Annotated in this window: 64 protein-coding genes and 2 pseudogenes (1 of these 66 only partly in view); 55 read left to right on the forward strand and 11 right to left on the reverse strand. The window is 44.1% G+C overall.

What is annotated here, in order from left to right; translation table 11 throughout:
• From AC3RPL_RS03425 to AC3RPL_RS03465, 9 genes and pseudogenes are all read left to right on the forward strand, one after another.
• Window positions 1–481, forward strand: a pseudogene (locus AC3RPL_RS03425) (TraK protein); the annotation flags it as partial.
• Between the two features lie 2 nt (window positions 482–483).
• Entirely contained in the window at window positions 484–1,815 is a 1,332-nt protein-coding gene (locus AC3RPL_RS03430) for a TraB/VirB10 family protein (RefSeq protein WP_265878635.1), read from the forward strand.
• Window positions 1,815–2,435, forward strand: coding sequence for a type IV conjugative transfer system lipoprotein TraV (gene traV / locus AC3RPL_RS03435; protein WP_107321160.1), 621 nt, complete (start codon window positions 1,815–1,817; stop codon window positions 2,433–2,435). Before AC3RPL_RS03430 ends, traV begins: the two co-directional genes overlap by 1 nt.
• 304 nt (window positions 2,436–2,739) lie before the next feature.
• Complete coding sequence (locus AC3RPL_RS03440; RefSeq protein ID WP_490738994.1) at window positions 2,740–3,486, forward strand: DsbC family protein; 747 nt, start codon at window positions 2,740–2,742, stop codon at window positions 3,484–3,486.
• A gap of 20 nt (window positions 3,487–3,506) precedes the next feature.
• On the forward strand, window positions 3,507–5,990 hold the full coding sequence (gene traC, locus AC3RPL_RS03445) for a type IV secretion system protein TraC (RefSeq protein WP_490738995.1): 2,484 nt from the start codon (window positions 3,507–3,509) through the stop codon (window positions 5,988–5,990).
• Window positions 5,990–6,265: a hypothetical protein gene (locus tag AC3RPL_RS03450; protein WP_490738996.1), complete on the forward strand. Its 276-nt coding sequence runs from the start codon at window positions 5,990–5,992 to the stop codon at window positions 6,263–6,265. The genes traC and AC3RPL_RS03450 overlap by 1 nt, the downstream gene beginning before the upstream one ends.
• A 9-nt stretch (window positions 6,266–6,274) precedes the next feature.
• Complete coding sequence (locus AC3RPL_RS03455; protein WP_052684036.1) at window positions 6,275–6,808, forward strand: S26 family signal peptidase; 534 nt, start codon at window positions 6,275–6,277, stop codon at window positions 6,806–6,808.
• A complete protein-coding gene (locus tag AC3RPL_RS03460; protein WP_490738997.1) occupies window positions 6,802–8,055 on the forward strand; it encodes a TrbC family F-type conjugative pilus assembly protein in 1,254 nt (417 codons plus the stop codon). The genes AC3RPL_RS03455 and AC3RPL_RS03460 overlap by 7 nt, the downstream gene beginning before the upstream one ends.
• Window positions 8,055–9,128 carry a TraU family protein gene (locus AC3RPL_RS03465; protein ID WP_490738998.1) on the forward strand — a complete coding sequence of 358 codons (1,074 nt, stop codon included), beginning with the start codon at window positions 8,055–8,057 and terminating at the stop codon, window positions 9,126–9,128. The genes AC3RPL_RS03460 and AC3RPL_RS03465 overlap by 1 nt, the downstream gene beginning before the upstream one ends.
• A gap of 129 nt (window positions 9,129–9,257) precedes the next feature.
• On the opposite strand, the gene AC3RPL_RS03470 is transcribed toward AC3RPL_RS03465, so the two are convergent.
• The gene (locus AC3RPL_RS03470) at window positions 9,258–9,932 is read right to left on the reverse strand and encodes a hypothetical protein (protein WP_107321155.1); all 675 of its coding nucleotides are present in this window, start codon (window positions 9,930–9,932) and stop codon (window positions 9,258–9,260) included.
• Between the two features lie 575 nt (window positions 9,933–10,507).
• Between AC3RPL_RS03470 and AC3RPL_RS03475 the strand changes: the two genes are divergently transcribed.
• From AC3RPL_RS03475 to AC3RPL_RS03585, 23 genes are all read left to right on the forward strand, one after another.
• Complete coding sequence (locus AC3RPL_RS03475) at window positions 10,508–11,182, forward strand: hypothetical protein (RefSeq protein WP_098992551.1); 675 nt, start codon at window positions 10,508–10,510, stop codon at window positions 11,180–11,182.
• 79 nt (window positions 11,183–11,261) lie between these two features.
• On the forward strand, window positions 11,262–11,486 hold the full coding sequence (locus AC3RPL_RS03480) for a hypothetical protein (protein ID WP_490738999.1): 225 nt from the start codon (window positions 11,262–11,264) through the stop codon (window positions 11,484–11,486).
• A 27-nt stretch (window positions 11,487–11,513) separates the two neighbouring features.
• Window positions 11,514–11,948, forward strand: coding sequence for a hypothetical protein (locus AC3RPL_RS03485; RefSeq protein WP_490739000.1), 435 nt, complete (start codon window positions 11,514–11,516; stop codon window positions 11,946–11,948).
• Window positions 11,949–12,002: 54 nt separating this feature from the next.
• Window positions 12,003–12,509, forward strand: a complete 507-nt coding sequence (locus tag AC3RPL_RS03490; RefSeq protein WP_490739001.1) for a hypothetical protein — start codon at window positions 12,003–12,005, stop codon at window positions 12,507–12,509.
• Window positions 12,510–12,888: 379 nt separating this feature from the next.
• Window positions 12,889–13,422: a hypothetical protein gene (locus tag AC3RPL_RS03495; protein ID WP_490739002.1), complete on the forward strand. Its 534-nt coding sequence runs from the start codon at window positions 12,889–12,891 to the stop codon at window positions 13,420–13,422.
• A 49-nt stretch (window positions 13,423–13,471) separates the two neighbouring features.
• Window positions 13,472–14,248: a single-stranded DNA-binding protein gene (locus AC3RPL_RS03500; RefSeq protein WP_490739003.1), complete on the forward strand. Its 777-nt coding sequence runs from the start codon at window positions 13,472–13,474 to the stop codon at window positions 14,246–14,248.
• Window positions 14,249–14,351: 103 nt separating this feature from the next.
• Entirely contained in the window at window positions 14,352–15,887 is a 1,536-nt protein-coding gene (locus AC3RPL_RS03505) for a recombinase RecT (RefSeq protein WP_490739004.1), read from the forward strand.
• A 63-nt stretch (window positions 15,888–15,950) separates the two neighbouring features.
• Window positions 15,951–17,105 (forward strand): lambda-exonuclease family protein, encoded by a 1,155-nt coding sequence (locus AC3RPL_RS03510; RefSeq protein ID WP_490739005.1) that lies wholly within the window; start codon window positions 15,951–15,953, stop codon window positions 17,103–17,105.
• Between the two features lie 361 nt (window positions 17,106–17,466).
• Window positions 17,467–17,847: a hypothetical protein gene (locus AC3RPL_RS03515; RefSeq protein ID WP_098992545.1), complete on the forward strand. Its 381-nt coding sequence runs from the start codon at window positions 17,467–17,469 to the stop codon at window positions 17,845–17,847.
• 97 nt (window positions 17,848–17,944) lie between these two features.
• Entirely contained in the window at window positions 17,945–18,976 is a 1,032-nt protein-coding gene (locus AC3RPL_RS03520; protein WP_098992544.1) for an AAA family ATPase, read from the forward strand.
• A 102-nt stretch (window positions 18,977–19,078) separates the two neighbouring features.
• Window positions 19,079–20,497, forward strand: coding sequence for a DUF3150 domain-containing protein (locus AC3RPL_RS03525; RefSeq protein WP_107321292.1), 1,419 nt, complete (start codon window positions 19,079–19,081; stop codon window positions 20,495–20,497).
• A gap of 61 nt (window positions 20,498–20,558) precedes the next feature.
• Window positions 20,559–22,415, forward strand: a complete 1,857-nt coding sequence (locus tag AC3RPL_RS03530; RefSeq protein WP_490739006.1) for a VWA domain-containing protein — start codon at window positions 20,559–20,561, stop codon at window positions 22,413–22,415.
• Between the two features lie 41 nt (window positions 22,416–22,456).
• Window positions 22,457–22,942 (forward strand): hypothetical protein, encoded by a 486-nt coding sequence (locus AC3RPL_RS03535; protein WP_107321290.1) that lies wholly within the window; start codon window positions 22,457–22,459, stop codon window positions 22,940–22,942.
• Between the two features lie 52 nt (window positions 22,943–22,994).
• Complete coding sequence (locus AC3RPL_RS03540) at window positions 22,995–23,300, forward strand: hypothetical protein (RefSeq protein WP_124767184.1); 306 nt, start codon at window positions 22,995–22,997, stop codon at window positions 23,298–23,300.
• Window positions 23,301–23,302: 2 nt separating this feature from the next.
• The gene (locus tag AC3RPL_RS03545; RefSeq protein WP_490739007.1) at window positions 23,303–23,680 is read left to right on the forward strand and encodes a hypothetical protein; all 378 of its coding nucleotides are present in this window, start codon (window positions 23,303–23,305) and stop codon (window positions 23,678–23,680) included.
• Between the two features lie 22 nt (window positions 23,681–23,702).
• Window positions 23,703–23,930, forward strand: a complete 228-nt coding sequence (locus tag AC3RPL_RS03550) for a hypothetical protein (protein WP_113455969.1) — start codon at window positions 23,703–23,705, stop codon at window positions 23,928–23,930.
• A gap of 342 nt (window positions 23,931–24,272) precedes the next feature.
• Window positions 24,273–24,662, forward strand: coding sequence for a hypothetical protein (locus tag AC3RPL_RS03555; protein WP_107321289.1), 390 nt, complete (start codon window positions 24,273–24,275; stop codon window positions 24,660–24,662).
• 79 nt (window positions 24,663–24,741) lie between these two features.
• Window positions 24,742–24,924 carry a hypothetical protein gene (locus AC3RPL_RS03560; RefSeq protein ID WP_045268414.1) on the forward strand — a complete coding sequence of 61 codons (183 nt, stop codon included), beginning with the start codon at window positions 24,742–24,744 and terminating at the stop codon, window positions 24,922–24,924.
• A 282-nt stretch (window positions 24,925–25,206) separates the two neighbouring features.
• A complete protein-coding gene (locus AC3RPL_RS03565) occupies window positions 25,207–25,533 on the forward strand; it encodes a hypothetical protein (RefSeq protein WP_124767182.1) in 327 nt (108 codons plus the stop codon).
• Complete coding sequence (gene traF / locus AC3RPL_RS03570) at window positions 25,523–26,593, forward strand: conjugal transfer protein TraF (RefSeq protein WP_490739008.1); 1,071 nt, start codon at window positions 25,523–25,525, stop codon at window positions 26,591–26,593. The genes AC3RPL_RS03565 and traF overlap by 11 nt, the downstream gene beginning before the upstream one ends.
• A gap of 15 nt (window positions 26,594–26,608) precedes the next feature.
• On the forward strand, window positions 26,609–28,060 hold the full coding sequence (locus tag AC3RPL_RS03575; RefSeq protein WP_052684040.1) for a conjugal transfer protein TraH: 1,452 nt from the start codon (window positions 26,609–26,611) through the stop codon (window positions 28,058–28,060).
• A 9-nt stretch (window positions 28,061–28,069) separates the two neighbouring features.
• The gene (locus tag AC3RPL_RS03580) at window positions 28,070–30,301 is read left to right on the forward strand and encodes a conjugal transfer protein TraG N-terminal domain-containing protein (RefSeq protein ID WP_490739009.1); all 2,232 of its coding nucleotides are present in this window, start codon (window positions 28,070–28,072) and stop codon (window positions 30,299–30,301) included.
• A gap of 74 nt (window positions 30,302–30,375) precedes the next feature.
• Window positions 30,376–31,269 (forward strand): hypothetical protein, encoded by an 894-nt coding sequence (locus AC3RPL_RS03585; protein ID WP_490739010.1) that lies wholly within the window; start codon window positions 30,376–30,378, stop codon window positions 31,267–31,269.
• A 42-nt stretch (window positions 31,270–31,311) separates the two neighbouring features.
• Here the strand turns inward: AC3RPL_RS03585 and AC3RPL_RS03590 are convergent, their stop codons facing one another.
• A complete protein-coding gene (locus tag AC3RPL_RS03590; protein WP_045268418.1) occupies window positions 31,312–31,518 on the reverse strand; it encodes a hypothetical protein in 207 nt (68 codons plus the stop codon).
• 255 nt (window positions 31,519–31,773) lie between these two features.
• Here AC3RPL_RS03590 and traN point away from each other — a divergent pair, with 255 nt between their 5' ends.
• Window positions 31,774–34,506: a conjugal transfer mating pair stabilization protein TraN gene (gene traN / locus AC3RPL_RS03595; protein WP_490739011.1), complete on the forward strand. Its 2,733-nt coding sequence runs from the start codon at window positions 31,774–31,776 to the stop codon at window positions 34,504–34,506.
• 53 nt (window positions 34,507–34,559) lie between these two features.
• Here traN and AC3RPL_RS03600 read toward each other — a convergent pair whose 3' ends face one another.
• Genes AC3RPL_RS03600 through AC3RPL_RS03625 form a run of 6 tightly spaced genes read right to left on the reverse strand, consistent with a single transcriptional unit; the run spans window position 34,560 to window position 38,535 of the window.
• On the reverse strand, window positions 34,560–35,330 hold the full coding sequence (locus tag AC3RPL_RS03600; RefSeq protein WP_490739012.1) for a hypothetical protein: 771 nt from the start codon (window positions 35,328–35,330) through the stop codon (window positions 34,560–34,562).
• 28 nt (window positions 35,331–35,358) lie between these two features.
• On the reverse strand, window positions 35,359–35,856 hold the full coding sequence (locus tag AC3RPL_RS03605; protein ID WP_080861768.1) for a FlhC family transcriptional regulator: 498 nt from the start codon (window positions 35,854–35,856) through the stop codon (window positions 35,359–35,361).
• Entirely contained in the window at window positions 35,853–36,377 is a 525-nt protein-coding gene (locus tag AC3RPL_RS03610) for a hypothetical protein (protein ID WP_045268421.1), read from the reverse strand. The genes AC3RPL_RS03605 and AC3RPL_RS03610 overlap by 4 nt, the downstream gene beginning before the upstream one ends.
• On the reverse strand, window positions 36,370–36,999 hold the full coding sequence (locus AC3RPL_RS03615) for a lysozyme family protein (RefSeq protein WP_490739013.1): 630 nt from the start codon (window positions 36,997–36,999) through the stop codon (window positions 36,370–36,372). The genes AC3RPL_RS03610 and AC3RPL_RS03615 overlap by 8 nt, the downstream gene beginning before the upstream one ends.
• Window positions 36,953–37,492 carry a hypothetical protein gene (locus AC3RPL_RS03620; RefSeq protein ID WP_490739014.1) on the reverse strand — a complete coding sequence of 180 codons (540 nt, stop codon included), beginning with the start codon at window positions 37,490–37,492 and terminating at the stop codon, window positions 36,953–36,955. The genes AC3RPL_RS03615 and AC3RPL_RS03620 overlap by 47 nt, the downstream gene beginning before the upstream one ends.
• 23 nt (window positions 37,493–37,515) lie before the next feature.
• The gene (locus tag AC3RPL_RS03625; RefSeq protein ID WP_119650902.1) at window positions 37,516–38,535 is read right to left on the reverse strand and encodes a ParM/StbA family protein; all 1,020 of its coding nucleotides are present in this window, start codon (window positions 38,533–38,535) and stop codon (window positions 37,516–37,518) included.
• A gap of 819 nt (window positions 38,536–39,354) precedes the next feature.
• Between AC3RPL_RS03625 and mobI the strand changes: the two genes are divergently transcribed.
• The 7 genes from mobI (at window position 39,355) to AC3RPL_RS03660 (ending at window position 44,806) form a co-directional block, all read left to right on the forward strand.
• Window positions 39,355–39,783: a conjugative transfer protein MobI(A/C) gene (mobI, locus tag AC3RPL_RS03630; protein ID WP_181244278.1), complete on the forward strand. Its 429-nt coding sequence runs from the start codon at window positions 39,355–39,357 to the stop codon at window positions 39,781–39,783.
• A 58-nt stretch (window positions 39,784–39,841) separates the two neighbouring features.
• Window positions 39,842–40,321, forward strand: a complete 480-nt coding sequence (locus AC3RPL_RS03635) for a hypothetical protein (protein ID WP_490739015.1) — start codon at window positions 39,842–39,844, stop codon at window positions 40,319–40,321.
• A gap of 720 nt (window positions 40,322–41,041) precedes the next feature.
• Entirely contained in the window at window positions 41,042–41,962 is a 921-nt protein-coding gene (locus tag AC3RPL_RS03640) for a P-loop NTPase family protein (RefSeq protein ID WP_490739016.1), read from the forward strand.
• Window positions 41,963–42,551: 589 nt separating this feature from the next.
• On the forward strand, window positions 42,552–42,983 hold the full coding sequence (locus AC3RPL_RS03645) for a hypothetical protein (RefSeq protein WP_490739017.1): 432 nt from the start codon (window positions 42,552–42,554) through the stop codon (window positions 42,981–42,983).
• Window positions 42,984–43,589: 606 nt separating this feature from the next.
• Window positions 43,590–43,970 (forward strand): hypothetical protein, encoded by a 381-nt coding sequence (locus tag AC3RPL_RS03650; protein ID WP_129128556.1) that lies wholly within the window; start codon window positions 43,590–43,592, stop codon window positions 43,968–43,970.
• Between the two features lie 21 nt (window positions 43,971–43,991).
• The gene (locus AC3RPL_RS03655) at window positions 43,992–44,276 is read left to right on the forward strand and encodes a hypothetical protein (protein ID WP_490739018.1); all 285 of its coding nucleotides are present in this window, start codon (window positions 43,992–43,994) and stop codon (window positions 44,274–44,276) included.
• On the forward strand, window positions 44,276–44,806 hold the full coding sequence (locus AC3RPL_RS03660) for an HAD domain-containing protein (protein ID WP_490739019.1): 531 nt from the start codon (window positions 44,276–44,278) through the stop codon (window positions 44,804–44,806). Before AC3RPL_RS03655 ends, AC3RPL_RS03660 begins: the two co-directional genes overlap by 1 nt.
• 824 nt (window positions 44,807–45,630) lie before the next feature.
• On the opposite strand, the gene AC3RPL_RS03665 is transcribed toward AC3RPL_RS03660, so the two are convergent.
• Entirely contained in the window at window positions 45,631–45,912 is a 282-nt protein-coding gene (locus AC3RPL_RS03665) for a hypothetical protein (RefSeq protein ID WP_119650897.1), read from the reverse strand.
• A 155-nt stretch (window positions 45,913–46,067) separates the two neighbouring features.
• Here AC3RPL_RS03665 and AC3RPL_RS03670 point away from each other — a divergent pair, with 155 nt between their 5' ends.
• The 6 genes from AC3RPL_RS03670 (at window position 46,068) to AC3RPL_RS03695 (ending at window position 49,868) form a co-directional block, all read left to right on the forward strand.
• Window positions 46,068–46,403 (forward strand): hypothetical protein, encoded by a 336-nt coding sequence (locus AC3RPL_RS03670; RefSeq protein ID WP_490739021.1) that lies wholly within the window; start codon window positions 46,068–46,070, stop codon window positions 46,401–46,403.
• A gap of 331 nt (window positions 46,404–46,734) precedes the next feature.
• Entirely contained in the window at window positions 46,735–47,148 is a 414-nt protein-coding gene (locus AC3RPL_RS03675; protein WP_490739022.1) for a hypothetical protein, read from the forward strand.
• A 37-nt stretch (window positions 47,149–47,185) separates the two neighbouring features.
• A complete protein-coding gene (locus tag AC3RPL_RS03680; protein ID WP_490739023.1) occupies window positions 47,186–48,379 on the forward strand; it encodes a hypothetical protein in 1,194 nt (397 codons plus the stop codon).
• A gap of 162 nt (window positions 48,380–48,541) precedes the next feature.
• Window positions 48,542–48,808 carry a hypothetical protein gene (locus AC3RPL_RS03685; protein WP_045268430.1) on the forward strand — a complete coding sequence of 89 codons (267 nt, stop codon included), beginning with the start codon at window positions 48,542–48,544 and terminating at the stop codon, window positions 48,806–48,808.
• 21 nt (window positions 48,809–48,829) lie between these two features.
• Window positions 48,830–49,189 carry a helix-turn-helix domain-containing protein gene (locus AC3RPL_RS03690; RefSeq protein WP_490739024.1) on the forward strand — a complete coding sequence of 120 codons (360 nt, stop codon included), beginning with the start codon at window positions 48,830–48,832 and terminating at the stop codon, window positions 49,187–49,189.
• Window positions 49,190–49,367: 178 nt separating this feature from the next.
• Window positions 49,368–49,868, forward strand: a complete 501-nt coding sequence (locus AC3RPL_RS03695) for a hypothetical protein (RefSeq protein ID WP_196558490.1) — start codon at window positions 49,368–49,370, stop codon at window positions 49,866–49,868.
• A gap of 459 nt (window positions 49,869–50,327) precedes the next feature.
• Here the strand turns inward: AC3RPL_RS03695 and AC3RPL_RS03700 are convergent, their stop codons facing one another.
• Both AC3RPL_RS03700 and AC3RPL_RS03705 read right to left on the reverse strand, forming a co-directional pair.
• On the reverse strand, window positions 50,328–50,450 hold the full coding sequence (locus AC3RPL_RS03700; RefSeq protein WP_227525819.1) for a Hok/Gef family protein: 123 nt from the start codon (window positions 50,448–50,450) through the stop codon (window positions 50,328–50,330).
• Window positions 50,398–50,547: pseudogene (locus AC3RPL_RS03705) on the reverse strand (DUF5431 family protein); the annotation flags it as partial. The gene AC3RPL_RS03700 and the pseudogene AC3RPL_RS03705, both read right to left, overlap by 53 nt.
• 312 nt (window positions 50,548–50,859) lie before the next feature.
• Between AC3RPL_RS03705 and AC3RPL_RS03710 the strand changes: the two are divergent.
• From AC3RPL_RS03710 to AC3RPL_RS03750, 9 genes are all read left to right on the forward strand, one after another.
• Complete coding sequence (locus AC3RPL_RS03710; protein WP_045268433.1) at window positions 50,860–51,618, forward strand: methyltransferase; 759 nt, start codon at window positions 50,860–50,862, stop codon at window positions 51,616–51,618.
• A gap of 398 nt (window positions 51,619–52,016) precedes the next feature.
• A complete protein-coding gene (locus tag AC3RPL_RS03715; protein WP_490739025.1) occupies window positions 52,017–52,796 on the forward strand; it encodes a hypothetical protein in 780 nt (259 codons plus the stop codon).
• Between the two features lie 31 nt (window positions 52,797–52,827).
• Complete coding sequence (locus tag AC3RPL_RS03720; protein WP_045268435.1) at window positions 52,828–53,010, forward strand: hypothetical protein; 183 nt, start codon at window positions 52,828–52,830, stop codon at window positions 53,008–53,010.
• Window positions 53,003–53,452: a hypothetical protein gene (locus AC3RPL_RS03725; protein WP_119650891.1), complete on the forward strand. Its 450-nt coding sequence runs from the start codon at window positions 53,003–53,005 to the stop codon at window positions 53,450–53,452. The genes AC3RPL_RS03720 and AC3RPL_RS03725 overlap by 8 nt, the downstream gene beginning before the upstream one ends.
• A gap of 56 nt (window positions 53,453–53,508) precedes the next feature.
• On the forward strand, window positions 53,509–53,739 hold the full coding sequence (locus AC3RPL_RS03730; RefSeq protein WP_045268436.1) for a hypothetical protein: 231 nt from the start codon (window positions 53,509–53,511) through the stop codon (window positions 53,737–53,739).
• A gap of 36 nt (window positions 53,740–53,775) precedes the next feature.
• On the forward strand, window positions 53,776–54,639 hold the full coding sequence (locus AC3RPL_RS03735; protein ID WP_490739026.1) for a hypothetical protein: 864 nt from the start codon (window positions 53,776–53,778) through the stop codon (window positions 54,637–54,639).
• A 34-nt stretch (window positions 54,640–54,673) separates the two neighbouring features.
• Window positions 54,674–55,111, forward strand: a complete 438-nt coding sequence (locus AC3RPL_RS03740) for a plasmid protein (protein ID WP_080861790.1) — start codon at window positions 54,674–54,676, stop codon at window positions 55,109–55,111.
• Window positions 55,108–55,794 (forward strand): hypothetical protein, encoded by a 687-nt coding sequence (locus tag AC3RPL_RS03745; protein ID WP_490739027.1) that lies wholly within the window; start codon window positions 55,108–55,110, stop codon window positions 55,792–55,794. The genes AC3RPL_RS03740 and AC3RPL_RS03745 overlap by 4 nt, the downstream gene beginning before the upstream one ends.
• A 40-nt stretch (window positions 55,795–55,834) precedes the next feature.
• On the forward strand, window positions 55,835–55,989 hold the beginning of the coding sequence (locus AC3RPL_RS03750; RefSeq protein ID WP_171879680.1) for a hypothetical protein. Its footprint extends 454 nt past the window's final position; only the first 155 of its 609 coding nucleotides appear in the window; the start codon lies at window positions 55,835–55,837; the stop codon falls past the right edge of the window.

Consider the following 55,989-nt stretch of genomic DNA (forward strand, 5'->3'; position numbering starts at 1 on the left):
TAATGCGGCTGCTGTCAGCGGTGGAGTTTCACCTATGATGTACGGCGGTAGTGAAACAAAAGCTAAGAAGTGGGAACAGAAAGACAGCTATGTAGAAACTGTCCGAAATATTCTCCGCACAATAGCTTTGGGTGATCTTCCTCCCGGCTATGCGTTAGGCAATCTTGGTAGCGGTGTAAGCATCCCTAACTGCAACTTTAGTACCGGCACGGTTCAGGATTATATCCATTACAATTTTAAGGGTGGTCAGTACATCAACGGCAGTCAGTTCAGCGTTATTGTCGGGGTCGCTCAGAATACCGGGCCTACTACGGTTACTGTTGACGAGTCTCTATGCACACACCCGCAGATGGCTGCGCGTGCATTGTGGAGTCGCAATACCTTGGAACCGGGTCAGAAGACCGAAGCTTATTTCGTTCTTCGAAACGGCCAGCGCCAAGTTCGCATTGACGATGGTGCGCGTCCTAAGCTTGCGGAGTAATTATGATGGATAAAATAAAAGATATTTGGGTTAATTTAGCACCAAACAAAAAACGCTGGGCCTTATGGATTTCCATCCTCGTTGTGTTAGTCCCTCTCCTCATCCTCCTGATGCCGGAGAACAATTCGCCTCGTTCTAAGGCAAATAAAGAAAAGGTCATTCAGAACGTATTAACAGATTCGGATACTGCTGGTGTCAGTCAGAACGCTATTGCAGCTCGACTACGCTCGCTGGATGAAAGCATCAAAAGTACCAAACAGTCTGTTGAGAACTTGACAAAGACACTTGACCCCGATGCTTTGAATAAACGTTTGAACGCTATTGAAAGCGCTCAAAAAAGCGAATCTGCTGCCCGCGCTTCACTGGCAACTCGAATTGACAGTATCAAAAATGGATATACCGTAAGTGGTTCTTCAAATAATAAAAATATCTACGCCGCACCGAAAGAAGGTAAGCCTGTGAGTCCTACGGACAACGAAGGTAACACTGATACTCTGCAACGAGTTTATGAAAATGATTTAGGGCCAGACCCTACTGACTTTTCCGCAGATGATAAAGATACCAAAAATGGAAAGGATCAACAGGCAAATGAATCCATTCCTGACATTGTTACTGTCCAGCAAGATATAAAAGAAGAAGAGAAGCCGAATCCTGATGATGATCCGGCCTTTCAAACATATCTTCCCGCCACCAGTATCATGAGTGGTGTATTTATTTCGGGGATGGATGCACCTACCGCTCAAAATGCACGTAGTGATCCTTATCCAGCACTAATTCGTATCAAAAAAGACGCGATTCTGCCCAACCGTTTCCGTTCTGATATTCGTGAGTGCGGGTTGTTAGCTGCGGGTTTTGGTGATCTATCTTCCGAACGTGCCTATTTCCGGTCAGAAGTTATTACGTGTATTCGTGAGGATGGTGCTGTATTTGAAGCCAAAATTGATTCTTACGCTGTGGGTGAAGATGGTAAAGCAGGTGTTCGTGGTCGCCTAGTGACCAAGCAAGGACAGTATCTGGCAAAAGCACTTACAGCAGGTTTTCTGCAAGCAGCATCTCAGTTGTTTAGCGTCCAGTCCATTCCGACTATCAACGTTAACCGCGATGGAAACTCTAGCAGCAGTCCTTATCAGCAGGTAATGAGTAGTCAAGCGATGCAAGGTGCTGCAATAGCGGGTGTAGGTGGTGCGTTGAATCGTCTTGCTGACTTCTACATGAAAATGGCTGGTGACTTATTCCCTGTGATTGAGATTGATCCAGCTCGCAGTGTTGACTTCATTGTGCAAAAAGGCGTCGCTCTGAAATTTAACAAAGTTAATAATGTTGGGGGTAAATAATGAGCATGAAACGAATGGTTTTAGCTCTGTTTGGAGTAGCGAGTATCGCTTCCCTTACTGGATGTTCTTCGCTGGTGGGCGGAAGTTCTGAGTACGGCTGTAAAGGTATGCCCGATTCAGTCACTTGCATGAGCGTCGGCGAAGTATATGAACTTACTGATGGAGATAATTATAAACAACGAGTCAGTGAAGTTTCACAGCAGCAAATGGCAGGGAAAGAAGTCAATGTAAAGCATCAAACTGCCGGTGGTGAAGTTTCTGGCCCATCGGTAAGTGGGGGCGCTCCCTACGTCCCTGTTCCTCAACCGACTGCGAACCCACAACCGATACGCACACCATCACAGGTCATGCGGGTACTTGTTGACCCATATGAGTCTTCTGACGGTGATTTAAATGTGCCGGGGTATGTCTATACAGAAATTGAGCCACGTCGCTGGGAAGTCGGTGCTTCTCGCGCTGCAACTGTTCAGCCGGTGATCAGGCCGATGCAGGCTCCGGTCAGTTCTGAGCCTATTGCTGAAAATTCAGCCAGTACAACGCAGGCCAAGAATACGTCCCAGAATGCTCGCGGGGGGAAAAATCAAGGCTCTAATACCCGAACGATGATGCCAAACCGTTAATTTTGGTCAAAATCAGCAAAAGGAAGGGGGTTGTCAGAACAATCCCTTTGCTATTTCTGCGGCTTATAACCTATCATTGCCAGTGCAGTGTTCGCCACACCACATTGCTTAGCATACAGCAGCAACGTCTCCCCCCGGACGTTGAGGAAACCCCACCAAGCTGAAAATATGCAAGCAGGAGTTCACTGTAAAACCCGCCTGATTATCAGGCGGGTTTTTCCCCCCCAAAACGTCCCCTTTTTCATTACTACTTTCTTAAAAAGATGTGAAACAATGCGATTTCTATTCTTTGAGAGAAAGCACTATGTCATTTAAAAAATGTTTTTTTGCCGCCTCCTTGCTCGCTGGATTTGTTTCTACTGCATTTGCCGGAACTGGCTCACCAACCGATACAGTTTTCACAGAAAATGCATTAAAAGCAGCACCTAAAAATTCCGTCCAACCTAAAAGATTCGTTGTGCCAACAAACGGTCTTATTGCTTTAGACATTGATGGAAAACTTAATGTCATGACGTCCAATGGTCGTTTTGTCTTGAAAGGATATCTATACGATACATGGGCAAAAAAACCACTGGAGAAGTTTGATGATGTAGCTAAGTATGCATCCATCATTCCAATGAAAGAACTGAATCTGAACATCGCCGATTTGCAACCTGCTGTGTGGGGTAGTGGCCCGGAAAAAGTAATGATTTTTATTGATCCAAATTGCCCACATTGCCATGCAACTCTTAAAGAACTCGCTGATCTTGATCCCAAAAAATATACCGTGAACGTTATTTCACTCGGTGCTCTTGGCGAAGACAGCAAAAAACGCAATCAGGAATTGTACTGTGCAAGTGATCGATATCGTGCTGACCGCGCAATTATATCTGGTGATAATAAAACGAAATTCGATCAGGTAAAAAACTGTGACCAATCAGCAATGATTCGACGCAACATTACGGCTCAGGTGCTGGGTGTCAGTATGATTCCATTCATCATTCGTGATGACGGCAATTACAGCATTGGCAAACCAGCTCAGGGCTTAAAAGCATACCTTGAAGCTAAGTAAGTTTTGTTCTGAGGGGAATTATGAGCGAATCAATCATTGTCCAGCGATTGAAAAATATTAAACGTTTTTCAGATGTATGTCCGGTAAGAGCATACGATGAAAGAAACCGCATCTTTATGCTAGACAACAAATGTGTAGGTTTCGGCTTCGTTTGTCGCCCTCTATCAGGAAGTAGCGGAAAAGAGATGCAACAACTTCAAACGTTGCTTTCATCCAACTTTCCGGCGAAAACGATTGTGCAGTTTGACTTGATCGCAAGTCCTAACATCGTTAACAAAATTAATCAGATGGATTTCCTGCGGATAAACTGCGGCGACCCTATTCTGAAAAATGCGATTATCAATCGCTCACGCTTTCTTCTCCACAGTACAGACTATCCGATGAAAGGCACGGGCACTCGCGTTCGTGACTGCCTCATGATCTGCACAGTTAAAATACCTGTTAAAGCAGAGTATGATCTCAAAGAAGAAGAACTGAATTTAGTAAATGAATTCAGGCACAGTTTTGATACTTCTCTCGGAATTCTCGGGCTTTCGCCTACTCCATTGACGCGAGAGTCATACATTGACATTCTCTCGTCCATTCTCAATCAAGGGGAGAATGCAAGCTGGCGAGATCGCTCCCCTGTCCAGGTTCAAGATGATTTAATCATTTCAGAGCAGTTACTCGACCCTGACCGCTCATTCTTCGTTCGATCTAAGTACATCGGTATTGGCAATCCAGAAGATGAAAATCAGCGTGGTGAAAGGCAAACAAATACCACATTTGTTAAGACCCTGAGCGCAAAAAAATTACCTAGTCGATTTTGGCCGGGGCAAGCTCAGTATTATCTGGGTGATTTGATGAGTGGCGCTACTGGTATTAAAAGTTCATGTATCATATCTATGAGCATGATCTTCTTCGACCAACAAAATGCAAAAACAAAATTCACGCAGAAACGTAGTTGGGTCGTACAGCAAAGCGATGGGCCAATGATCAAATGGATACCATCCCTAAAAACACTCCGTGAAGGTTATGACATACTCAGTGATAAAGTGGACAATGGTGAACCGATCTGCAAAGCGAAGTTTTCCGTAACGATTTTCTCTAACTCAAAAGACGGCGTTTTCCGCGCAGCACAGGAAGCAGCCAGCTATCTCAATACGTATCAGTTTAAAATGATCCCTGATACAAACTTTGTGTGTCCGATATTTCTTTCGACACTTCCAATGTTCAATGAAGCAGCAGCAGAAAAAACAATGGGTCGATATCGCACACTTGCTCTTAGTGAAGCTCTTGTACTCACGCCGCTATATGCAGATTGGCAAGGAACTCGTAACCCAGCACTGATGCTAACTTCGCGATCCGGGCAAATTCAGATGCTCGATCTTTTTGACTCTGACACAAACTACAACGCATGTATTGCGGCAGAGTCGGGGTCTGGTAAATCATTCTTAACTAACTACATCATTACAGCGTATCGCAGCCTTGGTGCTAAAGTCTGGTGTATCGACGTGGGTGATTCATACAAAAATATTTGCGAAACCTACGGCGGTGACTATCTGGACTTCCACCCTGATAAAAAACCATGCTTAAACTTCTTTGAGCTAGTCGAAGACTATTTCGGTAAAGATCCATCAAACGAAGATGGTAATGGTGAAGAAGACCTGATCATTGGGCTACTAACGGTTATGGCCGCACCACAGGAAGGGTTAAGTGATTTCCAGACCGCCCGACTGAAAAAGCATGTCGCTCAACTTATCATGGAGCATGGTAAAGCTACTACCATTGATATGGTCGCTGCTTCGTGCCTCCAAGATGACGACCAACGTATAACTGATATCGGCCACCAGCTATACCCATTCACCAGCGCCGGGCAATATGGCCGATACTTTGTTGGTAAAAACAACATTGACTTCAAAAATCCGTTCACAGTTCTTGAGCTATCACGTCTTGAAAGCTCAGAACATTTGAAGCAGGTTGTCTTATTGCAGCTCATTTATCAGATCCAGCAGGACATGTTCCTTGGCGACCGTTCACAAATGAAAATTGTTGTTATTGACGAAGCATGGGCGCTGCTGAAAGGTAACATTGGTGAGTTCATTGAGAAAGGCTATCGCCGCTTCCGTAAATACAAAGGTGCGGCTATCACAATCACTCAATCTATCAATGACATCTACAAAGATGGTGTTGGTAAAGCTATCGCAGACAACTCCGCGTTCATGCTATTACTTGGTCAGGGTGAGTCTGCGATTAACGAGGCTCAGGCTGGTAAACGATTGGCGTTGGACGATGCAGGATATCGTTTCCTTAAAACAGTACGTTCAAGCAGCGGGGTGTATTCAGAAGTTTTCGTTATTTCAAAATCAGGACAGGGTATTAGCCGACTGATTGTTGACCCATTCTCCCTCCTTCTCTACTCCACTAATCCAGATGATGTTTCGGAGATCAAACGTAAAAAAGAAACAGGTTTGACAACCGAACAGGCCATTAACGACATACTTAAAGACAGGGGTATTGCCTGATGTTAAAAACGGCAGCTATCGCTTTAGTGTGTGGGTTTATCGGAGCAGCCCTTTATGGGCGCTTCTTCCCCGCTCAATCACCTTACGACTATATCGCTGTTGCAAAATATACAGACAAGGCTGGAAATTTGCTCCCACCGGCGCAACTAGAACTCGTCAAGCGACGCGCTGACCAGATGGCTGAATCTGGCTTCATTATTCTTAATTCATCATCAATGTACGCATTCCCGGAAGGAATAGCTGTGCCTCAATCGATAGTAACTGACACCAAATAACGGGGGTTAATGGTGGTGAAAGAAATACTCAATGTGGTGTGGCGAAAAGTATATAAGAAGAAGAGGCCGTGGAAAAAACAGGCCGTATTGATGATAATCGTTGCCGTCGTATCGGCCCCAACCAGCCTGTACCTTATGAATCGCTATCAATTTGCAATCGATCCACAAAATAATCAGTGCCTTCCTCCTTATCGTATTTACCTCGTCGATAAATTTGATAAAACACCTGTTCGAGGAAAACCGTTCGCTTTTACATCTAAATATATTCGGGTCTATGGTAAAGGTATTAAAATCGTTGATGCGGTTCCGGGGGATTTTGTTTCAGTGACCCCGGAAGAAACGACTGTAAACGGTTCGATGGTTGGTGAAGAGTTACGACTCGCTAAAGAATCTGGTCACAGCGAACAAGAGCTAACTCGTAGTGGGAAGATACCCAAAGGCCGAATTTGGTTGATGGGCCGCACGAAGCTCAGTTTCGATTCTCGGTACTGGGGGTCAGTGTCTCAAGAACACATATTAGGACGGGCATATCCACTATGGTGAAAAAAGATTTTTACAGAATAACTATTCTTGCAGCCGCTGTATTCTCTAGCACGGCGGTATTTTCCAATGAAAGCATGAAGCCACCTACGCGGCCAGAAATATCTATCCCTGCCACGAGCATCCCTCAGCGTCCAGCGCCATTATCAGAAAAAGACAAGCTTGATCTTGATGAGCTGGTGAAAGTAGCAAAGAAGAAGCGAGGTGAATATGAAAAAAAATCCCGCGAAACTGCTATTGCTAACCATAAAAAAATCGGGGAGATGCCTGTTCCAAAATCAGAGCATGAATTCATAACAGATGCGGTTACGGGCGCAATTACAGATGCTGATATTGCAGACGGAGAGCAAAATAAGATAGTAGGAGATTTTTATTACGTACTCGTTTCATCATCACTATCTGATGATGAAATCCGCAACATACTTTCACAGTACAAAAATCGTAAAGATGTAGCTCTTGTTATCAGAGGTGTTAAAGACAAAAAAAACATTCTGAAAGAATTAACTCATTGGCAACAGTTGGTACTCGATTCAGGTAGTAGTACACCGATAAATCTTGACCCTACAATTTTTAAGAGTTATAGCGTCACTTCTGTACCAACAATAATCCATGAAAAAGACGGTAAGCTGGTGGCCCGTGTTTCCGGGATATCAAACATAGCATACATGAAAGATAAGCAAGGTGATTTAGGCACCGCTGGGCCGACAAAAGATATCAGTGAAATCAGCTTATTGGATATCATTGAGGAACGAATCAAAAACCTTGATTTTGACAAAATGAAAAATGAGGCGCTTGATAATTATTGGAAAAAACAGAAATTTGAAAACTTCCCTGATGCTCTGAAACGCAATCAAAAAACCATTAATCCTAGTGTAGTAATTCCACAGGATATACTCGCACCAGATGGACAGGTTATTGCCAAGAAGGGCCGCATAAACCCACTAGAGGTTATCCCCTTCCGCCTAAAACTCATTTTTTTTGATGCACGTAGTGACTGGCAAAGAAAAATCGCTAAACGTGAGAATCAGAATGCCAAGCCCGGCATACAACCTATTCTCATTACAACCAACGTATATGGCGACGGCTGGCAAACATTTAAGGATGCAGGTGAAATTTACGGAAGTAGGTTATATATGATCCAGCCCGGAATGTCAGAGCGATTTGGCGTTACATCATTACCAAGCATTGTAACATCTAACGGAACACAGTACGTCGTGGACGAATACCCTAAAGATGAGGCCGAAAAATAATGAGAGCGAAAGAATCGCGTTTAAAATTTGCGTTAGCCACTCTAATTACAATGTCAACGTTTGTGTTCTCTGCTGGCGTTATCGCTGATGATTCCACAGATACTCAGGCAGAAAACGAAGTTTGTCGTGATAACCATGTGTTATCTACAAAACTTTTTACTGATGTGTGCTGGGCCTGCATATTTCCCATAAAGGTTGCTGGAGCCACACTCGGGCCATCAGGAGAAGTGCCTGATGATGCTGCAACAGGAATGGTCTGTGCGTGTGCTGATGGCCTCGGGGTGTACCATCCGGGGATTCTTTCTGCAATGTGGGAACCTAGACGTTTTATTGAGCTAACCAGAACGCCGGGGTGTATGTCTTCTCTTGGAGGAGCCAAACTGGATCTTGGGAGTGAATTACAATACGGCACTCAAACTGACGGTGCTCAGGATGAACGTTTGAGAGCGTCCATTAGTTTCTATAACGCGCATATGTATGCAATGCCATTGCTCCGAATGTTAGATCTTTATCTGCCGGGAGATTGTAACGCAGACCCATATTCAGATTTCGATATCATAAGTTTCACAGAAATAGATCCCACATGGAATAACACAACGTTAGCCTTCTTTCAAAATCCAGAATCAGCCGCAGTATCCAACGTCATTGCCCAACAGGCATGTGCGGTTGAAGCAGCAGCACAATTTGCAGGATCTCAGCCTCAATCAACATTATGGTGGTGTGCTGGTTCATGGGGAGGACAGTACCCTCTTACAGGATCAGTAAGAACTATGGATACACCGCGAACGACAAGCCTCGCAGCAACACGTCAGTTAGCTGTAGAGCATCGCAGGGGGCTTGCTTATCGTTCCGTAGGAAATGATGTGGCATGTCGAGCAAAGATATATCCAACAATACCTAAGCAACAGTACAAGCTAAATATGTTTTACCCTACACCTGAAACTAAAAAGGGACATAGCATTGGCGAATCACCTTACAAATGGCAAGGAGGTATGTTCCGATACCCTACGGGTATGGGGCAGGATTCAACCTACATGATTTTCCAGTGGAGTGATTGTTGCAGGACTCTGTAAAGAAGCCTTCGGCCAACCCTTCGTCGTTCAGAAAACAAGTTTCTGGACGACTCACGGTTCCAGATAAAAATATCAAGCGATTAACAAAAAAAAGCCCCGGAATCGGGGCTTTTCACTTTAAGTCGGCATTTAATCTTCTAAATTTTCTGCTTTCTCCACCGACTCAACGACGCTCACATTTCCAGTATTATCTTCTTCACCGGCGATACTTTGAAGTTGCTCGACAGAACTCTGCGCATGTGCCTTGATTGTTTTGGCAAGTGTCTGAATGTTGCTTGTATGGAAGGATTTGGTATCTTCCACTTCCTCAGCGGGGGCCAGTGCGTTTAAATACGCTTTATCCAGAATGGAAATAATGAGGTCATAATTTTTGAATAGTTTAATGAGCTTGGTTGCCTCGGGAGTTCGAGTTGAAGTGGTGAACTCGCGAGGGTTAGTGTAGTTGACTTCTGATACATCACCAGCAGCGTTTAACATCTCAGTAAATGCCGTGATGCCCAGCTCGATCTCTTTCATCGGCGTATCCAGCGCAGCATCAATGGCTTTCTTAGCTGATGCCGCGACCCCACGTTGTCTGAGTTTCTCAAGCCGTGTCGTATTAATCATGATATTGAACAAAGCCTGAGATGTTGCATTGAAATTACGAGTATACAGCCGAATAGCTTCCTGTGTTTTCAGCGTGAATTTATGTTCGATTTCAGGGTTAGAGAACGGAATCTTCTCTACATTTCGAGTACGGCGGTCTGGCTTGTTTGTCGCATTACCGCTCCCCTCTTTCTGCTGCTGCTTTTTATTTTCTGCCATGTTAACTTCCTCACGTTATGGTTCTTTACTTCACAAGTATTTAGACACGCAGAAAAGTAAAAGTCACTTAAAAAACAGGACGATTTGCGGTGGAAAAACCATTTCCTGTTGCGTCAGATTCAATTCTGGATTAGTCTATTTGTACCTAGCTGATGGCACTCAGCACAACATCCTCATAAATTTCATAAATCCTGATTTAACCTAGCGTGTAGACACCGCTTAACTTCAAAAAGAAAGTTTCTTTTTGGTCAGGATTTTGCGCGCCCGTTGTATGGCTCCGAGCACATCCGATGTGATTCATGTCCTTTGACTGATCATGTCACTTTGCCACCCCACCGAGGGTGTTTTTGGTTCTCAATCCAAACCAATAAATTGAAAACTTCTCATAACCTCCTGTGCGTAACCCGCCACTGTGGCCGGACTTCGTGCTTATAGCCCGATACCAGTCAACACATCAATAACCTGATCGAGAACGTATGCTTCCTCACGTTGCATTCGCGTTTTATCGTGTGGTCTTAGATCTGTGGCCGGACTTCGCTAACATAACTGTTTATTAAATATATAAGGTATAAATTATGCTCAACGAAACAATGGCTTTGATTTCTCTCGCTATGTTCGCGATGTTATTTTATCGCTTTACATACATCCGTTTTCTGGCTCCTATGTGGATCATCTTGTTTGTTATTCTCAGCGGTCGAGCTGTAACAGCATATGGTTTAATTACTATCTTGATGTTTGCAGTTGTGCTGATGTTTTTCATTCTCGATGCTATTCGCGTCGCTCAGAAAAAAGCAGCTAAGAATCGTGGTAAGGATACGGAAGATGATGCTGTATCTATCTTCGATGAAGTTGAAGATGATGATGACAGTGCATTTTCTGACATCCCTCGCCTGTCTGCCTTAGAGGATGACGAGTCACCTAAGAAGGCTGCAAGACCTAAGAAAACAAAGCTCACGGTTTATGAAGGTACACTGATGAGCCACGGCTTTGCCCCTTACAATGATGTAGCTGGCAATGACAAATCATATTTTGTCGATTGTGATGGCAAAAAAGTTTGGGGAATTGGTCTGAAAGACGCTATCAAAAATTGCAGTGCAGAAGTTGGTGATACCGTTCGTTTCTGGAAAGAAGCGGAAGTTAGAACCAAAAAAGCCAGAGTTTTTGATAATGAAGGCAATGTAACCGGATGCCGCAATCTGTCTCAGGACAAGAGGCGCGGTCTGTGGGTTATGGAAGTCGTTTCTGAGTAATTTGTACTTAACTTTACAAGTTTACTTTAAATATAAGCCCGGACATTCGTCTGGGCTTTTAACTTTGAAAGGTTCAATAATGTCTAATATTGCATATGGTAAATTAGCCGAAGAAAATGGGTTTAAACTCCCGGTTACTGTTTGTAAAAGTCATCGTGGATATTATATTGGCACATTCCAATATGACCCCGATAGCGAATACTACGGCCCTGTTTCGAGAGAATCAGAGGAATACTATAAAACTGAGGAAATAGCTCAGGCAGCTTTAAATGATAATGATTGGACTCAACGCTTATACTTCTAAAAAATTACAACTTATATAAGGTGATGTATGTGTAATCAAACTGATCACAAAGAAACCTGCCCTTACTGCCACCATGTTAGTCCTGTTAAGGACTTCACAGAGGCAGATAACACTTACACTCTTGATTGCGAACATTGTAGTTGGCATTACTGCAATGAGCCTGACTGTCCTCAATGTGAAGCTCAAGCAGATAAAATAGCGTTAAGAGAATTAGGTGTGTCCTGCCGGAAAGAAGCTTTTTTGAAAATTGCACAATTAAGGCTGGAGTTGTCCCGGATTTCCAAAGGTTCTCCAAGTGTGTTTTCTCATCTTTTTGTCAGGAAAAAACTCGAAAGGATTTTTATGGATTATATTCATCTGACAGACACGTCCTTTTCTAAAGGTGCGTTCTATCAAATAATGCTCGAATCAGTTTATGTGCGTTACTTGAATATTTCTGCTTCCCTTCGTTCCGGTGTCTGAGTTTCATTTAGGCTACGTACATCACTTAAATTATACAAAATAATGAGGTATCCCATGACTTTAGTTTATGGAAACACAGTAGAGCCAGGTGGAATGCTGCTTGACGATGACACTACTATCGAACAATGCCATGAATGCGGCGCTGATTGCATGGTTCGTCGTTACGAAACATGTGATGGTGCTATCAATCAACGGTATTCGATTAACTGTCCAGAGTGTGGTTATCACGAATGCAATGCTGAAATATGCTTTATTTGTGATATGCGTTTCACTATGAGCGAAGAAGAAGAAGCCGATTTCTATCTTGATATTGAGTGTTCGGTTTCAACGCTTACTGATGCTTTGGTCTACTTGAGTAAAGTAGAAGGTTCATTGTTGTCGGCAAAAGCCATGCTCAAATTTGGTGATTACACTAGAGCCAAGGCTATGATTCCGGGTGAACAGATAAATTACTGTTTATTCCTTAAATCATCTTTGCCTAAGACACCTTTACTGGAAAGCCTAGTATCTTCTATTAACTTACTTTCTTGTGAATTGGCACCAGTGCTTTACGCAGACTGATACCTTACAACCTCCATAAACCCGGCCATTGGCTGGGTTTTTTTTACCTTGACCAATGTGAATATGTCCTTTAATCTTATCTATGCGGTTTGTCCGCCTAACATCCGGCATACGCCCTTAAAATCACCTTACCAACTTCGGCCACCAGCCATTCCAGACAAAAGCCAGTCTTTCGTCTTCACGGCGTTCCTACGTCTACACATACAGAATTCGATGGCCCGATGCCTTAATGGCTTCGGGCTTTTTTGTGCGTCGAAAAAGGTGTTTTTCCTCTTTTGAGGAATTCCGTGTGTTCAGGCACTTTCTCCTGAATGTTTTATTCACAACTATATAAATCCCTCTAAATTTATTAAATATCTAAATATATAAGGAATCTATCATGAACATTAAAAGTCTGATTTCAGAAGGTGTCATTGATCTGGATGGTTATATTCAGGTTGAAGCTTGTAAATGCCCTTCCTGTGGTGCGTCAGCAAATTATCGTTTTTTTGATAGTTGTAATGGCGGCTGTGTTAATCAACAGAAAGCTACTGAATGCCCTTCATGTGGTTATCATTCCTGTGATGATGAATGTTGCACTGTTTGTGAGGAACGTTATCGTAAAGAGAATAGCGATGCTATTGCTACATACTACGGCATATCCAGCCCTTCTCTCGCCGCTCTTTTTTTGGCAAAAATCGAAACTGACCTTATGGTTATACTTGCTAAACTTGAAATTGAGTTACCTGATGAGTCTGCTTGTGATGATATCCCTCAGTCTATTATTGAGGATGTTCACAATTGCGCTGATCTGATAATTAATTTCGATAAGACCGACTTTGTTAAACATCCTTTATCACGCGAAATCAGAAGTTCTGTTTATCACCTTCTGGGTGAGTTAAATGAACTGATTTTTTGGTCTGATAGCTTCTAACCTGCTTTCCAAATGTATAAATCTATTAATTTATCATGAGGTACATATTATGTTCTCTAAAGCCACTTTGATCGGTGTGGTTGGTATCGAGCCAAAATACAAAGCTGCTATAGACGGGAAAGATTCATTAATCGCTTTCCGTCTTGGTTGTGAAGTATTCACCAATTCAAAGAAAATAACTGAATGGTACACAATTAAAGCTTTCGGTCGTGTTGCGGACTATCTGCATCAAACCATTAAGAAAGACTCATCCGTGTTCCTGGAGGCTTCAATTCGCAATAAACGCTGGACAGTAAATGGTGTTGAACGTCAGGGTATTGAATTTCATGTTTTCACAGCTCGTGTTATGTCTGATGCTGATACAACCAATCATGCTCAAACTTCCACGGTTTCAATCCCATCGTCTGATTCACCTGAAAATCTGTTTTTCCCTGTAATGGATAAGTCAGATAATCCCGCTGTAGAACAGCCTAAGCAGCCTCCAAAGCCCTTAACTGCTGAGGAAGCTCGTCAGGTTGCCAGTCGCTTTCGTCAGACGTTTGAAGCACAAAAACAGCGAATCGCTGATTTAGCCACAAATGCACCCGCCAAAGATAAAGAAATCGAACCTGAAAAGGTTTCTGTTTCATCCCCGGCTATTGCTAGTGGTCGTGCCCCTGCCATTAAAAATTGCGCATCCGTTCCTGCTACAGAAATTCCTTCGGGAAATACTGTAACTGAAAACCTGCTTAAAGCACGAAATGCTTTAAGCAAAAATTCTGGACGCGCACTGAATAGTAGCAATGGTCACGCTCATGTACGTGGTGGATGGTCAAACGTTCGATGAATTTTGATCGCATTCCGAAGCCCATGAAGCCACTCTCTGAGTGGCTTCGGCTTTTCTAAATCAGTGTTAAAATTTTATAAATATATAAATTAAGGATCTTATCATGGGTTACAACAATAAAAGTCGTAGTGCGTACAAAGGTCAAAATAACAATGGTCACAACAAAAACAGCAATGGAAATGAAATTGCTCAGTTAGATGCTGTTACCAGACATCTTGTATCACTTGAAAATGATTTTAAGGCGGCTGCAACGTGGAATCCCACTCTTTCTTTTGCGAAAGAGAGTGTTTTCGCTAAGCATGTTATCAACAACAGTCCCTACCTCACTAAGTTGGCTGTACAGAACCTCAAATCATTCGAGGTTGCTTTCCTACAGTTAGCAACAAGCGGCCTTACACTCGACCCAGCACAGAAGATGGCCTACCTTGTCCCTCGTATGGGGCGCGTATTCCTCGATGTGTCTTATATCGGTTTGAGTCGAATGGCAACCGATGAAGGATTGTGTGAGGATATTGTTGTAGAACTCGTGTTTGAAAAAGATGACTTTAAATCCAATGGTCGTCGCCAAAGCCCCGAACACAGCTTTGATCCCTTCGCGGATAAAGGCGCTCTTTTACTTACCACTGCTGACAAAGGTGATGTCGGTGAAAGAGGTAATTTCAGAGGGGTATATGTCGATTACCGAATGAAGGATGGACGCAACCTTGTTTACTTTCTGACCAAATCAGAGCTGGCCTCTGCCCGTGCTGTTTCTGAGTCATGGAAGAAGGTTGAAGAGCGGGAGATGTCTCCCTGGGTTCGCTTCCCTTGGGCTATGGTGCGTAAGTCTGCTATTAAGCAGACCATTCATCAAATCCCCGGCAATCGCACTCGTGTCGCAACCATCATCGATTATCTGAATAAAGATGGCGGTGAAGGTTTTCGTGATGTGAATGCAACTCCAGTACAGGCTGCTGAGTTTGAAATGTCTGCTCGTCATGCTGCACAACGGCACGATGTTCAGCAAAACCAACCCCCAGCCCAACCAACTCCATCCGGTAACGTTTACGATGGCGAGGTTATCAAATCGGAAGCTAACGCAACTGAAACAACTAAACAGTCACAAGCAGAATCGACTAGAACTGAGTCATCAAGCATTAACTCAGCCTCTCCAATTCAGACTGCTGAATCGGACAACAAAGCTGAGGAAATGTCTGATGTCCCCGGTGTTCGTCTTTCTGCTAAACGTCGCATCAATAAACTTGTTAAGCGTGTCGAGGTTACGATGGCTTATGAAACAATGATTGCCGAAGTTAAAACGAATTTTGAATTCAACGATAGTGAAGTCCAATATGCTGTTCGCTCTCTTGAAGAATCTCGTCGTAAGCTTCTGCAATCCAAGCTAACGGATGCAGTCAACAAATGTGACTTTACAGATGTTGAGAACTTCTTAAATAAATTACCCGAAGGTGAATTCAAACAGAAATCCAAAGTGTTTGTTCAGGAAGTGCAAACTGAAACAGATAAAATGCGGACTTTGTATGATGAAGCCATCAAATCAAAAAATTTCACAGCTTTAGATGCGGCAATTGAAAAAGTTTCATTTAAACCATTAAAAACGGTTTTGAGTGAAATGCTTTCTTCCGCAAAAGCAGCTTAAACGTTGAACCGGCTACCTAGGCCGGTTCCCATTTAAATATATAAATTTATCAAAGGTGAGATCATGAGTTCAGTAATGGTTGTTGTTGATGTTGAACAAGGCACTCCAGAGTGGCTTGAGTGGCGTAAAACTGGAGTGACTGCTACTTGCGCCCCTATCCTGATGGGTGCAGATAGCGCTACAAAAACTCCATATCAGTTATACCTACAGTATGCTGGCTTACTTGAGCCAGAAGACCTTTCAGTTATTAAACAAGTACGGGCAGGAAAGCTTAACGAGCCTCTTGCTCGCGCATGGGCTGAAAGGAAATACGGCCAAATCAGTTTGCCTCTGTGTGTCCGGCATCGTGATTACCCTCACATGATAGCTTCACTGGACGGTCAATTTGACGACATGAATCTCCTTGAGATAAAAAACCTTTCATCACAAAAGCATCTGGATATCCTTGAAAAGCAAACAAAGTCGCCAGAGTTCAGGTACTATTTCTGGCAAGCACAGCACCAGCTCTTTGTAACAGGAGCACCCGGTGTGTATCTTCTTTTTTGGTCTGCTAAAGATGAGCCTATTGTCTTTTACATTAAACCGAATCTTGACTGCCATAGACGTTTACTAAAGCGTTCTACGGAATTTTTTGAATCGGTAAAAAACAAGACAGCTCCCGCTTTTGACAAAGAAAAAGATATTTTGCTTATTTCAGATGCTGAGATAATAAAACAAACCCCCGGATTTACCATCCCTAGCGATCTTAACGTGCGTGTATCGGCTCTTCGTGGTCATGCGTCAGCACTTGAAAAAGCTAAAGCAGAAGTCGAACGACTAGAGAAATTAACAAAGGCTGGAATTGCTGGCCTTGCTGATTCTTTAGGTTTTAGACCTGACGATCTTATCCGTTTGGATGGGTTTGGTATTCGGTACATTGAAAGCATCTCGAAAGGAACTACAAACTGGAAAAGTCTGGCTAAAAAACTCGTTCCGAATGTAAACCCTGACGAACATCCAGACTGCATAAATAATGACAAGAAAACGTCAAAGCTTACTACTTATGAGTATGTCGCTACGTCATCTGATACAATAGCAGTATCTGTCCCTGACGCAGTTAAACAGTCTCCATACGTGTTCATGCCTCAATCGCAAAATGTTGCGATTGATAATGGTTCTATGGATTCTGATACAACTCAAGACAGTGTAAGTGAAAGTGATGGTGTTATGATCTTCTGACACTACCTAACCCTGCTCTGGCAGGGTTTTTTTTTTGCCTTGACCAATGTCCCAATGTCATTTAATCTTACTTTTGCGGTTAACCCGCCTAACATCCGGCATACGCCCTTAAAACACCTTACCAACTTCGGCCACCAGCCATTCCAGACAAAAGCCAGCCTTTCGTCTTCACGGCGTTCCTACGTCTACACATACAGAATTCGATGGCCCGATGCCTTAATGGCTTCGGGCTTTTTTGTGCGTCGAAAAAGGTGTTTTTCCTCTTTTGAGGAATTCAGTGTGTTCAGGCACTTTCTCCTGAATGTTTTACTTGTTAAATATATCAACTCACTCTAAATATCTTAATATATCAGGAGTCATTATGACTAATTTCATTAATCTCACCACTTACCTTGCCAGCGATGAGCAACGTAATCTGGGCGTTATTGACGTTGATGGAAATGTTGCATCAGCTCTGACTGAATACCTTAGTTTTCATTCAGCACCACAAAGAGGTGAAATGCTGATTAAAGCAAATGCTATAGCTGATATTGCATTAAATCTTAGTATCGAGTACAGAACGCCGAACGTTTTAATTAACGCTAAATCGTTCTTTCTCCCTACTCTGGTTTCTGCTCTACAGAAAAAAGGTTTAGTTCCTTTTTATACCTTTGCTCAACGCTCCATGATTGTTAAAGACGGTACTGTTATGGATAAGGCATATGTGCATAAGGCAATAGTCGAATGTTCGCCTGAATCTTAACAGAAAGACTCCAATCATTATTTAAACCGAAGTACAGTTTCTAAATATTACAAATCTATTAAATCTTTTAAATATATAAACTTATAAGGTAAATATCATGACTAACGTAAATACTATCGCTGTTGACGCTTTGGTTCGTAACGCTCCTGTATCTCCGGCGCTGTTTGGAATCAACATCCCAGCCAATCAGAAAGTTAAGCACTACGCAGGATTCCCGCAAGGTCATGCATTCCAAGACTATGTACCAGCTCTTGATGCAGATTATGTGTTTGAAGCCAGCGTTCGTCAGGCTACCCTGATGTGGTTTAACTTACCGATGGGTCAATCTCTTTGGTTATCCGGCCCTACTGGTTGCGGTAAAAGTAGCATCATCGAGCAAGTTGCTAACCGTTTTAACTGGCCTGTTATGAAAGTGACAGCCTTCCCTGAAATGGATATCAGCACTCAAATCGGTGGTCTTCGGATCACAACTGATCCTATGACCGGTGATACAAAAACCGTTTTCGTTCATGGCCCTCTGGCTATGGCGTATAAATATGGCATGGTTTACCTGCTGGACGAATATGACCAGCTTGAAAGTTCTTGTGCTAATGCTTTTAATACTGTTCTTGAAGGCGGTAATTTAATTATCCCTGAAACGAATGAAGTTATCAAAAAGCATGAAAACTTCCGTTTTGTCGCTACCGCCAATTCGATTGGACAGGGTGACACTACCGGTATGTATGGTGGCGTTAAAATGCAGAACACGGCCAACCTTGACCGTTATATGTTTGTTAACACTACCTACATGGCTCCAGATGTTGAAAAGAAAATTATTGCTAAATACATTCCTGACGATCTTATCGCCAGCAAATTTGTACAGGTCGCTAATCAGATCCGTAAACAATTTGTCGGTACTGAAATTTCGCCAGACGATGTTAATGCAATGAACGTTTCTCGTCTGTCTGTTACCTGCTCAACCCGCTCACTTAAAGCTTGGGTTTCTCGCTTTGCTATTATGCATCACGCGAAAATGCCTAAAGCCATCATCACGTCGTTCGATTTCCATATTGGTAATCGTGCTCCCGCCGATGAGAAAAAAGCTCTGCATACCATCGTAGAGTCAGTGTTCGGTGATTTAGCAAGTTAACTCGCCCCACGTTTCACCTCTGCTGTAACAAAACTGAATGAGCGCATTTATATGCGCTCCATTAACTTTCTATTAAATATATAAATCTATCGAGGTCTTAAAATGACTAATGCATCCACAAATGTAAACAAAGTTCTAGAGTCTCTTATTCTTGTTTCTTTATCTGAAATCCACGGAATTAGTGGCCGTAAGAAATTGAAACGTGAAGATTTCGGAGAAGGAGTTGATTTGCCACCTGATGTAATCGTGTCTCTTGGCTCCAAAAAAGTTATTGACCCAAAGCTACTGAATCCCTTTACGCAGTATAAAACCAAAGCTCATACGCTTTGTTCTGCTGTCGGTATTCGTTTCCTTGGTGGCTATGCAGTTCCCGCTGATCGTGTCAATGACCTAATCTCTGCTCTGAACGATGTTAAAACAGAGTTTTACATATATAAAAATGTTTTCCTGCAATCAGATTTTGATAGCTGGATAGACAGATGTGAAGAAAAGTACCGTAAGATTCTTCGTGATGGTGCCAGTGTTGATCTAGAGTATATGGACAGCCAAATACAATTTGGTTTTACAGCTATTCATATCACGCCATATGGTAACGAAGTAATTCAAAACGGTATTGCCGGACAGATTAAAAGCCTGACTGATGAAGTTTTTGATGAAGTATCCGGGTTAGTTGATGGCTTCTTGAAGAATTTGAATCAAAATGCCTTCACGCAGCATACTATCAACCCGCTTCGTCGCACTGCTGAGAAACTCGCATCACTTGGTTTTATATCTGACAGCGTTAATAAGCTCGCTCTCTATATGAAAGAAGTGCTTAATGATGTTCCTGTCTCTGGCAAAGTAACTGGTCGCAAATATTCTGACATCCTGTCTCTCTTAAATAACCTTCGTGATCCGCAACGAGCTAAATCTTTTGTTGATTTACTCAATGCTGATTCAACGATTGCACAGTCAGTTGCCGATGATTTTATCGACTTGTCTGGCTCTGCTGGAATTGTTTCTGCTGATCCTGTAGCTCCTGCTACTCAGTCCGTACCTGTCGTCACGTCTCCTTCATCAGCTCCTGTAGCTGTTGATAATCATATCGTAGATGCCAGTTCTTACGTGCCTGATGAACCTTATGCTGAAAGCGCTTCCGTAGTTACTGCTGTTGAAGTAGCACAAGGCTCTGAAACTGCTCTAGCTCAGAAAGAAGAAACAATAACACCAGAAATTGTTGCTCGTGCTGACGATGGTTTTGCCACTGATCTGCCTTCCGGTGATGAAGTGATTGTTGAACCTGTTGTTGAAACTTCACCAGCTCCTGTTGCTGATGATCTTGCGCCTGCTTCGGTTGAAGGTTTCCGTAACGTTGTCGTTGTTGATGGGCCGCTTTTCAATGATGCCAAAGTTCATCGTGATTTGCCTGACCATAACGGTATTGAGGTTGTTGCTGTTGATACCCCAGAAAACGCAGACGTTAATAACGCTGTGATTTCTTCGGTATTCGACGATGAAGAAGATGGGGTTTTTCTTTTCTAAATATAAAGGCTCATTTTGAGCCTTTTTCTAAATATATAAATTTATTTTAAGAGGTTTTCTAATGGGTATATACAATTCACTCCCGATTGTAGCGCGTGCACTGGGCGATCAACTTAACATTACCGTTACAGTTGGTGGTTCAGATGCATATGCTTCTGTAGTAGATGGTAAAGGTTCTATCAATATTCCTTTCTACAAGAATGCTGAGAGTATTTCCGATGCCATTTTAGGATTTACCGTACATGAAGCCGCTCACATTCGATTTACTGAATTCGACCTTTTATCGCCTGCTCTTAATGCGTTATCTGGTCAATCAGTAGAGATAAGGAATGATTTCGGCGATCTTGTTTCTACTGGTCGTTACAATAAGAAAGTGCTCCACAGTCTCTGGAACATTGCCGAGGATTTGCGCATCGAACGTTCTATTGTCCGATTGTTTCCCGGTTCTCTTCGTTATCTTCAAGCTGTACGTAGTTTTGTGTTTGATGGTGATATTGAGTCCAGCGACGTTCCTGCAACGATTTATCTGGATACCATGTTGCTTTGCGGTCGTCAGCGTTACCACGGCTTCGATACACATGCAGAAATTCGTCGCAATGAGTTCATTTCTGTATTCGGTCAGGATTTACTCGATAAGTCGCTTGATACGTTGGATCTTGCTGTCTTCGCGGATAGCACTCTCGACTGTCTCGATGTAGCCCGTCAGTTATATGACCTCGCAATAGATGCCTTTAAACAGGAACAGGAAGACAAGGAAACTCCCCCGCCTTCCCAACCTGATCAGAATAGTGGTTCTTCTGGTGATTCTAACGACAATAGTGACTCTGAGGATGCTCCCGGCTCTGCTGGTGGTTCTGATGATCGGTCTGATGATTCTCCTGATGCTGACACTACAGACGCCTCCGGCATTACTGGAAGCTCTGAGGGTCAACCCGATAGCTCCGATGACAATTCACCAAATGCATCTGGCTCATCGTGTGAGAAGTCTGTCTCTTCTGATAACGGCAATTCATCTGGTTCACCAAACTATGATCCGTTTGCTAATGCTAACGATGCTGATATAGATCGCGCCGCAAAAGATATTTCGGATAAGTTTAACGACAAGATGCAAGATAAATTAACACCTACTCAACGTGCGAAACCTGTCAATCCTTTCTCGGTATCTCCCGCTAAGAGCTTTCCAACCAGTAACGAATGTGTCGCTCGCGGCATAAACGCTTCTGCTGGTCTGCGTCAATCTCTTAACGGTTTACTTCAAGGTATGCAACACGTTCGCAGAACTTATAAAGAGTCCGGTCATAAGATTGAAGGGCGACTTCTTCCGACTGTCTTTACAGGCAATTCGAAAGTTTTCAAACATAAATCGAAAACCGTTTCTCTTAATTCTGCATTTACCATTCTGTTAGACTCCAGCGGGTCAATGGGAGGAAGTATTGTTGAGGCTGAGGCTGCGGTTATTTCATTGCTACATGCACTGGATAATCTTAGTGGAGTCACGACATCTGCATATCACTTCCCTCATTCCAATGGAAACTCAGTTGGTAAATTAAAAGACCGTAAGCAAACTCTGCGGCAAGCAATTTCTGCAAACCACTTCGGTATCGGCGCTCAGGGATCAACCCCATTGAGTGGCGCGTTATGGCCTGCAATTATTGATTTAGCTGTTGAGAAAGCTGACCAACGCATTTTAATTGTTTGTACTGATGGTGATCCTGACAGAGGTACTGAGCAGGACGTTATCAAAATGATTAATGATGCAAAGTCTGACGGAATAGTGGTGATCGGAATTGGTTTTGGTTCTGTGAATCAATCAATGATGTCCCGCATTTTCGGTAAAACAGGAGTAGCAATCGGTAGTCTCTCGAACCTTCGTTCAAAACTATTTGATGTTGCTCGCTGTGCGTTACTGAACCGTTAATATGTAAATTAAATATATAAATTTATCAAAGGAAACAAAAAATGACTTCTAAATCTAAAGTTGTCGATGAATCGCAAATGTCTTTTCTTCATATTCTTGAGGCTGATGAAGTGACCTACGTGGCTAAATACGAAGAGTCATACGATTTCAGATTCAGCAGTAAAGTAGCTTACGAAATGATTCGTGATTCGCTTTATCTGTTGACCTTTAATCGCAGCAACCTCCAGCAAAGAATTGATGAGATTTTATGGATACTTTCTGATGTAAATCAGGATGACATATGCTCATTTACAAATTGCTGCCGTATGAATGGATTAGACCCCTATGAGATTAGGTTGAGTGTTATGCATTGCTGGAAAAAAGAATTGGATAATAAGCGTTTGATTCTCCAGTCTCCAGATAGCCGTCGTTACAGCAAGTCTTATATTGCACAGTATATTGATGGTGAAATTGCAGGATACGAAAAGTACAAAAAAGCTTTCTATCATCTCTACCCTCATGAGGCTGCGAAACGCAAGTGCTCCTGAAATTAATTTAAAACGCTGGCTTCGGTCAGCGTATTATTTGGAGTTTATCGACATGAAAATTGCTAATGAATTTAACTTTAATGAGCATATTGGTGGAACTCAGCATGGGTTTACATCAGCTCAGCTTGATGACCTCATTGGTTATGTTAATGAAAATCGAGATAGAAACTTCTTTATGCTTCATCATGAAGTCCCTGTCTTCGATTCAACTTACATCATCAATATATTTCATCCCTCAGCGCCAGACACCTTCTGTCTTTATCTTTATCAAGATGAAGATGGCAACTGGTGGCCTTATGCGACTTTGGATTGTCTGACTGGTGTGAAATCTCTTTTAAAATCTATCTGGGTGCATTAATCATGAAAAAGCTCATTGAGTTTATTAAATCTGTATTCCGTAAAACATCCTCTGTTGTTTCTGTTGAAACGCCCTATTGCAATGATCCTATCGTCATTGACGATTTAGGCAGACGTATCGAGCATAAAGAGGCTTTTTTTAATCTCTATGTTCGTAGCACTTGTGATAGTGGCTCCTGTTTTCCTGTATATCTTGCCAAGATGATAAGGCACTGTCGGCTTCATATGCTTTCATTACCTGTTGAAGAGCGTCAGTCGTTTTTTGATTTCTGCCTTATGCATAAGGTTGATATTTCCGATGAATCGTTAGAAATAGCGAATCATAACGAAAGGAAATGTTACGAGGAATTCAATAAATTGAGTGCTAACACGGGTGCCTAACATGCTGTGAGGTGATTGTGTTATGGAAACAACATATATATCTTTTTCCTTCAACGATAAGCATTATCTTGTTCGTGAATCTGAGATCACTGATAGGTGGCCTTCCATTACAAACAGAAATGTAGAAAACCTTGTTTTGAAAAACGGTTTTCAATATCGTGCAACAAATATAAAAGAAGTCACTTTTCTGGATTTTTCCTCTCTTCCTGAACGGTCGGTCATCGTTACTGATGAGCCTTTCGACTTCTAAATAATAAAAGGGCCACTTGGCCCTTTTTAACTTAACGAGGTATTATATGTGCGGATGTGCTTTAATCGAATACAATAACCGTTCAGCTAAGCTGTGTGGGATTGTATTACCCCACGATGTTGAGTTGGTACTTTTTGCCCTCAATAAATGGGCGATTATTGCATTCAACATTCGTAATACGGACGAAAACTTTACTCGAATCCCCGTAGAAGACTGGATTGACGGCATAAAAACTGCTGTTAAGCCATCCCCATACCGAGATCGAGTGATTACTGCGCTTACCCGCTGTCGTCCCTATACATTATAACTTTTTCAAATTTATAAATAGATACGAGGTTCATTATGAACTTGCTTGATGAAGACAAGGTTTATGGTTTTGTGTCAGGAGATATGCAAATATGGCCCGATTCTAATTCTAAGGATCGACAGGATTTATTGCTGATTGCAACTGATATGGAAACGATAAAAATACTTGCCTCTAAAGGTATTGGTAATCACCAGACCAGTTTTGGTGTGACACTAAATGAATCAAAAGCGTTAATGCTTGGCACTAGGCTCGCCTATTGCTGTTCGTGTGGTCGATTTTCTGACAGAAAGTTAGACAATCTTAAAGAAAAGATTGTAGAAGATGGTGTGAGTCTTTGCCCCAGATACTTCAATCAAACAATGTCAGAGGCTGTGCGTTTTGTTACGCTTGAATCTGATTTCATGAGACAGCAGTCAACTTGGTAAAACAGTTTTCTGCATTCTCATTAACTTCCCTCCTGCGTTAGTCACCTAACGCTAACTTCCCTCCAAAGTGAGCTTTAACATGTCTACTAACAACCTTCGTTTCGTCTCTCTGCTGTTCATCTTCATCATCTCGATGATTGTGATATTTCGTGGAGAGTCTCTCGGTATAAAGGTTAACGAAGAACTGATTATTCGGTTCCTGATCTTTATTTCCCTTCCCTTTTCTCTTGTGAAAGCAAAGAAGAAAAAGAAGGATAAATGAAAGGATGTTAGCTAATTAACTTATAAAAAGAACCCTATCATTTTGATAGGGTTTTTTTTTGAATGCCCACCCTGTTTTCACGTTCCTCTCCCACTGTTTCGCCCCATCAAAATCTTCCCCTATATCATTATGTTACCCCTCAGATATCATCTTTGCTCATCAAAATCTTTCCATTCAAAATCAAAATGTTTTCCCCCCCCGTTTTGTCCCCTTTTATCCGTGCCTTGCCGGTTGCTTTCGTGGCAAAATCCTGAGTCTCTACATAGAATTCGAGGCTTATAGGTGAAACCATATTTTGCAGAACCACCTTGTGCATTATTAATGCCTGCATACAAGATCCCACCATTACTGAATGATGGTTCTTTGAAAGAAGCTGTACGTCTTGAACTCGAACGTAAGTATGGAACACGCATGACCCTTGAAGCTGTGTGCACAGAGTTAGGTGTGACTAAAAACGCTATTGTTCATAAGATAGGTAACTCAAAATTCCAGCATCATTTGATTTTCCGAAAGCTGTTTCACTCTCGTGTTTTTCCTGGCAAGAACACAGCTTTCTGGACGGATAAAATAGCCAAAATTCTGATTGAAGGAAACACTAATGGCCTATAACCATTTCGTGAAAACAGTGTTGGCTCTTATTGTTAGTTGTACTTTCTGTGCACATGCGTTAGCTGATGACGGCCAGCAAGAAATCAAAACTAGTGGTGACGTTTATGCTGGAGGTAAAAACTTCCAGAAAGAAAAGGATCAGGGCTGGTTTTGGAAAAAAGACCCACCACCTCCCAAAGAGGATGTTAAGCAAGAAACACTACAAAAAGAACAACATGATGAGAAACAGGAGAAAGAGGTAACACAACCATCTCCTGTTGTTCCAGAAGCGCCAGAGACTAAAAATAGTCCCGCGCCCTTTTCCGTTGCTTGGTTCAGAGAAAATATTCAGCAGATACGTGACCGTGCTATAGACGATCCCACGCCGGAAAATGTACGTGCATACTTATTAGCACAACGTATCATGCTCGATAAAGCAAGCCGCTATAAAGATATGGCCCAGATTATATCAATCACAGACCCTCTCATAGATGAGACTGGCCGTCGTTCCACGTCATCTTTTGGCTCTCTAACTCAATCAGTATCCGCAGAAGATAACGAAAGAGAAGTTGCTCGTGAAATAGGCAAAAAGGCTGGGCTTTTCTTCTTTTTCAAAGGGGAAGGATGCACTCTGTGTTCTAAACAAGCATCAATTATGCAGACGTTCAGCTACATGACTGGGATTCCTATTATACCTATTTCTATTGATGGTCACGATCTTCCCGGAAGTCCATTCCCAACAGTCAGGATTGACAATGGTCAATCTAAAAAGTTGCAAATAAGGAATGTACCCGCGATAGCATTGGCTATCCCTCCAGATATAACCCGCATCGTTTCATTTGGCCCCATCAGCGCGGATCAGCTTATCAAGCGCACAGTGCTTATTGCTCATGATGCTGGAATCGTGTCTGACGAACGCTATAAAAGTACGTTACCTTTCAACGATAACGGTTACATCGATTCAGATATCCTCAAAGATATGCCAGAAGAATATATGAAAAACCCTGATCAGTTCATCAAATATATTCAGACCAAAGCAGGCTATGCTCCTGCTGATGCCGATTCGCAGGAAAGAAAATAACCCGGAGACAATTACATGAAAAAGTGTTTTTCCGCTTATAAGCCTGATAGAAAATTTAGGTTAACCCTATCCGCCGCACTCGTTATGTGCGCTGGTTTATTTGGCGTTGTTCCGACTGTAAATGCAGATAGCATTAATGACCAGTTAAATAACATGTTTGGCTCTATGTCCAACACCACAAACCCCGGAGACTACCGAAGCGTTACACGTGAAGGCTACACTGGTGGTGGATTTACTCTGCGTAATAAACTTCGTTCGCTCACTCCAGTTAATATTCAAATGCCCAGTGCTGCTGGTGGCTGTGGCGGTATTGACCTCTTTGGTGGCTCGTTCTCATTCATAAATGCTGATGAATTTGTTCAGATGCTACGTAACATCGCAGCAAACGCAGCAGGTTTAGCTTTCCAACTTGCACTGAATGCTATGGATGCTGTTCTTGACAATGCTATATCCCGGATGCAGGCAGTTGTACAGCAAATGAACGATTTGACCGCAAACTCATGCCAACTTGCGAAAGGATTGCTGGTTGACACTGCTTCTGCATTCGGTGAGGAAGCAAAAGCCGCTGTATCATCACAGTTGTCATCAACAGGTCTTACAGATCAGTTCGATGCTTTTATGAGTGAAAAGAACGGCAAGAAGTCTTCTGTTGCTCAAAAAGAAGAATCAGGGAAACGTGAAGCTTGTAAAGACTACGGTAATTTAATGTGGTGCCTCCTTAATAATGGTGAATTCTCCAACCAGTTCGTAGGTTCGCAGCAGCAGCAGAAAGAGTTCATCATGTCTTTAACCGGTACATACATTGTACCAAAAGATATTTCAACTGATGATACTGGCGCTCTTATCGGTGGCGCTCCCCATAAAATTGCAGCGCTTGACACTGCCGACGCTCTTGAAGCTGCAACAAACGGTAATTCTTCATTTTCTATTTATAGTTGCTCAGACACTGAATCTTGTCCCAACCCTCAACAAACTCAAATCGAAATTGATGGACTTGCTACCAAAATTATTAATTTCTTTAACAATGATGGATACCTAGACGCAATAGTCAGCGGTACTGGTTTATCAGAATCTCAGCTTCAACAGGCCAATTTCTTCAACACTAATGGTGCGTCCTCTACCGCCGCGTCACTTGCGCGGCATGACTTAAATATGGCGAAATCATATATCAGCGAAATTGCACCTGTACTTGCTTATAACGCGGCTTATCAGTATATGAGCGACATGCTTACGGCCGCTGATACCGGTGCAAGAATTGAAATATCAAATGACAATCCAGCCGCGCCTTACTTTCAGAAGTGTCAGGAGCTTATAGCTGATGCTCGTAAACGGTTGGCAAATTCCTATCAGGCAGCAGCCACACGTTACGGAGGGGCAAGTAAAATTGTCGAATTAAAAATGAAGTATATGGATGCATTGCCGCTCCAACGGTTTGAGCAGGATCAATCGCCATTAAGTGCGCAATAAGGAGTATCTATGAGCGAGTGGAATATATATACAGTCGGGAGCGTAGATTTTTTATACAACGTTCTCAACTCTATCGCGATGATGCTTAACAATGGTACGTATTCAGATACGTTCCGCATTTCAGCATTATTAGGGGTTATTGGGATTGTCATAGCCTCTGCTATATCTGGAGGTAAAGTTCTTTCATTTGGTCAGATGGCTGTGTGCATTGTTATGTACATGCTTTTCTTTCAAGTGTCAGCACGAGTTAACCTTGAAGATCTGACTACAGGTGAGTTCAGGGCTGTTGATAATGTACCTTGGGGCCTTGCCGCTCCTGCCTCGATTATTTCAACTGTGGGATATTCAGTAACTGAAAATATGGAGCAAGCTTTTTCAACTCCAGCAATGACAGAATACGGAGCGCTTGATCCATTATTTACCCTTACTGCTTACTATGACGCTCTTAAAGATCCTATGCGCTGGAGGCTTGGTACTGGAGGAAGCAACCCGGATATCGCAGCATCTGTAGATAGCTACGTCAGAACATGTGTTATAAATGATATAAACAGAAATGCAAATACATACGCTCATATCTGGAGAGATGGAGGGGGGGTTGATTCTGTAAGATCAAATGATCTTTCCACTTATGTTGTCATATATGACGGACTTAATTCAAATGGGCCGCAAGTAAACCCCAGAAATGCATCTCAATATACTTGTTCCGAAGCCTATACCAAGCTTAAAAATCAAGCCGCAGGTTCATATCCTACTTTAGTTGCTACTTCTGGCCGGGTTATGACTGCTTATGGGCGATGTGATAGTTGCTCACCGGAGACTAAAGTAACCGATATGATGGATTTCTATAACATATCATCTTCAAATGTTAGAGACTTCCAGCTTCAAATGTTGATGATGCCTAACATTGCAAAAATCCCTCAAGATGCATATCTTGATTCATTCAAAGGTACAGCAGCAGTTACTCGTGCACAGACAGCAACACAACAAGCATTTCAATGGTCATCCGGTGGTTCATCTTTCCTGTACTGGATGTCCTCTTTCATGCCAATTTTTCAGGGCGTTATTTATGCGTTAACTCCTTTTATGGCCTTTTTGCTTGGCCTAGGCGTAATGGGTATTCGCCTGATAATGAAATACTTCTTGATTATCGTTTGGACTCAGACTTGGGTGCCATTGGCTGCTGTGATCAACCTGTATATGCTCACAAAGATGCAATCAGATTCCGCAGCAATTCTTGCTTTAACATCTGGAGTTACAAGCATTGGAACAGTAGCATTTAACCAGTTATACGATCTGATTATTTCTACTCAGAAAAATATTGCCCTTGCTGGTAATCTGTTTGGACTCATCCCTGCGCTGGGTGGATTTATTGTCTGGGGTAGTTCAATCGCGTTTAACTCTCTTGCAAATTCAGCGGCTGCACCATCTCCTGCCGATACGAAGGTTCTTGCGCCTGACATGACTAACGCTCCTGCATTAAACAACAGAAGCGCAGAATATTCTCATTCTCCAATGTCTGGTACTACACTAACTGGTGCATCTGGTGTCGTTGGTGGTATTTCAATGAGTTCAATTGCACAGTCAAGTATGTCCAGTGCAAGAAACGAACTACAAAGCGCCAGCTTGCAAGAGCAAGCTGCTCGAAATAGTGCGGTACAAACCCTCGCAGCCAATAAGCAAAACGGCACCCACTCTCAGGCCCAAAACAATGCGTTAATCTCTTCGATGAAACAGAACTTAGGTTCTGATTATGCTGTTGCAGAAGACTTTATGCGCAAAACCGGTGGTGATGCGACAGATGCTCTGAACTATATGAATACGCTGGCTAACCAAGCCGGTGTTGATGCAAGTGCTGGGGTTGGTGCTGGTGCTCCAGTTGGCCCCAAAGCTCAGGCGGGAGCATCAATTGCCGGTTCTGCAACCAGCCTTACGACCGATCAACATGGAAACAAAATTTCGTCAAATGAAGGAGGTGGTAATTCAGAGTCTTCAAGACTATCTAATGGTGTAAGCGCAGATTTAGCCAAGAATCTTGGGAGCACTCTAACCGATGTGCTCAGTTTGGTGTCTCATCATCTACAGGGACAAGTTACAACGAAGCTTATAGCCATCTACAAACTGCGAGCAAACAGTTTTCCGAAGCAGAGACATTTAGTCAATCTTCTGCTATTAATCAAACAATTAGCTTTGATGTTCTTGGTCAGAAGGTTAATGCAGTACAAGGGCTTGATCAGAAAATAACGCAGATAGGTAATACTATTGAAGGATTTGCAAATACCCGAGATCAATATGCATCTCAAATGGTTGGCAATGGTATGAACTCTGATAATGCTCATGCCGCTGCTTCTATAATGGCACTTAAAGACGGCGGACAACTTCATCAAATTGCCGGAGATTTAGGCTTCCTTTCAGGAGGCAACTCTCCAGAAATTAACAATGATAAGGCAAGCCTAAACCGGGGCGTTTCTGGTAACGCTGAGGGTGCGACGCAGCAGATCGGTGCTATCGAAGGTGCAACATCAGCAGGCGTAGCCTCAGCCCAATCTCAAGCTCATTCAGGTATATCTACCGTAGGTTCAAACAGCAATCCCGGAACTGTTCGGCCAAATGTACAAGCTGACTGGGATCGAAATTCTGATCTGGGCGGGCCGGTTCGTTTACATAACAACGAATACAATAATGCCGTTGAGTATCAGCAGAGTCGTTCTGCGGCAGCGATGGTCGCAACTTATCAGCCAAACAATATCGCTCGTGACGGTATGCGGATTGTAAATAACCTGTCATCTCGTTTGAACAATGACAACCCTACAATTCAACACGAACGAGCAGTAGCTCATCAGGTTGCGACTGATAATGGTAATAGTTATGGTGCTCATGCTCTTGCAGAATTTTACGCAGCAGGTAAAGCTGGTGCATCAGGTGCTAATCTCGATGCTTTCCGTGAAAATGCGATGGCAACAATCATGGCCGATACTGGCGGGGTCAGGCAATCCGACGGTTCAGTTATTGGTGGGAACAAAGAATACGCTGCGCGAGCAGTTGCAGCCGTGGAATCCACTTTTGAACGTCAGGGCGCTAATGACCTTAACACTCTGAATATGGCTACCAAAGGTCTATGGGCCGCAAAAAATGCAGATGAACTCCCAAGTAATGAGACCAAGCATTCTTGGGGTGAAGGGATCACCAGCCCCAGAAGTAATGGAAACTAACTATTTTACTACTATAAAAAAACCCGCTTGAAGCGGGTTTTTTTATGACACACCAATCATAAATATGACGGGGATAGACGCCAAAGCAAGTCCCGCAGTGATCAATTTTTCCTTGAAAACCCGCGGTGTCATTGGCAAAGATTCTGTTTTTTGTTTTTTCCCCGTATACGGCCCATCAACATTTGAATAGTGAAATACAGGTTTCGCGGTTAATGGGGGAACCAACCCGTAAAAACCAAGACCATACATAACCCCTCCTTACAACCACTGATAAATACGCATTAAAAAAACAGTATAGAAGATTCTACAGGACTCACCAACTATCTGTTAAAACCCCCCGCTTTTGTCCCCTTTGTTTGTTGCCTATCAACAGCGCCAACCATTATCGTGAAGACTGTTCATATTCATATCCATATAGTCTCACGTCAAATTTCTGACCCGAATAGCCTAAGTGGATTTTTTTAGCGATTAGACGTTAGTTTTAGATAAAAAGGTGAACTAACCATGAAAAAACTTTTCCGTGAGCGGTGGTTTTCGATACCCCTCTGCACGCTGTCTATAATATCTCACCTTGGGCTAATCAGTTTTGTACCTTACGCAATCGCAGCCGATAGCACTGCAAATGCAACTTCAACAAATCAGAAAGCACAAGATGCCGTAAATTTCTATAACACGCTTCCCGGAATTTCAGCCAGTGGGCAAGGGACGGTGACGTATGGAAGCGGCCAGACTGTTGACCTTAATTCTGTGTACCCTGACCAGCAAGGATCATCAACCTCCCTTGACTCATTAAAATCAGTCTATGGTGATGACTCAGCCACAAGCAAACTGGGTTCCACCACAGGTACAACACTAACTACTGAGGATTCCCTGCGTGGTGATGCATATCGCACAATGCAGAACGTCTCCACCAAAACATCTTCACTTAAAGATACTGATTCTATTTTCAATACACACAAAGACTTCCTCGAAAACCAGAATGAGTACATGAGCTTGCTCGGTGACTGTTCGAAACAAACAATTCTCGATCCGAAAGATCAGGTTAATCATATCCCTGACTACAGAGAATGCACCAGAACTGTCAGCGTTTCTGGTACATATAATCTTTCCCACCCATATGTTGCCGGAGTCCTTTCTCATAGCTCTGGCCCTGCAAATATCCAAAGTTGCGGTGATGACTGTATAACTCTTTGGGTCGGTCAAGTAGGTGATGACTATTGGTCAGGAAAATGTACAATTTATGAGCAATCAATGGCGGTTCGAGTCTATAACCCAGAAGCTATTACGTCAGCAAAAATCACCTATGCGACGTGGGATGACTACATGCAGATCTATCTCGGCGAAAACAAAGTATGGGGTGGCCCGAAACCGGGGATGATTGACGCGGGGACTAGCGGTAAGCGACGCCCTGGTTCTTATAATAGCCCAGAACAATTTGCCCCCGAGACTGCCGGTGATTGTGAGTTGGATACCAGTTGGAAAGTTAATCCAGACGTTGATGTGACGAGCAATTTCAAAGCAGCTAAATCTGGTGATGAACTTACCTTTAAGACACGAGTTTCAGTAACCGGAAACGGCGAAGGTTACGCCAAGTTAGAAATACATTTTGACCCAAACGCGGCTGTCACAAATGATATTTGGTCATCCGATAACGAAGGGTTCGATACGCTTAAACAAGCAATCGATCAGGGGTACTGCCAAAACTACTCTGCAACTTGCAATGATAGCGTCACACCAGATGCAAATGGATGTGCCATGATAAATGGCGCTTTAGTTTGTGAAGATGACTTGGTAGCCTCTCCTGTCCCCGGTATATCTAAATTTTGCCGTAGCGCGACCGTCGTTGCTAACTGCGGCACGGAAGAAGGCGTAAATAATACCTGTCAGCAATACGAAGATGCCAGTTGCAACTTCATTAAGAGTACCTGCCTTGATGGATCAACTGGGAATACAAGCGGATGCTGGCAAGCAAGTGAGGTCTGGGATTGTGGCAAAGACGTTACTGTACCTTCTACTGGTAGCCATGAAGAATACCAATGCCCCGGAGGTGTACAGTGCATCAATGGTACATGCCTTGCTCCTACTACTGAGGAGAGTGGTGACTTCGCTACAGCAGCCGCTATGCTGCAAGCAGCTACCTATGCTCAGAATGAGTTGGCCTGTGATACAACGGGAGAATCGAATAACGATGCCTCAACCTGTCAGGTATTCAAAGGCGAACCTGCGGTGTGTAAAACTGCTATGGGTGGATGGGTTGATTGTTGCAATCAGCCTGTCAATGTAAGCTGGATTCAATACCTCCAGCTTACGTATTACACACTAAAAGTGACGGACGCGGTATCTGTTCAGGCTGGGATGTTTGAGCAGGGAAAAGGGATCTTTGATATGGGTTCTGAACTTGCCAGCAATGCCTTCGATGCCATCACAAAGCCTGCAATGTCTGCATTTGACTCTTTGACCGGTAACGCGGGTTCTGCTGTGGCAGAAAAGATTTCGGACATGGGTATATCATCAGCCATCAATGAAGCCGTCGGTGAATTGACCAAACAAGTTGCACAATGGACTTTGGATACGTTCGGTTCCAGTGTGACAAATATGCTTTTTGAAGCTGGTGGAAGTGCCGCTGGAGAAGCAGCGGTTAACTCAGCAGGGGAAATGTCTGCATCAGTCCAGCTATCATCGACACTTGTATCGGCTGTATCTGTTGTAGGTTATGCCTATATGGCTTATCAAATTGCCAACATTCTCGTTAATATCATCTGGGCCTGCACAGAAGATGAATTTAAGCTGGCGGTAAAAAAAGAAACAAAGCTGGCTGTGTTCATTGATAGCTGGTGTCAGACTAAAGTTCTGGGCCAGTGCATAGAGAAGAGGTCAAGTTACTGTACGTTTAACTCGCAAATTGGTCGAATAATACAGGAACAAGGACGTCAACAGTTAGGACTGAACTGGGGGAATGACTCAAAAAACCCCGATTGTCGTGGTCTAACCCTTACTGAATTTGGACAGATCGATTTTAACAAAATTGACCTTTCGGAATGGATAGGTTCACTGTACGAAGCTGATCTGTTACCTACCGCTGATAGCGTGGATTTGGAAAGCATAACAGGACAAGGTAATGTTTTGAATATTGACGGTACTCGACAAAATACATTAGAACGCTTCCAGAGTGGTGTTGATGGTGTAGATGTGCAGGGAACCAAGGAAACTCTCGAAGAGCAAATGAGGGTGAAATAACAATAAAAAAACCCGCTACGGCGGGTTTTTTGTTGGTTGGCATAAACTATTTTTCAAAAAAAATAAGCCGTCCCATTTCGATAAATCACAGGTGGAACCTCTGTGCTTCCCGGAACGAAAACTGCCCACTGTTCGCCTAATGACTGACTAAACTCGATGACCCTAGCCTGATTTTGTCTGCGTTGTGATAACGCGTTAAAGCAATCACTGACATGCATAATTTGAACATTCGACGCAGCATTGAAAGGTGGTTTCGGAAGCTTTGTTGTGTCAATGGGACTCATAGTGCCGTTTGCATTGACATTACGTGTTACATCTGTTGTATAGCCGATACCATCTCTACAGTATCCGGTGCTAGTAAACCCATCAAACAGAGGAAGTTTTTCTTTCAGGAGACTACCCAGTTTTCGACTGTTTGCCTGAGCATCGCCTCCCTGCCAAGTAGCAACACGAGCTATCCCATCGGAGAATGGAACTGGCGCTCGTGATGTTAATACGCTTAGAGCAGGGATAAATGCCGTATGCGTAACAAAGCCAGCGATAACGTCAGCAGAACCATTTCCAGACGACTTGACCTCACCTTTTGTTCCAACCACGACCGGTTCTTTAAGAGGCCGTAGTGATTTCCCGGTATCTTCATTGAAAATGACATACTGGCCTTTATCGTAATCAGTAATTAAACGCAGGTTCATCGCCCTTGCATACTGCAAGGCGATGGAGGGAGAACTGTCTACAGGCATAGGGGTAATGTCATTTCCCCGCCCACCAGCACAGCCACTCAAAATTATCGCTGCCGTAAGAACCGTTAGTGCTTTCATTCTCATCGTAGATTCCTTCAAGATCGTTACCTTATCAGGTTCCGTTGTCACAAAACGGACATTTGTGTTTCGGTCTGTCTTCATATGGCGAGATGAAGTGGCTTGCACAGTGGTTACATGTCACCATCTTTATCTCTTCTGTTCTGTAATCACGAGCCAGTATCCAAGCTGCGTTTGCATCTATGATGATACCAGATGAATTCCGAGGCCGAAATTTATGGTGTAGTTTTAAATAGATCTCATACGCTGTGATGATCTCCCGGATGTCCACTACCTTCTCGGGGTCTTTTGCGATTCTCAGGTAGATAGTCATGAAGTTAGTTGCTTCAATTTTATCTTGTCGCATCACAAGAAAAGTGGTTGCTATCTTCAACCTGCCGCGACCAACATCCTCTTGCCCACTGCTTTTTTTGAGCGCGTCAATCTGACGTTCTGGCGCACCGAGTGACGAGCAAATAATTACTTTTCTGAAACCCAAGTTCACCATCTTTGTGATCAGGGAGTTTGCTTCTTTCTTTGTTATTGGACTCATGCCACTCTCCAATGCTTATAACGGAGTTGCAGATACCGGCTCATCAAATGATGGCCGTCGGCCTGTTGCATTTGCCAGTGACCATTGAGTATGTCGCAGAGTTCGCAAACCGGTCGAATTGAGATCTCCCTTTTTATCAGGCAATCGATAACCCCGTCATGATCCATTTTGGAGAGAAATGAAAACGCTTCTTCGGAGCCTGTCCAGAGGAAACGCTCTGAATCCCCAATCTCATTTATTTTAAGTCTTACGCTATAAATCAGAACCGCAAGCTTTAAAATATAGGAGTCCATTCTTGCAAACTTATCTACCTGATTCGTAGCCTTGTATGGGTCATGTTCAATGATGAAGATTGGTAAAGACAACCCCTCAACCACATTGAAAAGCTCGGCTCTTTGGTCTTTATCATTGAGAATAAGTTTATCCTCTTCTGAAAAATTGAAAGGGCTTTTGTAGAAACTGCTTTCACGAGTTTCAATGCATCCAGCACACATCAAAAATGAAATATTTTCTTTAATCATTTTCAATTAACCTCTTCCAAATATATAAAACATTACGGGCATAATTTAGAGCTTTAGCACGTAGCTTTGGATTCGGCGTGTGATAGCTTCCTATTGCTAGTTCGATGTCGTCAGGGTTGTTTTTGATAGCAGCGCAAAGAACTTTTGCCTGCAACTTGATATTGGTTTCGATATCCAGAAGGTCTTCTGGTTTTGAAACATAGTGACCATTCCACTTATAGTTAACCTGTGAAATGCCTATATCAGTAACAGGCGTTGCTTTCATGTAGCGCACAAGAGCCTTTTTGGCATCTTCATAACTGGTGGGATAGTAAGCCCCATAAACAGAGTTATTAAGTGCCCAAGGACTAGGTGCAACCCAACCGCCACCACCAGCTCTTTGTTTGCTTTCCCATAAAGCAATTGCATACATTAAATAAGGGTCAAGACCACACTCACCCTTACCATAAGTTTCCCAAGCAGTTCCGCGAAGATCGACGATAGCCGCATTCGCAGGTGATTCCACTGCTATAACCCCCGTGACCACACACAGAGTCATAAGCAACTTTTTCATAACTACCCCATTAAAACTTAACTTACCCCAAAATGCGCCGTTTTCTTGTGTTAGCCACCAGCGGCGCATTGTTTCCGCTTCTTTCCCCGTCAGCAATACTCCGCTGTTCAGAAGCATCTCCGTTACCTGAGTTTCTTTCTGGCACCCCCGCGCCATTTGAACTTACAGGTATCGATGTATACATATTATTGTGTGTGCTTTCACCTCCTGCTGCTAATTCATTTGCATCTGATTTGAGCGTCGGTTGACTGCTCATCTCGTTCGCTTTCTCATCTTTTCTACCGTCATTGAAAAACGAACGTTCTTCAAGTGCGGTTATATCTGTTTTACTACCATCACGACGTTTTTTTCCAGTGGTCGTGGAAATTTTCTTTTTGCTGCTAGGATTACGCCCCTTTGAGGGCGTAGTCAATTCAGCGGTCATAAGTGCGGCGTTACTTAGTAAGCACGCTTTGAAAGCAAGATTTGCAAGCACTCGCGCTCTCTTGCTCACTGGCGTAGCTTCCATTAATTCGTGAAGCTCAGGGTATATGCTTTCATCCACGGTCACATGCACTTTCATATCAATTCAATACCCCGTGGCTATTACTGTTCGTTATTATTGAGTTCTTCTACCCCATAGTGCCAGTAGCCGATTGCGTTGCTCGCTACAGCGTTTGGACTCTGAATTACACGAGCGTTTTTGAATGCATCTCTAATTGACTGGTCATAGAAGCGAGCACCACCACCAGCAGAAATGATAATGTGAACGGGGCCGATGGAGCGTGTGCGTTTTAGGAGTTCAGCTACAACTGTTCCGACAATCCGTGGAGTAATTTTATCAACGAGAGGCTGAATCTCTACATTGCGAAAACCGTTATTGAAAGTTTTATCACCACGTCGAAATGCTGTCTCGATACGCTCAGCTTCCTGAGTCCCTTCTTCCGGGAACTCATCTTCCAATGTGCGAATGATTTCATCAATGATGACACTGGTTGCATTCAGAGAGGAACCACTGAACTCTCGCTTCCTGTCTCCCCGAGAGAATGTTACGTAATCCATTGAAAAATACCCCGGATCGATAACAAGAATATTTGAGAACTCAATGTCATCATCGGAGATCAAGCCTTCTCGATTAAGGACATCGTTCATGATTCCCACACCCTGCGAAAGAACAACAACTTCTTTTACTGTAACAAACTTGCCGGGTGCCACTTCATGTGTCCCGGTGAATAATTTACAAAGCTGTTGACGTTCATCATCAGAGTTTGCGATTCGCACGGGAAGTCCAGTAACCAGTACATCAATGATGTTGCTACGGCCATTCGTGGCTTTAATCAATGAGCCATAAAAGAGGGCCATGTACATTTCACTGGTGTGGTACTTCTCATGAAGTTCACGATGACCGACGCGATTTGTGAATACACGCCACTCATTCCCGTAAGGGTAAACTTTCAATTCATCATCACTTTTTTTGGTAAGTGCAACGTCTGTTTCCGGTTCCGCAGTAGCATAAGCAGGATAAACCGATACCGATGGTTCAAATGATTGGGCGCTACCACAAGCTATTTTCACGTTGCTGTAACCGATATCCAAACCGACTATGAACTTCGAGTCTTGTGTCATTCTTTCACCTTTGATTTAAAAACGGCTAACGCCTAAACCCTAACTCAGTAATCCCTTGTATCTAGCAGGTTTTAAAAGTGCCTTCTACATGCTCTTTATGTTCGTAAGACTTATGACATCAGAGTGAGTCGATTTACAAGAGCTTACAAAGCATACCTTCTTCGAGATTAAAAACAACAATAAATGACAAGCATCTGAATGTCATTTAAAACTCTTTTGAAAGCTGAATGGCATCTCTCTAAACGTCATTTGAATGTCATTCAAACGTCGAATGAGCGCGTTGCTTTCGATGGCACAACTATAATCTCACGCTTGGTTCAGGGGTCGAATAGCAAATCAGGAATTTCTTTTCCTTTTTTTTAATGCGCGACATTCGAACAAATGATGCAAATGTTAAACCGCTGTCATCACGCCCTCCTGAAAAGTGATACTCAATACATGAGCTAATGTGTGTACTGCTTGTGCTCACTTGCCATAAGAAACACAAGTCAGAGTTAAAAAAACACGACAAAAACGCCCTTTAAAAACTTGTGTTTGTTCTTTGTACCTATATCCTCAGAAAACAGCAATAGGCATATAGCATTTGTTATGCCTAATACATAGGCATAAGTCATAGTGTTATGGCGCTATCATAGGCAGAAACAGTGTGTTCTGCCTATGTATGTATATGGCAACTGCAAGAGTGAAAAGTCAAATTTGTCCCGAATTTTGTGGAGCTTATGCAGGTTTTCCTTATAGGCAGAACACATCACTTCTGCCTATAAATAATATATATACATTTCTGGTGTAAAAACATGTCGTGGTTTTAAGGAGGCCGCTATGAGGTATGGTGAGTATGTTGAATCGCTAAGGAAGGTTGTTGATGAATTGGATAATGCTGTGCTCGTTCTCATACAGGATGCGAACGTATTGCTTGAGGAGTTCTGGGTGGACGTGAAGGCTCGGAATGAGTTCGCTCCGTTTGCGTTCAATATTCAGCAGCAGCAGGCTACATATCGAATTCGCTGGGGATCATTGTATAAACCAAAAACTCGTTCTGGTGGAGAGTCTCGACGGGTACAAATGAAGCACATAAACAAGGGTAAAGGCGACCAGTATTTTTTGTCTCAATTAAAGGGCTGTCCGCCTTGGTTTGAAGTGCTGTTTCATAAGTACGAAACACAACTAACCGAGATACGAAAAGCCATACGATCCAACCGTGCAATTCGGATGCGAGTATCGAAGGCAATCACGCATTACGAAAAATAGTTTTGAGCAATCCAATCCAAACCAAAAAGGCAACTTTGCCTAATTGAAAGGTGTAAACATGTCCGAAGATATTGTTGCTAAAGATTTGAAACTGGTAGTAAATCGACTAATGAGAAACTTCATCAAGAAAGTCGGTGCGAAAGATGAACCTCTTATATGGGGATTCAAAGCAAACGCTTCAATTCAAAAAGACGCAGCCACTGTTCTCTCTGAGTGCATTGATCGGATAAAAGTACGATCTGTAAAAATATTGAACGACCAAGTTCCTATGGATGGCGGTAAATGTCCGCAATTAAAAGGGCTGGAGAAAGGCTCTGTCGTGTTCATCACCAATGCTGATACATGGGATCAGGATGTGCTTCTGCGAGTATCAATCCAGTCATCCCAATCTGGGTCTAAGGTACTACTCGGATTCAGTGACCCATCGCGCTTGTCTATAGGTATCTATCAGTTCCTCGTTGCACAACAAATAAGCGAAAATTATGAGCTTTCCCATTGGGCTATCAATATGTCGATCCCAATTAGAGAGATCCGATAAGCCCTGATTTACATTGCTACTCAACAATAAAGCTTCGCAGATGTGCGGGGCTTTTTTTTACCTCGGCATCTGAATCTGGATCAAGTGAGCCTTCAGGCGACCCCGGCCAACATGGTGTGCATGGGTTGGCCTTAACTGGGATATCGAATGTATGGATTACCGCTAACGGGGCAGATACCTGTTTTTTGAAGCGAGATAATGATTCACAGAGGTTTGTTTTTAAAACAGCAAAAGCAGCGTCGATGTTGCGTTAGGAAAGAATATCAAAATGTGGTGTTTTCGTATGAGGCATCAGAGGAAAGGCTGGAATGGTGATGATGATGCAGAGTTGTTGCGGGTGAAATCGCGTGAAGTTGAATCGTCAATGGCTTGACGAGGTTGTAGGTTCCAGACGGTAGAGGGTAAGTTATAATTGAGAAAAGTTTTCTCCCTTTGCACGTGGAGTTGTGAGTATTGGTGGTTACGTAAGTGTGTGATTGTGTTACATAGTTGTCTCACATTAAGTGTGTTTGAGGTTTTCCAACCCCGCCGCAAGAGCGGGGTTTTTGGTGTTTGAGGGGTTATCACATCAGTGTATTAGCTTTAAATGTTTTTGAGGCGATGTATTTGCAGGCAATATTGCGTATGCGATAGATTATTGCGTGGTTGAAATAACTACTAGATATCAACGAGGTATCAATGATGATTAGTATTAGTGATAATGAGGAGGAATTACTCGAAATGAAAATTTCGACAAAGAACGTGCGTATCTCGGATGATTTAATCTCCCGAGTGGACGCGGAGCTATCTCGTACAGGGAGGACGCGTAACGCTGAGTTGGTTGCCTTACTTGAAGAGGCAATAATTGAAATGAAATACTCCAGAGGATACGCGCTTACTGATCCTGAACTAATAACAGATGATGAAAATATAACATTGTCTGGGGGGGATTCGTACCAAATACGGATACCGCAGCTTTTGGAACGGGTAATTGTAGATAACGTCCCTGGGTTAATTGAATTTACGAGGGACAAACGTCATTCGAATGAAACATTCAGTGAGAAAGTCCGTTATCTCCTTTTGCGTGGCTTATCGTCTCGTGGTGCTGTTGTTGCTGTAGAGCTTGAATCGATATCAGGTGGAGTTTATCAGGATGAAGAAATTGAAAATAAGTTTATCGCTTATAAAAAAGGGGATAACCAACGGCTTGATCAGATGATTTTCATTGGTGAAAAATTTAAAGCATTTATGAAGCGAACGCAGGGTCATGTTCTCCTTTTTGGGGCATCGGGAACCGGGAAGAGTTTTTGTGCAGGTTTTTATAAAGCGGCCAATAAAGGTGTATGCCATTTTTTAGATTTGATGCCACAGGGTATGAGAAGCACAACCCCCAGACGAGTAATCCTTTTATGGTCAAACGAAAAAAAATATAACTTTCATAAAACCCTTGTTTTAGATGATGCTCACTGTCTTGATAATGATTACCTAAATATTTTTTTGAAAAAATCAGACAAGAAAAACGTCCGTGTTGTTTTGACGTGTCAGTTTGAAAATGCTTTCGATAAAGAAGTTTTGGATTCGATAAGTCACAAACTTAACTGTAACCTGGATAAGGAAGGTAACGTCACATGGATTAGCGAGATCCAAGGGGGGAAGATTTGACTTAATTAAAATTTTTTTTTGCTATTTGGCCCCCCTTCTCGATGTGTGATAATTCTATTAATTATCAAGTGGTGATGGGGGCTTTATGTTGTTACGAAAAGATGGTTTTACTTTCGTTGATGTGGTTATGCGTAACTACGAACCGGGTCATGCATTCCTACATGCTCAGCACTTGCGAGATAAATACGGCAAGAACGTGTCTGTTAGTTATTGTATTCGAAATCGGGTTCCTGAGTTTAAGTTTCGATTGACACTGAAAGAGAAATACCAACACCCGATTATGTAACCCTTTAACTTTATCTCTCTGCTTTTATATTATATTAAGAAAGGCGATTTTGTGTCATCTTTCAATGCTAAACTACGCAACGTTCAAACTGATTATAGCCGTGAGGTTCGCTGGTATCTTTACCGCTAGTTGTGGTGAGTCATGGATGCTTGAAGTTATACATGGGTACATTCTAGTGTGAATGCAGCAATGACATAAATCAGGAGGTTTTCGTTATCTCCTGATTTATATTACAAGATGGGATGTCACTTTGCTAAGATCTGGTGAGCGGTTAACTTTTGGGTAAAAATGTTTGGGGTTCCTATGGGTGAAAGTATGTTTGGTCTTCCGATAAAACCACCGGGTGCATTGTATTGGTTTAATGTTTCTTTACTTTTCTTGGTTATGACTTCGTTCTTTGCATTGGCATCAGGCTCTTTTCCCGGAATGTTTGTTGTGGTCGCTCTTGGTGTTATGGGGGTGGCAGGGATGAAACATCCACTTGTGAGTGCGCAAGAGCTTATCAGAAGCAAGGTAGGTTTCCTGACTTATGCGTTGTGTATGCTTTCTATGTGTAATCTACTCGATCATGTTCTCCACAAACCGGTATCACTACCCGGAGTGATGAGTGTTATTCTTTCAGGAATTATTGGTTTTAGTCTTGGCCGTTATGCAAGAATTGGTCGCTTTAGTTATGAGACGCCTTTGCCGAATAAAAATGATCGTGAAATTTCAGAAACCACTCCGCATAAATAAATCCAGAACTACGTTTCGCGTATTCTGCTCTGGCCTTTATTTACGGTTCCTTTCAGCAAGTTCGGATTGATAGCTTTTCCCGTTGCCTGTGAGTTCTCCGGTATGTGATGAGTACGATGTTTGTCACTATTGCTACAATCCGAATGACGACTAAATTCTTGTTTTGATCAGAACCGTGAGGCTGGTAGAAACTTGTTTCTTCCAGCCGAGGGGTTGGCCGCAGGCATCTTTTGACTTTGACGTTGCATTATGGGGGGCGTTGCCCCCTATAGCGATTGAGTCATAATGAGTGTGCAAGGTCTGATACAGAGCGGGCTGAACTATGGCACTTACGAAATGGCCGCACCTCGTTTTTAACAGGAACCGTGAGCCGACAAGAAACTTGCTTTCTTGTCGGTGAGGGGTTGGCCGAAGGCATCTTTTGATCTTCTCATTACGGGGGCTTTGCCCCACTTAGTTTAATGATTTATGCGTGGGTAAAGTCTGGTTAAAAATAGCTTGCTGGTGGCGCGTTCAACATGGCCGCACTCACCCGGTTTTCACTGAGAACCGTGAGGCTGGTAGAAACTTGTTTCTGCCAGCCGAGGGGTTGGCCGAAGGCATCTTTTGAATTATTTTGTGAGTTTACAAATGGGTTACAGTGATCTGAAAGCAGGCGTACTACTGGCGTGTGCGAAAATTGCGGACGAGATCGGCTCTCAGCCGTGCATTAAGAATATGCTTTCCAGCGCAGGTTTATCCCCGGAAGGGATGGGTGATTACCTTGAGATTGACGTCGCAGTGATCCGCAATATCGTAATTGGATTTACGGATGCACCTCTTGGTATTGATGCGGACTATGAGTTTATTTGCCTCAGTGAAGCTGACGGAAAAGTTTTTGCGCGTTCTCCATGTGGTCGTTTCAATGTAGACCTTTCCGGTTATTCGATAACAGAAGCGAATGCCTTGGTTACAGGCTGGAACAAACAACTTTTAACTGGTCGATAATATTCTGATACTGGGGTTAAGGTGAAAGTTAAAACAGATAAAGGCTGGAGTGAGACCGACAAAACGGCAGAATTCTCACGCGTGCTGTGTGGCGAAGAAATGTTATTTTGTGTGACACGATCTCTTGACCTGAACAATCTTGTCGTTACTCATACGCAGACTGGCTGGAAGGTATGTGATATCGATTTTCTGGAGTTTGCCCAGTTTGGTGAACTGGGAGCGGCTAAAAAATCTCTGGAGAAGTTTATCAGCGTCAGCAGCGAACAAAGGTTTTATGAAGTGATTCGACGAGTTCGGGGGTGGTGATGTTGTCACACATTTTGTTTTGGTTTAATAAAATTACTGGCCGGAGATGCGCCCTCCCGAATCTTCCGGTGGAAACCACTGGGTGTGAAGGACAATTCTGGCAGGATGTAAGCCCATCCCTACACTGGTTGTTCCTAGACATCGATGGCGTTCTTCACAGGGCTGAAAATGGTAGCCTTGTATTTATGCCTGTCCTTGAGGCTCTGTTATTGCAACAAATTGATACGGGAATCATTCTTTCGACTAACTGGCGCATTGGCGTCACCCGTGATGCTATTCTCCGTTACTTTCCACCAGCCGTTCGTGAGCGCATTGCTGGCGCTAATCCTGATCTGGATGGAAAAGTTGTGGAATATGTCCGGTGGCATGAATGCATGTCCGTCGTTGAGCGGTTCGGACTTGAGCGCTACACGTTTATAGATGATACTGCGCGACTTTTCCCACCAAACTGTCCAGATCTGTTTCTGACATCCCGCCATCAGGGGTTAAACCGTGAGGCAGCAGTAACACTTTGTCGCAGGTTCTCATAAGGCCGTCCATATCTCCTTCTTAACTTATATTGGGTAAGTAGCACCGACCAATAAAGAAGCCACCAATAGGTGGCTTCTTGTTTACTGTTGCTTCATAGCGCCGAGGTAACGGGGCCTGTTTCTGTTCCTTGGCATGACCGGCCACCAGCTCACTGAGCAGGTGTACAGCGTTATCTGCATTCTGTTCAGTGAACTGGTTCCGGCTGAGCTGGCTTTTGAAACTTAGCGGGGTGGACGCAATCACGATCCTGTCTTTTATCCACCTGCATCATTCATGTATAAAGCCTGTCGTTTTTTTAACAATAAGAAATAGATTTATGTAGTTAAATCATACTCTTAAAAAAATGGTATCGGTTTCCTAGTAAATTCTTTCATCGACAAGTAACTTCATGTTAATCTATCTCATGTGGTTGTTATAACCACAAAAGCTATACATATATTGGTGTGGCGAACATGTCTGCCGGGGGGCGGACTGTTCAATAAGAAGGGGAATGGTGAAACTGTTTTTTCATCATGTTACCGACGATGATGATTGCGTTGGTTGTTTTGGGGTTTTTTGTCGTGATGCTGGTGGGGTAATAAAGCGACATAAGAATTATCGGAGAGATAGTGTCTGTTATGCAGATGTTCTCTACCCGGATGCTGTGTCAGGTCTGGCTGAGTACCTGCAATATCAGAACCCTAAAACTTGAGTAGGATGCTCTGCTATCCTTTTTGCAAAAATAGGCCGGTTAACCCGGTCTTTTTTTTGCCCTGTCTTCCTGCTGTTTCCCTGCTCGTCTCATCTCCCTTCGCTATCGTGAGATAGCGCTCCCCTGCGAATATTATCGTAGCGAAATTTGTGCCATAATTTTCACACCGATACATTTCGGCGCAAAATTGTTGGAGGTCAGCGGATGCCACAGGATGTCATCGAAAAAGTCCGGGCAGCGCTCGCTGCAAGGGATCTTGTGCTGATCAGTAGTCTCGCCCGTATAGTGATGATTCTGCCAGAGCGTGGCAGGGTGAACGTTATGGTGCAGGATACTGATGGCCGTGAGGATGCAGCAACACTGTTGCTTGATAAAAATGGTAACGTAAGTGTTCAGTTGTCGGATGAGGGGCATAATGTGAGGTTTCTGCACCGCAGACCTTCGTAATGTTTACCTTGTTCTTACCTGCCTAACGGCTAGTATCGTGGGCAGAATTATAAAGAAGCCCTGTTCTCAGGTTCGCCCGGTTAGCCGGGCAACCCCACGTTTCCAATCCAATCGGAGTGTCTATGACTGAAATTACCCGTGCTCGTCTTGAGCTGGTAGCCCGCCCGGTCTTTGCCCTTGGTGCAGTAGCGTTTATTCTTACCGAAAAATTTTTGAAGCTGATGCCGCTGACCTTGTTCTGGGTTGTTCTCTGCGCCTGCCTATACCTTGATGCGTCCGTCAGTGTGATACTGGACTCTCCCGGCACGATCATAAAGCTGTCGATGATTATCAATATGTTACTTTCAGCATCACTATCGCTGAATCAAATCAACAACACATTTGACTCCTACTTCGGATCGTGTACTCGTGATGCGACCGGCGTTGGTGGTGCATTGGCATCTTCCAGTAAGAAATAATGATTTTGGTGAAAAGTATTTCGACATGATTTTCATTTGCAGATTATCGCCATAAACCTTACTCTCTTGTTTCATGACCAGCACCAGTGCGAAAATATAAAATCCCAAAAAACTTATTTTTACCTCATTCTGTCCGGCCCAAAAGCCGGATTTTTTTCGTTCCGATTTTACCGTAATAAAAATTGCTTACGATCTTCGCTCGTTGCGGACAGCGCTACACCCCTTATACTGAATTTCCCCCAATTGCACGCTGACATCCTTCGGGTACTTATTGATAATGATATACTCATCGAATAGGACATGCCGACACATCTGGTAGGGGGTGATATCTATGGGTATGAAGAATGTATTTTTTTCACTAGCTACAGTTTTTCTGCTAACCGGTTGTGATCAGGCTCATAGCGTAGCCGATAGTCACGTAAAACTGGTTAATTTGAATGATGCTTTTTCCCCACCATCATTAGCCATCTCTCCCGGATGGAAAATCAACGATCACGGAACGTTCGCAGAAGTCTATGGTCTCAATCGCTGCCCAACCTCATTTGGCATTGTTAGCCAGTCGGGGTGCGTTATTATCGCGCAGGAAGAAAAAAACGTTACAGTTTTCCTTATCAAACACAAGGCTGGAGTGAAAGAAAAGACCAAGGAACTTTGGACAATCGAGCGGAAAGGCCAGTACCCTAAATTAGTCTTCAAGATTAAACGCCCTGACGGGTCATTTGTCATCCCGTGGAAAGAGGCGTAATTCACAGGTTGAGTATGTTTATGCTTATAATCACAGAATGAAAATACTTGATGCTCTACGTCGCACTCCCCGGATCTACAAACTCTGCCAGTTTGTGTTGATCATCTATTCTGTTGCCTGTGCCGGGATCATCATCTACAAACAGGCGTTTCCGGCCAGCCGGGCACTGGACGCGAACGCCCGCGAGTTTTACAACAAATACCAGCCCCCCTCTGAGCGGGACACAACGTTCACCCCTTCTCTTCTCTCTCACCGCATAATCGCACTGGATGCCGATGATGGAATAATCGGAGCTGCGGCCACCAGCGATGCGCTGGCAAACGTGAATCACTATCTATCGACTGTTGCTCGTCACTGCCATTATGCGCCGGGGGGTAAGGCCGCTGCGGAGTATCTGGACTGCGTTAACGGCGTGCTGCATGACCATTTTTATTACCACTCTGCTGATGATGCTGGTCGGGGATATGCGGAACACAATTCTGACTGTGATGCCAATGCCTTCCTGATCATGGATGCAGCGAACGCGGCTGGTCTTCCGACCTATATCGTTTACGCACCCGGCCATGCGTTTATTGCGTGGAAAGATGATTATGGCAAATTTCGCTATCACGAAACGACGGGAGGGAACAACAAAGGCAGTCCCTTCGATTTCAGGAACAGGCTGTATAAAAAAACAATGGACAGGACTTATTACTCCCCGCGAGCGTATGGCGACCCTGTAATTCTTGCCACCTATCGGGCTTTAACGTCGTCGGTATCTGGGCACGGCGGGGAACTATCGACGCTGATAAAGCGTTATCCTGACAATACATTGATAGAGAGTGCGTTGTTACGCTGGAAGCGTCAGCATGGAACTCTTTCACCTGACGACGTTACCCGTATAGAAAGCGCCCTGATAACAGATATCACTGATTCTGGACTGTATCTGTCACTCACCGACTTCTATCTCAGGGCCGGTTCACGAGAGCGGGCGCGAGAAGCTTTCGACCGCGTACCGGCACGTGACTGCGGTAATGAGTGTTACGAGTACGGTATTCGCCTCGGGATCACTAAATTCAGGCTGATGAACCCTGTATGGAAACCATACTCTGCATACATGAGCGGCCACGGTGTGAGCGCGAATACATGGACATTTTGGGGGGTATGGCCGAAGCTACTTATTCTTCTGGTGGTGCTGGCGTTTATCATTCACTGGGTATTGACCGCTAATAATCCAGAGCAAGAAAACTGACCGTGCTGGTGGCCGGGCTACCTGCACCAGTAGTGAGTTGAACGGTAGCCCCCTTTGCCAGCGACTCTGGCCCCTAAACCTACTAACTCACTTCTGACCACTTCGGAGCCATCTTTTGGCGTGCTACTTTATTCATATTATATATGAATAAGGGGTACAAACATGGCCGCACTGACAAATAAGCAGGTATTTGAATTAGAGCATATCGCAGGCAGTCTTGCTCGCGGGATAAAATTCATTAAAAGCGACAGGATCGGTTTCGCTTTTCTGCAAGACAGGCCAGCAACGACCACAAGTGATTATCAAACGCTGGACGGTAAACGTTCAGCATCCATGATGGAGAAATCGTATGGCTCTGACCTTTGTGGGCTGTATGATGCGCTGAGAGATCTGCAAGAGTTTATTGCAGACCATAAACGCCAGCGCTAAAAAGCAGAAGGAAACGACGGGATGAATATTAATCCTATCCGTACTGAACAGGATCACGATAATGCTCTCAGCATTGTTGAAGACCTTCTCAAGAAATCGCCAGCAGCAGATTCACCGGAAGGTGAGCTGCTGGAAGTCATGTTTATGCTGGTGGAGGGGTACGAGAATAAACACTACCCCCTACTGTCAGTATCACCGGTAGAAGCAATACGTTTCCGAATGAAAGAACAGGGTTTAAGCATTAACGATCTGGCTCCGGCAATAGGTGATACACAAGGCGTAAGAGATATTTTGAATGGTTCTCGCGTCCTGACGCTGCCGATGATACGCCGCCTTCACAGTCAGTTTGGTATTCCGCTGGTAAGTCTTATCGGCGTGTAGAAGTCGCACCATATAACTGAAAAGTGCCAGCATCGAACTGGATCTGACTCAGGCTAAGTGATGCCCCTTACCACCTGCAAAATGCCCGGCCTGTCCGGGCATTTTAGCGCCAGCTATTCGGCCATGCACCTGCACGTGTTAGCTTAATCATATATTTTATGGTTAAGGAGATTCCAAGATGAACCTGCCAACCGTTGTTTTCGTCAGTCTGACTAATGGTGATGAAATTCTTTGTGTCAACGGTGCGCTGATTATGCAGTCAGAGGCTGACTATTCAGTGCATGGTGTTCATGAAACGGCGACCACACTGGCGAAAGCGCTGGGTGTTAAGCTGGTGGAGTACAATAACACTCCTGTCCCTGATTATGACGAATGGACGGTAGACGACGTGCTGAGCGCCTTGCCCGAATTGCCGTTCACCTGCGGTGAATGCGGGCGCGTCTATGACGATTCTGCCGTCTGTATGTCGGACGACTGCCCCAGCCACACAACTCTGGTGTCCGAAGTCAGTGAGAACCGGGTGAACAACGTAGTGAAATTCCTGATTAACTCGTACCAGCTCACGACAGAGGAAGCGGAGGACTTTGCCGAACGAGGTAACTACTCCTATGTGCTGAGCGGAAACCTTGCCTCTGAGCATTACTTTCAAAAAAAGAAAGCGACTTTACGGGCCGGTTAAAAAAAATCCTGTATTGCTATTCGGGGTCATTCAGCGGTGGGTTATCGTTTTAAGGCATAGATACGTAACCGGACTTTCACACTGGGAAGCGGGCCAGATCCAACCCGTCCGAAAACAGGAGGATTTATGTAAATGCATAAATTTAAATCAGAGTCTAAATAAACTTTACTGCCCGGCGCGAACATCGACCAGATCTGGTGCCAGATGTTCTTTCAAGCCCCTCGACAGGAGGGGCATGAATTGATCTCCTTATCGAATCAGACCAAATTTCCCCTCCACCAGCTATCATCTGCCCTCTGATGAACAGGGCTGTATTTTTCTTTGCGTCTGAGCACCCATATAGCGGAAAAGGAAAAAGGGGCTACCGGCGAACCGGGAACCCCTTTGTTAAGGCACTTCAGGCATGTCAGACCAACACAGCGCATGTGAAGGCGGGGTTTCCCCCGCCTTTACAGGTTGCTACTTACCGTTGGATTCGTAAGCCAGGCTTGCCGCGATCTCCCTGTTCCCGTCCTTTAGCCGAAGTTCGCACAAGCGATTCCGGGTAAGGCATGTGAATATTAAGAGCGTTAAACACACGATTAATACGCACCAGATAAGGGCGTTTCGCGGTAGTTTCATGGTTTACTCCTCCTTGCAAATTGCTCGGTAAGAGGCCATACTGTTGTTGTTGAGACATACAGGGGGCCTCGTGGGTTAATGAAAATTAACTACGGGGCTTTCTGCTTTCTGCCACACAACATCCAAACCACTCAAACATCATGAGGCAAAAAGCCTCAAGCGCCATATTGATTATATCGCCCAAAAGCATCTTCTGACCAGAAATATCCATTCATTCCGTAAGTTACGGCTGAAAAGCGGGGCGTTTATGCCTCGCTGCGCCCTGCCATCCAGCCCCGTCACCTTAACGAACATTTTGTAGGCCAAACGCTTCGGGGTGATAAATGCCGATGATAGCTTATTCATACACAATATGAATAAGGGGTGTGTTATGCACGTTACTCAGGATGTTCTTTCGGTTTTATCTGACTGCCAGTTTCAAGCCAACCAGCTTGTACTCCCGGATCAGCTTGACCGTTCTCTGTATGTGAAGACGAATAAAGTCATTGAGCTGGCCGGGGGGAAGTGGAACCGAAAGGCAAAAGCCCACTTGTTCCCGGATAATGCTGAGGAACGTATCGAGCTGGTCATCCTCACAGCGTCAGTGGATAAGCCAAAAGACGACTTCAATTTTTTCCCTACCTCGGAGAAAGTGATCCGCCAGATGCTCGACAGCGTTTCCCTTCGGGCTGGTGATCGGGTGCTGGAACCCTCCTGTGGTGACGGACGAATCCTGTATGCCGCATATCAGGAGCAACCAGACATCATTCTGACTGGTATTGAGCTTGAGCCTGTACGAGCTGCGCTGCTTCGAAAAAATGAGCTTATCACGAGCACCGGAGCGGAGCTGGTGGAGTGTGATTTTCTGAGCTGGAACCCGACGAAGAAATTTGATGTCATTCTGATGAACCCACCGTTTATCAAATCTGCGGATATTCATCATGTTGATCATGCTATCTCAATGCTCGATAAGGGCGGTCGCCTTTCTGCCGTGATGTCTGCGGGCGTGAAGTTCCGTAACACCAAACTGATAAAGGCGTTCCGTGAGCGTGTCGCCAGTTTGGGCGGAGAATTCTTTGACCTTGAACCCGGATCTTTTAAGGAGTCAGGCACAATGGTGAATACAGTGCTTTTAGAGCTAATCCTCTGAGCATTGTTTCCTTAACGTGTGTGAAAAAAGCCCGCAAATTGCGGGCTTTGTTTTTTAGAAGGTGAAAATAACGCTGATATGCTATTCGACCTCTTATCACAGAATGGTAGCGTAAATCATACGGTATATGAATAAACAAGCCCGTCATAACTAAACAAGGAAATGAGATCATGTGCAGCAAAATTAGTAACGTTGTTATCGCTCTGTTTAGCTTGTTCCTCGTTGTATCGTTTTCTGCCGAAGCCGGGTACAAATCCAGCTACAAGAGTTCTTATCGCTCTTCATACAAGTCATCATCCAGTTCGCGTTCGTACTCTACCCCGTCTACATCAGCCAGCAGCAAATCCTCATCTTCATCGTCCACCAGCAAGCCTCTCTCCAACGGAACGAAAGCCGCTATGGCTGGCGCTGCTGTATCAGCAGGTACAGTCTCAGCGTCAGAAAAGGGTTCTGGCGGTTTAACGGGTAGTAAAGGTGGGGAAGCGACGGGTAAATCCGCAGGCGGTGCCTCTGTAGGTGGCGTTACTGCAAAAAAGTCAGTGACTGGCGCGGAACTGGTGGACAAGAAGGGAAAAATTTCCACAACAAGTAAATCGTCCGTAAACACCTCGCAGCGTATTCCGGGAACCTCCGGGCGTGATTATGCCGCATTAAGCAAATCAGCCCCGGATAATGTGCGCACTATCATTCGTGAACGTGAACGCAGTGGAACTGACTGGACGACACTCGCAATGATGTACTGGATGATGAGCAGCAGTAACAGCCATGCGGCTTCCCTGTCCAGTAGCGATAAAGACTGGATTCAGCGTCAGATCAAAGAGCAGGAAAGTAGTGGTGAAAGCCGCGAGGAAGCTCTCAGTGAGCTGAAAGCTGCCGGGGTTGATACATCATCGTTGAAGGTTGCAGATGACAGCCATCACGCTGATAAGCCGTCAGTCTCCTTTTCCTATGATATGCCAAAAGCATTTACGGCGGGTCACGTCTGGGTATTTGTTGTTAATGCCACGCAGGATGATAAAAAACAGGCACCGTCATGCGAGCTGCAAGGTGCGAAATTCATGGCAGAAAAGGACAAGTTATACGTCAAGTGGAAAGCTCCTGAAACTGTCGGGCAGAAAACGGAAATGAAATGCACAGCCTTTGGCGTGGAAGAAGTTAAAACGCTGGTGTCTGCCTGACCGGGTATCAGTAAAACGAGGAGAAGAGTTTATGGCTGATTTTGCTTCTACAAATAAAAATGCGTCCTTTGAAGCATGGTTTGAGCAACTGTGCCTTATGGCTGAAATCAACGGCGAAAATGCCGGTGACAAAAGAGACTGGGAAGGCATCTATCAAGCTGGCACACCTGTCGATTCAGCTTACTACGACGCCTTTGGGGGTTACGATGACTGATGCAAAAGCATACCGGCCCGATGGTGGCGATATAAGCGAAGGACGTTTGCGTGAGATCGCGGACAACCCTTACGGCGATGAAGAAAAAAGTTGGCTGGCAAAAACTGTTTTGTCCCGCGCCAGCTTGACGCCGGTGGGCTACGTTGACGCCTGCAATCTCCGCCGTATGCAGCGTGGTGAAATAGACTCGGCTGCAATTTTCCTGTCCCCCGTAAGCACTCCTGTATTTACCGAAGTGCCGATAAATCTGGTGAACGTGGAGTTAGCCCTTTTGCGCCGACACTGCGATGAGCTGATGGACGCACTACATACGGCCCTGCCCTTTGTTGAAGACCATGAAGGCTCAGCGGTGTACAAGCCCGGCGCAGTACAGGCCGCATTGAAGAAAATTCGCAAAGTCATCATAAACAACAGCAACAAAACCAAGGCGGACAGTCAATGATGTATGACTAACTTGGGCTGACTAATTCTTAACATAAAAGTCATTTAGGTACGCTGATGGAAAAATATTTAGAGCTGGACAAAAAAATCATGGTCAAAATCGGGGATAACCCGGTGCCCTTTTCCCTTTTGTTTGTACGTGACAGTGATATTGCGAATGAATGCGAAAAAATTGCCAGCGAAGAGGGGAAGACGAAAGAACCGTACCGGATTCTTGATCGACGCCTGCAAGCGCTGCGCAAAGCTGGGGTGATTCGCAGTACGCCAAAAGGATGGGTAAAGGTTTAGTCATCGCAATTCAACTGACGAAACAGGTAACGGGTTATGCATAACAAGCATGAAATTCAGGCATTGGCCGATCAGATCGCTAGTGCGACCAACGACCTTTCCAAAGCTCAGCAAGCGCTACGAGACGATAAAAAACGTCGCCAATCGTCCCTGCGCGGCATGTTCGTTGATTGGCTTACATCTACACCCGCAGAGAAGGAAGTGCAGGAAAAAGAAGAAAGACTGTCCGTGATATCGGCGGAGGCTTCGAAAACCGCACAGAAATGGATTATCAGCGAAGCTGTCTCCGGGCTGCAATCCTCACCAGAGGATATGCGCCGACATGCCGAACAGTGCCAGCGCCTCAGTAACGCCAATAAGCGGCAAGAACGTATCCGCCGACTACTGGATTTGGCCCGAGCAGCGCATAACAAGCTGGAAGAAGCCAGCAGCGATTGCGAATCAGCATCAACGACAGAACTGCTGGATCTCGCTTCGACCAACAAGGCGCTATCTCTTTTGTCTACGTTTGAAACGTCAGACGCTGCCGATTCAGTTAAAGAAGCAACTGCCGCACTTAAAGCCTTATCGCAAGCTCTTCCAAAGCGAGCGGAGGCCACCGAATTCGATATGCCGGATGACTTCCTTGATCTTGCCGTAGACCTCGCCTTAGCGCCAACATTAGACATATTTTCGTTCTTCAATATGCAGAGTCTGGACAAAGCGGCCAGTCAGTGCCGGGAGGCGTCTAAAAAGCTGGCCCCGCTGCTTTCACACCTTCAAAATTTGTACGCTGAAACAGCGGCCCGCGTGACGACAGAGCAAGCCGCGCTGCACGCAATCGAAGCCCCTTACCTGCACGCCGCAGCCGCTCTTATACCACCGACTATCCGCGTTCAGGTGCCAACCAGCTTGAAATGATGGACGGCCTATACATCAATTAAGGTGATGAAAAATGACGAACATTATCAAGGCAATAGTTGACGCCGCAGATTATCAGAGAATGATCAGTCACAACCAAAACCCTGCATTCGGTCAGTTTGTTGTCGCAGGATACAACGGCGGCCCGGCTGAAAGCAGGCTCGGTTACTGCGTGCAGGTCAGAAAAAAAGTGGGGCAGTTTGGCTCTGACATTGTGTTCCTGCGGCACGCGAGCGGCACGCTGACCGCGCATGAAAACAACTGTTATGTTGCCGTAACTGAGGAGCAGGAAGCACTGGCCCGCTCCGTCTTTAAATTGCTGCCGGATGATGAAGAACCAGAAAAAGGATATTCAGATCCTGCCGGGGTGCATGAAACGGGTTTTGTCATTGAAAATTCAGCGTCAAACGCATCAACGGGCGGGCCATCTGTAGCTATCACCGTATATTCCCGAAAAGAAGATCTGCAATGAACGAAAAACTATTATTCCGCGAAACAGAAAATGGAAAGCCAGTGTATGAAATGCGTATGCTGGACAACTCACCCGAAGCAGAGCAGTGGGTGGAAGTATCTGAACGGGAGTTCCATAGCCCACTGAAAGACCCTTCCGTATGGGAGAAGCGTGTACTGTATGCAACTTCTTATGCCGGGCCACCAGCCCCGGATGCAGCCTTTCTGAATGAAGCGCAGATGTGCGCTTTCATCCTTGAGCAAATAGGCAGTATCGAAGCGGATGATCTCGACAGCGACACTGTAGAGCTGCGTTTTGAGCTGAATGGGGTTGATACCGGAACAGATGTGTCAATAACCGACTATGCAGCACGATCTTCGGGCGTAATTGCCCAACTATTGTCAATGTTGTCGCATACCAAACGTGACAACGTAGCTTGTCACACGGATGATGTTGCCTTTGACCATTTCGCTACAGCCTGTAAAGCGAAGCTTGAAAATGCCCGAGTGAAAGGCCGTGGGGGCTGGGAAGACCCGGAACAGTGCAGTAATGAACTGCTGGCGAAATTGCTGGTGGAACATCTGCTAAAAGGCAACGCCGGTACGTTCGAAGATGTCGCTAATTTTGCCATGATGCTCCACCAGCGCGGTGCTGATCCGCAACTTCTGGCTGATGCGGCAAAAAACGAGGCAGGCAGATTCTAGCTGAGCGAAACCAGATGCTTTACATGCTCACGGTGACACGGTGATAAAATTCTGGTGGGCCTGCATCGTGCTGAAAATAGTTCAACATCATATCGTTCAATTAGGGGCAAAGATGGATGTTTTTGATGGTTCAGTGAAACCTCTGGCCGTAAACGAAGTGAAGTTCCGTTTCATCAGAATTACAAGGTTTCTGCC

Source organism: Erwinia papayae (genome assembly GCF_058241465.1).

Excerpts from the sequence above, each read along its gene's own strand:
- AC3RPL_RS03430 (WP_265878635.1), top strand. The coding sequence starts at position 484 with ATGATGGATAAAATAAAAGATATTTGGGTTAATTTAGCACCAAACAAA.
- traV (WP_107321160.1), top strand. The coding sequence starts at position 1,815 with ATGAGCATGAAACGAATGGTTTTAGCTCTGTTTGGAGTAGCGAGTATC.
- AC3RPL_RS03440 (WP_490738994.1), top strand. The coding sequence starts at position 2,740 with ATGTCATTTAAAAAATGTTTTTTTGCCGCCTCCTTGCTCGCTGGATTT.
- traC (WP_490738995.1), top strand. The coding sequence starts at position 3,507 with ATGAGCGAATCAATCATTGTCCAGCGATTGAAAAATATTAAACGTTTT.
- AC3RPL_RS03450 (WP_490738996.1), top strand. The coding sequence starts at position 5,990 with ATGTTAAAAACGGCAGCTATCGCTTTAGTGTGTGGGTTTATCGGAGCA.
- AC3RPL_RS03455 (WP_052684036.1), top strand. The coding sequence starts at position 6,275 with ATGGTGGTGAAAGAAATACTCAATGTGGTGTGGCGAAAAGTATATAAG.
- AC3RPL_RS03460 (WP_490738997.1), top strand. The coding sequence starts at position 6,802 with ATGGTGAAAAAAGATTTTTACAGAATAACTATTCTTGCAGCCGCTGTA.
- AC3RPL_RS03465 (WP_490738998.1), top strand. The coding sequence starts at position 8,055 with ATGAGAGCGAAAGAATCGCGTTTAAAATTTGCGTTAGCCACTCTAATT.
- AC3RPL_RS03470 (WP_107321155.1), bottom strand. The coding sequence starts at position 9,932 with ATGGCAGAAAATAAAAAGCAGCAGCAGAAAGAGGGGAGCGGTAATGCG.
- AC3RPL_RS03475 (WP_098992551.1), top strand. The coding sequence starts at position 10,508 with ATGCTCAACGAAACAATGGCTTTGATTTCTCTCGCTATGTTCGCGATG.
- AC3RPL_RS03480 (WP_490738999.1), top strand. The coding sequence starts at position 11,262 with ATGTCTAATATTGCATATGGTAAATTAGCCGAAGAAAATGGGTTTAAA.
- AC3RPL_RS03485 (WP_490739000.1), top strand. The coding sequence starts at position 11,514 with ATGTGTAATCAAACTGATCACAAAGAAACCTGCCCTTACTGCCACCAT.
- AC3RPL_RS03490 (WP_490739001.1), top strand. The coding sequence starts at position 12,003 with ATGACTTTAGTTTATGGAAACACAGTAGAGCCAGGTGGAATGCTGCTT.
- AC3RPL_RS03495 (WP_490739002.1), top strand. The coding sequence starts at position 12,889 with ATGAACATTAAAAGTCTGATTTCAGAAGGTGTCATTGATCTGGATGGT.
- AC3RPL_RS03500 (WP_490739003.1), top strand. The coding sequence starts at position 13,472 with ATGTTCTCTAAAGCCACTTTGATCGGTGTGGTTGGTATCGAGCCAAAA.
- AC3RPL_RS03505 (WP_490739004.1), top strand. The coding sequence starts at position 14,352 with ATGGGTTACAACAATAAAAGTCGTAGTGCGTACAAAGGTCAAAATAAC.
- AC3RPL_RS03510 (WP_490739005.1), top strand. The coding sequence starts at position 15,951 with ATGAGTTCAGTAATGGTTGTTGTTGATGTTGAACAAGGCACTCCAGAG.
- AC3RPL_RS03515 (WP_098992545.1), top strand. The coding sequence starts at position 17,467 with ATGACTAATTTCATTAATCTCACCACTTACCTTGCCAGCGATGAGCAA.
- AC3RPL_RS03520 (WP_098992544.1), top strand. The coding sequence starts at position 17,945 with ATGACTAACGTAAATACTATCGCTGTTGACGCTTTGGTTCGTAACGCT.
- AC3RPL_RS03525 (WP_107321292.1), top strand. The coding sequence starts at position 19,079 with ATGACTAATGCATCCACAAATGTAAACAAAGTTCTAGAGTCTCTTATT.
- AC3RPL_RS03530 (WP_490739006.1), top strand. The coding sequence starts at position 20,559 with ATGGGTATATACAATTCACTCCCGATTGTAGCGCGTGCACTGGGCGAT.
- AC3RPL_RS03535 (WP_107321290.1), top strand. The coding sequence starts at position 22,457 with ATGACTTCTAAATCTAAAGTTGTCGATGAATCGCAAATGTCTTTTCTT.
- AC3RPL_RS03540 (WP_124767184.1), top strand. The coding sequence starts at position 22,995 with ATGAAAATTGCTAATGAATTTAACTTTAATGAGCATATTGGTGGAACT.
- AC3RPL_RS03545 (WP_490739007.1), top strand. The coding sequence starts at position 23,303 with ATGAAAAAGCTCATTGAGTTTATTAAATCTGTATTCCGTAAAACATCC.
- AC3RPL_RS03550 (WP_113455969.1), top strand. The coding sequence starts at position 23,703 with ATGGAAACAACATATATATCTTTTTCCTTCAACGATAAGCATTATCTT.
- AC3RPL_RS03555 (WP_107321289.1), top strand. The coding sequence starts at position 24,273 with ATGAACTTGCTTGATGAAGACAAGGTTTATGGTTTTGTGTCAGGAGAT.
- AC3RPL_RS03560 (WP_045268414.1), top strand. The coding sequence starts at position 24,742 with ATGTCTACTAACAACCTTCGTTTCGTCTCTCTGCTGTTCATCTTCATC.
- traF (WP_490739008.1), top strand. The coding sequence starts at position 25,523 with ATGGCCTATAACCATTTCGTGAAAACAGTGTTGGCTCTTATTGTTAGT.
- AC3RPL_RS03575 (WP_052684040.1), top strand. The coding sequence starts at position 26,609 with ATGAAAAAGTGTTTTTCCGCTTATAAGCCTGATAGAAAATTTAGGTTA.
- AC3RPL_RS03580 (WP_490739009.1), top strand. The coding sequence starts at position 28,070 with ATGAGCGAGTGGAATATATATACAGTCGGGAGCGTAGATTTTTTATAC.
- AC3RPL_RS03585 (WP_490739010.1), top strand. The coding sequence starts at position 30,376 with ATGAACTCTGATAATGCTCATGCCGCTGCTTCTATAATGGCACTTAAA.
- AC3RPL_RS03590 (WP_045268418.1), bottom strand. The coding sequence starts at position 31,518 with ATGTATGGTCTTGGTTTTTACGGGTTGGTTCCCCCATTAACCGCGAAA.
- traN (WP_490739011.1), top strand. The coding sequence starts at position 31,774 with ATGAAAAAACTTTTCCGTGAGCGGTGGTTTTCGATACCCCTCTGCACG.
- AC3RPL_RS03600 (WP_490739012.1), bottom strand. The coding sequence starts at position 35,330 with ATGAGAATGAAAGCACTAACGGTTCTTACGGCAGCGATAATTTTGAGT.
- AC3RPL_RS03605 (WP_080861768.1), bottom strand. The coding sequence starts at position 35,856 with ATGAGTCCAATAACAAAGAAAGAAGCAAACTCCCTGATCACAAAGATG.
- AC3RPL_RS03610 (WP_045268421.1), bottom strand. The coding sequence starts at position 36,377 with ATGATTAAAGAAAATATTTCATTTTTGATGTGTGCTGGATGCATTGAA.
- AC3RPL_RS03615 (WP_490739013.1), bottom strand. The coding sequence starts at position 36,999 with ATGCGCCGCTGGTGGCTAACACAAGAAAACGGCGCATTTTGGGGTAAG.
- AC3RPL_RS03620 (WP_490739014.1), bottom strand. The coding sequence starts at position 37,492 with ATGAAAGTGCATGTGACCGTGGATGAAAGCATATACCCTGAGCTTCAC.
- AC3RPL_RS03625 (WP_119650902.1), bottom strand. The coding sequence starts at position 38,535 with ATGACACAAGACTCGAAGTTCATAGTCGGTTTGGATATCGGTTACAGC.
- mobI (WP_181244278.1), top strand. The coding sequence starts at position 39,355 with ATGAGGTATGGTGAGTATGTTGAATCGCTAAGGAAGGTTGTTGATGAA.
- AC3RPL_RS03635 (WP_490739015.1), top strand. The coding sequence starts at position 39,842 with ATGTCCGAAGATATTGTTGCTAAAGATTTGAAACTGGTAGTAAATCGA.
- AC3RPL_RS03640 (WP_490739016.1), top strand. The coding sequence starts at position 41,042 with ATGAAAATTTCGACAAAGAACGTGCGTATCTCGGATGATTTAATCTCC.
- AC3RPL_RS03645 (WP_490739017.1), top strand. The coding sequence starts at position 42,552 with ATGGGTGAAAGTATGTTTGGTCTTCCGATAAAACCACCGGGTGCATTG.
- AC3RPL_RS03660 (WP_490739019.1), top strand. The coding sequence starts at position 44,276 with ATGTTGTCACACATTTTGTTTTGGTTTAATAAAATTACTGGCCGGAGA.
- AC3RPL_RS03665 (WP_119650897.1), bottom strand. The coding sequence starts at position 45,912 with ATGCCCCTCATCCGACAACTGAACACTTACGTTACCATTTTTATCAAG.
- AC3RPL_RS03670 (WP_490739021.1), top strand. The coding sequence starts at position 46,068 with ATGACTGAAATTACCCGTGCTCGTCTTGAGCTGGTAGCCCGCCCGGTC.
- AC3RPL_RS03675 (WP_490739022.1), top strand. The coding sequence starts at position 46,735 with ATGGGTATGAAGAATGTATTTTTTTCACTAGCTACAGTTTTTCTGCTA.
- AC3RPL_RS03680 (WP_490739023.1), top strand. The coding sequence starts at position 47,186 with ATGAAAATACTTGATGCTCTACGTCGCACTCCCCGGATCTACAAACTC.
- AC3RPL_RS03685 (WP_045268430.1), top strand. The coding sequence starts at position 48,542 with ATGGCCGCACTGACAAATAAGCAGGTATTTGAATTAGAGCATATCGCA.
- AC3RPL_RS03690 (WP_490739024.1), top strand. The coding sequence starts at position 48,830 with ATGAATATTAATCCTATCCGTACTGAACAGGATCACGATAATGCTCTC.
- AC3RPL_RS03695 (WP_196558490.1), top strand. The coding sequence starts at position 49,368 with ATGAACCTGCCAACCGTTGTTTTCGTCAGTCTGACTAATGGTGATGAA.
- AC3RPL_RS03710 (WP_045268433.1), top strand. The coding sequence starts at position 50,860 with ATGCACGTTACTCAGGATGTTCTTTCGGTTTTATCTGACTGCCAGTTT.
- AC3RPL_RS03715 (WP_490739025.1), top strand. The coding sequence starts at position 52,017 with ATGGCTGGCGCTGCTGTATCAGCAGGTACAGTCTCAGCGTCAGAAAAG.
- AC3RPL_RS03720 (WP_045268435.1), top strand. The coding sequence starts at position 52,828 with ATGGCTGATTTTGCTTCTACAAATAAAAATGCGTCCTTTGAAGCATGG.
- AC3RPL_RS03725 (WP_119650891.1), top strand. The coding sequence starts at position 53,003 with ATGACTGATGCAAAAGCATACCGGCCCGATGGTGGCGATATAAGCGAA.
- AC3RPL_RS03730 (WP_045268436.1), top strand. The coding sequence starts at position 53,509 with ATGGAAAAATATTTAGAGCTGGACAAAAAAATCATGGTCAAAATCGGG.
- AC3RPL_RS03735 (WP_490739026.1), top strand. The coding sequence starts at position 53,776 with ATGCATAACAAGCATGAAATTCAGGCATTGGCCGATCAGATCGCTAGT.
- AC3RPL_RS03740 (WP_080861790.1), top strand. The coding sequence starts at position 54,674 with ATGACGAACATTATCAAGGCAATAGTTGACGCCGCAGATTATCAGAGA.
- AC3RPL_RS03745 (WP_490739027.1), top strand. The coding sequence starts at position 55,108 with ATGAACGAAAAACTATTATTCCGCGAAACAGAAAATGGAAAGCCAGTG.